Annotated in this window: 52 protein-coding genes (1 of these 52 cut by a window edge); 29 read left to right on the forward strand and 23 right to left on the reverse strand. The window is 67.4% G+C overall.

Features of this window, described 5'->3' with window-relative positions; translation table 11 throughout:
- Window positions 1-1263 (reverse strand): formate-dependent phosphoribosylglycinamide formyltransferase (purT, locus tag GORHZ_RS15140; protein ID WP_006334375.1); only part of this gene is annotated, 1263 nt, incomplete at its 3' end.
- Window positions 1264-1291: 28 nt separating this feature from the next.
- Entirely contained in the window at window positions 1292-1624 is a 333-nt protein-coding gene (locus GORHZ_RS15145) for a UBP-type zinc finger domain-containing protein (RefSeq protein WP_006334376.1), read from the reverse strand.
- A 60-nt stretch (window positions 1625-1684) separates the two neighbouring features.
- On the opposite strand from GORHZ_RS15145, the gene GORHZ_RS15150 reads away from it, so the two are divergent.
- Window positions 1685-3280, forward strand: a complete 1596-nt coding sequence (locus tag GORHZ_RS15150; RefSeq protein WP_006334378.1) for a Na+/H+ antiporter — start codon at window positions 1685-1687, stop codon at window positions 3278-3280.
- Between the two features lie 3 nt (window positions 3281-3283).
- On the opposite strand, the gene GORHZ_RS15155 is transcribed toward GORHZ_RS15150, so the two are convergent.
- Together GORHZ_RS15155 and GORHZ_RS15160 are read right to left on the reverse strand one after the other, a co-directional pair.
- The gene (locus GORHZ_RS15155; RefSeq protein ID WP_006334380.1) at window positions 3284-4828 is read right to left on the reverse strand and encodes an adenylate/guanylate cyclase domain-containing protein; all 1545 of its coding nucleotides are present in this window, start codon (window positions 4826-4828) and stop codon (window positions 3284-3286) included.
- A 36-nt stretch (window positions 4829-4864) separates the two neighbouring features.
- Window positions 4865-6151: an adenylosuccinate synthase gene (locus tag GORHZ_RS15160; protein ID WP_006334382.1), complete on the reverse strand. Its 1287-nt coding sequence runs from the start codon at window positions 6149-6151 to the stop codon at window positions 4865-4867.
- A 78-nt stretch (window positions 6152-6229) separates the two neighbouring features.
- Between GORHZ_RS15160 and GORHZ_RS15165 the strand changes: the two genes are divergently transcribed.
- Both GORHZ_RS15165 and GORHZ_RS15170 read left to right on the forward strand, forming a co-directional pair.
- Complete coding sequence (locus GORHZ_RS15165; RefSeq protein ID WP_006334387.1) at window positions 6230-6862, forward strand: hypothetical protein; 633 nt, start codon at window positions 6230-6232, stop codon at window positions 6860-6862.
- Window positions 6859-7665: a site-2 protease family protein gene (locus GORHZ_RS15170; protein ID WP_169330673.1), complete on the forward strand. Its 807-nt coding sequence runs from the start codon at window positions 6859-6861 to the stop codon at window positions 7663-7665. Before GORHZ_RS15165 ends, GORHZ_RS15170 begins: the two co-directional genes overlap by 4 nt.
- 64 nt (window positions 7666-7729) lie before the next feature.
- Here GORHZ_RS15170 and GORHZ_RS15175 read toward each other — a convergent pair whose 3' ends face one another.
- Window positions 7730-8740, reverse strand: a complete 1011-nt coding sequence (locus GORHZ_RS15175; RefSeq protein ID WP_040532173.1) for a LacI family DNA-binding transcriptional regulator — start codon at window positions 8738-8740, stop codon at window positions 7730-7732.
- Between the two features lie 225 nt (window positions 8741-8965).
- Between GORHZ_RS15175 and GORHZ_RS15180 the strand changes: the two genes are divergently transcribed.
- From GORHZ_RS15180 to GORHZ_RS15200, 5 genes are read left to right on the forward strand one after another with little or no spacing between them, the layout of a single operon-like run.
- A complete protein-coding gene (locus GORHZ_RS15180; RefSeq protein ID WP_006334391.1) occupies window positions 8966-10657 on the forward strand; it encodes a glycoside hydrolase family 13 protein in 1692 nt (563 codons plus the stop codon).
- Between the two features lies 1 nt (window position 10658).
- A complete protein-coding gene (locus GORHZ_RS15185) occupies window positions 10659-11930 on the forward strand; it encodes an ABC transporter substrate-binding protein (protein WP_006334392.1) in 1272 nt (423 codons plus the stop codon).
- Window positions 11931-11940: 10 nt separating this feature from the next.
- Window positions 11941-12981, forward strand: coding sequence for a carbohydrate ABC transporter permease (locus tag GORHZ_RS15190; protein WP_006334393.1), 1041 nt, complete (start codon window positions 11941-11943; stop codon window positions 12979-12981).
- Between the two features lie 3 nt (window positions 12982-12984).
- Complete coding sequence (locus GORHZ_RS15195; RefSeq protein ID WP_006334394.1) at window positions 12985-13869, forward strand: carbohydrate ABC transporter permease; 885 nt, start codon at window positions 12985-12987, stop codon at window positions 13867-13869.
- A 49-nt stretch (window positions 13870-13918) separates the two neighbouring features.
- Window positions 13919-15001, forward strand: a complete 1083-nt coding sequence (locus GORHZ_RS15200; RefSeq protein ID WP_006334409.1) for an ABC transporter ATP-binding protein — start codon at window positions 13919-13921, stop codon at window positions 14999-15001.
- 28 nt (window positions 15002-15029) lie between these two features.
- On the opposite strand, the gene GORHZ_RS15205 is transcribed toward GORHZ_RS15200, so the two are convergent.
- The 4 genes from GORHZ_RS15205 to GORHZ_RS15220 form a co-directional block, all read right to left on the reverse strand.
- The gene (locus GORHZ_RS15205; RefSeq protein WP_040532203.1) at window positions 15030-15677 is read right to left on the reverse strand and encodes a pyridoxamine 5'-phosphate oxidase family protein; all 648 of its coding nucleotides are present in this window, start codon (window positions 15675-15677) and stop codon (window positions 15030-15032) included.
- A gap of 63 nt (window positions 15678-15740) precedes the next feature.
- On the reverse strand, window positions 15741-16661 hold the full coding sequence (locus GORHZ_RS15210; RefSeq protein ID WP_006334413.1) for a cation diffusion facilitator family transporter: 921 nt from the start codon (window positions 16659-16661) through the stop codon (window positions 15741-15743).
- A 91-nt stretch (window positions 16662-16752) separates the two neighbouring features.
- A complete protein-coding gene (locus tag GORHZ_RS15215) occupies window positions 16753-17856 on the reverse strand; it encodes an FUSC family protein (protein WP_006334415.1) in 1104 nt (367 codons plus the stop codon).
- Entirely contained in the window at window positions 17853-18290 is a 438-nt protein-coding gene (locus tag GORHZ_RS15220) for a DUF3151 domain-containing protein (RefSeq protein ID WP_006334416.1), read from the reverse strand. The genes GORHZ_RS15215 and GORHZ_RS15220 overlap by 4 nt, the downstream gene beginning before the upstream one ends.
- A gap of 311 nt (window positions 18291-18601) precedes the next feature.
- Between GORHZ_RS15220 and GORHZ_RS15225 the strand changes: the two genes are divergently transcribed.
- On the forward strand, window positions 18602-20587 hold the full coding sequence (locus GORHZ_RS15225; protein WP_157205199.1) for an Rv0361 family membrane protein: 1986 nt from the start codon (window positions 18602-18604) through the stop codon (window positions 20585-20587).
- Window positions 20584-20823 (forward strand): hypothetical protein, encoded by a 240-nt coding sequence (locus GORHZ_RS15230; RefSeq protein WP_157205200.1) that lies wholly within the window; start codon window positions 20584-20586, stop codon window positions 20821-20823. Before GORHZ_RS15225 ends, GORHZ_RS15230 begins: the two co-directional genes overlap by 4 nt.
- Window positions 20824-20977: 154 nt before the next feature.
- On the opposite strand, the gene fbaA is transcribed toward GORHZ_RS15230, so the two are convergent.
- Window positions 20978-22015: a class II fructose-bisphosphate aldolase gene (gene fbaA, locus GORHZ_RS15235; RefSeq protein ID WP_006334419.1), complete on the reverse strand. Its 1038-nt coding sequence runs from the start codon at window positions 22013-22015 to the stop codon at window positions 20978-20980.
- A gap of 132 nt (window positions 22016-22147) precedes the next feature.
- Here fbaA and GORHZ_RS15240 point away from each other — a divergent pair, with 132 nt between their 5' ends.
- The gene (locus GORHZ_RS15240; RefSeq protein ID WP_040532206.1) at window positions 22148-22867 is read left to right on the forward strand and encodes a DedA family protein; all 720 of its coding nucleotides are present in this window, start codon (window positions 22148-22150) and stop codon (window positions 22865-22867) included.
- A gap of 73 nt (window positions 22868-22940) precedes the next feature.
- On the opposite strand, the gene GORHZ_RS15245 is transcribed toward GORHZ_RS15240, so the two are convergent.
- A complete protein-coding gene (locus tag GORHZ_RS15245; protein WP_006334421.1) occupies window positions 22941-24188 on the reverse strand; it encodes an FAD-dependent monooxygenase in 1248 nt (415 codons plus the stop codon).
- Between the two features lie 137 nt (window positions 24189-24325).
- Here GORHZ_RS15245 and GORHZ_RS15250 point away from each other — a divergent pair, with 137 nt between their 5' ends.
- From GORHZ_RS15250 to GORHZ_RS15265, 4 genes are all read left to right on the forward strand, one after another.
- Complete coding sequence (locus GORHZ_RS15250) at window positions 24326-25123, forward strand: IclR family transcriptional regulator (RefSeq protein WP_006334422.1); 798 nt, start codon at window positions 24326-24328, stop codon at window positions 25121-25123.
- A 174-nt stretch (window positions 25124-25297) separates the two neighbouring features.
- A complete protein-coding gene (locus GORHZ_RS15255; RefSeq protein ID WP_051998946.1) occupies window positions 25298-26323 on the forward strand; it encodes a cupin domain-containing protein in 1026 nt (341 codons plus the stop codon).
- Between the two features lie 52 nt (window positions 26324-26375).
- A complete protein-coding gene (locus GORHZ_RS15260) occupies window positions 26376-27194 on the forward strand; it encodes a fumarylacetoacetate hydrolase family protein (protein WP_006334424.1) in 819 nt (272 codons plus the stop codon).
- 10 nt (window positions 27195-27204) lie between these two features.
- The gene (locus GORHZ_RS15265; protein ID WP_006334425.1) at window positions 27205-27951 is read left to right on the forward strand and encodes a maleylpyruvate isomerase family mycothiol-dependent enzyme; all 747 of its coding nucleotides are present in this window, start codon (window positions 27205-27207) and stop codon (window positions 27949-27951) included.
- Window positions 27952-28041: 90 nt separating this feature from the next.
- Here the strand turns inward: GORHZ_RS15265 and GORHZ_RS15270 are convergent, their stop codons facing one another.
- Window positions 28042-28815: a MerR family transcriptional regulator gene (locus GORHZ_RS15270; protein ID WP_006334426.1), complete on the reverse strand. Its 774-nt coding sequence runs from the start codon at window positions 28813-28815 to the stop codon at window positions 28042-28044.
- A 140-nt stretch (window positions 28816-28955) separates the two neighbouring features.
- Between GORHZ_RS15270 and GORHZ_RS15275 the strand changes: the two genes are divergently transcribed.
- The 6 genes from GORHZ_RS15275 (at window position 28956) to GORHZ_RS15300 (ending at window position 36765) form a co-directional block, all read left to right on the forward strand.
- Entirely contained in the window at window positions 28956-29954 is a 999-nt protein-coding gene (locus tag GORHZ_RS15275) for an NAD-dependent epimerase/dehydratase family protein (protein ID WP_006334433.1), read from the forward strand.
- A gap of 57 nt (window positions 29955-30011) precedes the next feature.
- Window positions 30012-31079, forward strand: a complete 1068-nt coding sequence (locus tag GORHZ_RS15280) for a thiamine pyrophosphate-dependent dehydrogenase E1 component subunit alpha (protein WP_006334434.1) — start codon at window positions 30012-30014, stop codon at window positions 31077-31079.
- Window positions 31076-32089, forward strand: a complete 1014-nt coding sequence (locus GORHZ_RS15285; RefSeq protein WP_006334435.1) for an alpha-ketoacid dehydrogenase subunit beta — start codon at window positions 31076-31078, stop codon at window positions 32087-32089. Before GORHZ_RS15280 ends, GORHZ_RS15285 begins: the two co-directional genes overlap by 4 nt.
- A gap of 9 nt (window positions 32090-32098) precedes the next feature.
- A complete protein-coding gene (locus GORHZ_RS15290) occupies window positions 32099-33505 on the forward strand; it encodes an SRPBCC family protein (RefSeq protein ID WP_006334436.1) in 1407 nt (468 codons plus the stop codon).
- Between the two features lie 28 nt (window positions 33506-33533).
- Window positions 33534-35018, forward strand: coding sequence for a long-chain-fatty-acid--CoA ligase (locus tag GORHZ_RS15295; protein ID WP_006334437.1), 1485 nt, complete (start codon window positions 33534-33536; stop codon window positions 35016-35018).
- A 262-nt stretch (window positions 35019-35280) separates the two neighbouring features.
- Complete coding sequence (locus GORHZ_RS15300; RefSeq protein WP_006334438.1) at window positions 35281-36765, forward strand: long-chain-fatty-acid--CoA ligase; 1485 nt, start codon at window positions 35281-35283, stop codon at window positions 36763-36765.
- Window positions 36766-36894: 129 nt separating this feature from the next.
- Here the strand turns inward: GORHZ_RS15300 and GORHZ_RS15305 are convergent, their stop codons facing one another.
- Genes GORHZ_RS15305 through GORHZ_RS15320 form a run of 4 tightly spaced genes read right to left on the reverse strand, consistent with a single transcriptional unit; the run spans window position 36895 to window position 40371 of the window.
- Window positions 36895-37668 carry a TrmH family RNA methyltransferase gene (locus tag GORHZ_RS15305; RefSeq protein WP_006334439.1) on the reverse strand — a complete coding sequence of 258 codons (774 nt, stop codon included), beginning with the start codon at window positions 37666-37668 and terminating at the stop codon, window positions 36895-36897.
- A 2-nt stretch (window positions 37669-37670) separates the two neighbouring features.
- Window positions 37671-38255, reverse strand: a complete 585-nt coding sequence (locus GORHZ_RS15310; protein WP_006334440.1) for an orotate phosphoribosyltransferase — start codon at window positions 38253-38255, stop codon at window positions 37671-37673.
- Window positions 38256-38312: 57 nt separating this feature from the next.
- Window positions 38313-39341 (reverse strand): TtfA family protein, encoded by a 1029-nt coding sequence (locus GORHZ_RS15315; RefSeq protein ID WP_006334441.1) that lies wholly within the window; start codon window positions 39339-39341, stop codon window positions 38313-38315.
- Window positions 39342-39345: 4 nt separating this feature from the next.
- Window positions 39346-40371: a D-2-hydroxyacid dehydrogenase gene (locus GORHZ_RS15320; RefSeq protein ID WP_040532178.1), complete on the reverse strand. Its 1026-nt coding sequence runs from the start codon at window positions 40369-40371 to the stop codon at window positions 39346-39348.
- Between the two features lie 143 nt (window positions 40372-40514).
- Between GORHZ_RS15320 and GORHZ_RS15325 the strand changes: the two genes are divergently transcribed.
- The 7 genes from GORHZ_RS15325 to GORHZ_RS15355 all read left to right on the forward strand — a co-directional run bounded on the left by GORHZ_RS15325 (window position 40515) and on the right by GORHZ_RS15355 (window position 50882).
- Window positions 40515-41066, forward strand: a complete 552-nt coding sequence (locus tag GORHZ_RS15325; RefSeq protein ID WP_006334443.1) for a hypothetical protein — start codon at window positions 40515-40517, stop codon at window positions 41064-41066.
- Window positions 41067-41183: 117 nt separating this feature from the next.
- The gene (locus GORHZ_RS15330; protein ID WP_006334444.1) at window positions 41184-42509 is read left to right on the forward strand and encodes an aspartate aminotransferase family protein; all 1326 of its coding nucleotides are present in this window, start codon (window positions 41184-41186) and stop codon (window positions 42507-42509) included.
- Window positions 42506-45682, forward strand: a complete 3177-nt coding sequence (locus tag GORHZ_RS15335; protein ID WP_006334445.1) for an FAD-binding and (Fe-S)-binding domain-containing protein — start codon at window positions 42506-42508, stop codon at window positions 45680-45682. The genes GORHZ_RS15330 and GORHZ_RS15335 overlap by 4 nt, the downstream gene beginning before the upstream one ends.
- 3 nt (window positions 45683-45685) lie before the next feature.
- The gene (locus GORHZ_RS15340; RefSeq protein ID WP_006334446.1) at window positions 45686-47200 is read left to right on the forward strand and encodes an NAD-dependent succinate-semialdehyde dehydrogenase; all 1515 of its coding nucleotides are present in this window, start codon (window positions 45686-45688) and stop codon (window positions 47198-47200) included.
- A gap of 28 nt (window positions 47201-47228) precedes the next feature.
- On the forward strand, window positions 47229-48422 hold the full coding sequence (locus tag GORHZ_RS15345; RefSeq protein WP_006334447.1) for a M24 family metallopeptidase: 1194 nt from the start codon (window positions 47229-47231) through the stop codon (window positions 48420-48422).
- A gap of 15 nt (window positions 48423-48437) precedes the next feature.
- Window positions 48438-49649, forward strand: coding sequence for an aminotransferase-like domain-containing protein (locus GORHZ_RS15350; RefSeq protein WP_051998928.1), 1212 nt, complete (start codon window positions 48438-48440; stop codon window positions 49647-49649).
- Window positions 49650-49673: 24 nt separating this feature from the next.
- Window positions 49674-50882 carry a M20 family metallopeptidase gene (locus tag GORHZ_RS15355; protein ID WP_006334449.1) on the forward strand — a complete coding sequence of 403 codons (1209 nt, stop codon included), beginning with the start codon at window positions 49674-49676 and terminating at the stop codon, window positions 50880-50882.
- Window positions 50883-50955: 73 nt separating this feature from the next.
- On the opposite strand, the gene GORHZ_RS15360 is transcribed toward GORHZ_RS15355, so the two are convergent.
- From GORHZ_RS15360 to GORHZ_RS15375, 4 genes are all read right to left on the reverse strand, one after another.
- Complete coding sequence (locus tag GORHZ_RS15360; RefSeq protein ID WP_006334450.1) at window positions 50956-52338, reverse strand: MFS transporter; 1383 nt, start codon at window positions 52336-52338, stop codon at window positions 50956-50958.
- A gap of 91 nt (window positions 52339-52429) precedes the next feature.
- On the reverse strand, window positions 52430-53149 hold the full coding sequence (locus GORHZ_RS15365; RefSeq protein ID WP_006334451.1) for a GntR family transcriptional regulator: 720 nt from the start codon (window positions 53147-53149) through the stop codon (window positions 52430-52432).
- An 11-nt stretch (window positions 53150-53160) separates the two neighbouring features.
- Complete coding sequence (locus GORHZ_RS15370; protein WP_006334452.1) at window positions 53161-53664, reverse strand: DUF3830 family protein; 504 nt, start codon at window positions 53662-53664, stop codon at window positions 53161-53163.
- A complete protein-coding gene (locus GORHZ_RS15375; protein WP_006334453.1) occupies window positions 53661-55070 on the reverse strand; it encodes an amidase in 1410 nt (469 codons plus the stop codon). The genes GORHZ_RS15370 and GORHZ_RS15375 overlap by 4 nt, the downstream gene beginning before the upstream one ends.
- Before the next feature lie 93 nt (window positions 55071-55163).
- On the opposite strand from GORHZ_RS15375, the gene GORHZ_RS15380 reads away from it, so the two are divergent.
- Window positions 55164-55886 carry a maleate cis-trans isomerase family protein gene (locus GORHZ_RS15380; protein ID WP_006334454.1) on the forward strand — a complete coding sequence of 241 codons (723 nt, stop codon included), beginning with the start codon at window positions 55164-55166 and terminating at the stop codon, window positions 55884-55886.
- A gap of 31 nt (window positions 55887-55917) precedes the next feature.
- On the opposite strand, the gene GORHZ_RS15385 is transcribed toward GORHZ_RS15380, so the two are convergent.
- The 3 genes from GORHZ_RS15385 to GORHZ_RS15395 form a co-directional block, all read right to left on the reverse strand.
- Window positions 55918-56322 (reverse strand): PPOX class F420-dependent oxidoreductase, encoded by a 405-nt coding sequence (locus tag GORHZ_RS15385; protein ID WP_006334455.1) that lies wholly within the window; start codon window positions 56320-56322, stop codon window positions 55918-55920.
- A gap of 22 nt (window positions 56323-56344) precedes the next feature.
- Entirely contained in the window at window positions 56345-57097 is a 753-nt protein-coding gene (locus GORHZ_RS15390; protein ID WP_051998932.1) for a maleate cis-trans isomerase family protein, read from the reverse strand.
- Window positions 57098-57455: 358 nt separating this feature from the next.
- Window positions 57456-57529 carry the 3' portion of an HNH endonuclease signature motif containing protein gene (locus GORHZ_RS15395; RefSeq protein WP_051998934.1) on the reverse strand. 1171 nt of this gene lie beyond the right edge of the window, so only the last 74 of its 1245 coding nucleotides appear in the window; its start codon lies beyond the right edge, outside the window — the gene reads right to left on this strand; it ends in the stop codon at window positions 57456-57458.

Here is a 57529-nt window from a genome sequence, read left to right on the forward strand (position 1 = left end):
GAAGCTCTGCGGTTTGCCGAACAGCCGGATGTCGGTTTCCGGGACGGCCAGCGCCCGCGCGACATTCTCGAAGCCGATGGCCGGTTGGTCGAGGCGGCCGTAGATGACCGACGAGGCCCCCGGCGAGGCGAGGGTCACGTCGACGGGCAACCCCAGAATGGCACGGGCGTGCATCTCGAACTCCGACAGCCGCTGGCTGGCGAGGGTGACCAACCCGGTGTCGTGCGGGCGGGGGCTGACCTCGGAGAAGTAGACGTCGTCGCCCTTGATGAACAACTCCACGCCGAAAACCCCTCGACCGGCAAGCTTTCCGTCGCCGAGAGCGGTCGCGATCCGCGCCGCGATAGAGGTCGCCGCACCGAGGGCGTCGGCGGACATCTCCTGCGGCTGCCAACTCTCCACATAGTCGCCGTCGACCTGCCGATGGCCGATCGGCGCGCAGAAATGCGAGGTCAGCCGCCCGGTCGCCGGGTCGATCGCACGGACCGTGAGCAGGGTGATCTCGTAGTCGAACTCGACGAAGCCCTCGACGATGACCCGCTCGCCGGCGACCCGCGCCCCGGTCGTCGCCGTCTGCCACGCGGTGCCGATGTCCGACGGCGCGCGCAGCACCGTCTGGCCCTTGCCCGACGACGACATCACCGGTTTCACCACACACGGGAACCCGATCTCGGCCGCGGCCGCCTCGAGTTCGTCGCGCGACGACGCGAACAGGTACGGCGAGGTCGGCAAGCCCAGCTCCTCGTCGGCAAGCCGGCGGATACCTTCACGATCCATCGTCGCGACGACCGCGCGCGCGGTCGGGATGACCTCGGCGAGGCCGCGCTTCTCGACCGCGACGAGGGCCTCGGTCGCGATCGCCTCGATCTCGGGGACCACGTAGTGCGGCCGATAGCGTTCGATGAGCGAGGTCACCGCGTCGGCGTCGGTCATGTCGATGACCTCGGCATGATGGGCGACCTGGTGGCCGGGGGCGTCGGGATAGCGGTCGACGGCGACGACCTCCACACCGAGGCGCTGGAAGGCGATGACGACCTCTTTGCCGAGTTCGCCGGCGCCCAGCACCATCACGCGGGTCGCCGTCGGGGTCAGCGGTGTGCCGATGACCGCCGGTGGGCCGATGACCGGCCGGGGCGGCGCATCGTCGGGGGCGCGGGTGATCTTCTCGGTTTCCGTCGCCACCTCTTCGTCGGGCGCCGGCGCGGCCTGCACGTCGGCCGGCACCGATTCCGCGGAAGCGTTGTCGCTGCTGTCGGACGTCATGAGCAAATCCTACGTGCGTTTGCGACCCTCACCCCATCACCTGATGCACGTAGCACCAGCGCCACACCTCACCCGGCTCGACCGACCGCATCACAGGATGGCCGGTCTCCTCGAAGTGCGCGGTCGCGTGCCGGCGCGGACTGGAATCGCAGCAGCCGACATGGCCGCAGGACAGGCACATACGCAGATGCGCCCAGTGGTGTTCGCCGAGTTGGGTGCACTCCTCGCAGGCCGTGAGGTCGCCCGACCGCGGTGCCGGGTCGGTGTTGGCGTCGGCGCCGTAGATGGCCAGGTCGGCACACCGACTCACCGTCTCGCCGCTGCGGGGCCGATCTTCGGAGTTCCGCCGGAAGATGCGCATGCCCGCCATTATCCGGGTCGGGAGCCGACGCGCCGACCGCCGGCGGGATAGGTTGCTCAGGTGAGCGCGTCGCTGTTGCTCGTGGCGGTGGTCGCCCTGATCGTCGCCGCCCTGTGCCGCCGGTATGGCCTGTCGGCACCGCTGATCCTCGTCGTCGTCGGGCTGGCCATCGGGTGGATCCCCGGCACACCCGAGGTTGAGCTCGAACCCGAGTTGGTGCTGTTCCTCATCCTTCCGCCCCTGCTCTATTCGGCGGCCCAGGAGAGTTCCTATCAGGCCATCCGCGCGAACCGCCGCGCCATCGGCCTGCTGGCCATCGGGCTGCCGCTGTTCTCCACCGTCGTCGTCGGCCTGGTCGCGTACTGGGTCGTCCCGGGTTTGCCGCTGGCCGCGGCGCTGGTGCTCGGTGCCGTGGTGGCCCCGCCCGACGCGGTGTCGGCGCAGGCCATCGGCCGTCGCGTGGGACTGCCCCGCCGCATCATGACGCTGCTGGGCGGCGAGAGCCTCCTCAACGACGCGACCGCCCTCACCGCGTTTCGGGTGGCGTTGGCCGCGGCCGTCGGGGCCACCGCATCGGTGTGGGAGGGGCTGTCCACCTTCGCCGTCGCCGCCGTCGGCGGTCTGCTGATCGGGCTGGCGGTGGGTTACGCCGTCTCGTGGCTGCGGGTCTGGCTGACCGATCCCCCGGTGGAGACCGCGATCGGCATGATCGTGCCGTTCGGCACGTACTACGTGGCCGAGGAGGTGCACGCCTCCGGCGTCATCGCGGTGGTCGTCGCCGGGCTGCTCCTCGGCCAGCGGTCGGATCGACTGCGCTGGGCCACCCGGCTGCAGGACGAGGCGGTGCGCCGGTCGCTCGACGCACTCCTGGAGGGTTTCGTCTTCCTGCTCATCGGCCTGCAGTTGCCGTTCCTGCTGGACGGGCTCTCCGGGCAGTCCGCGATCCAGGTGACGGTGGACGCTCTCGTGATCCTCGTGGCCACCATCCTCGCCCGCTTCGTCTGGGTGTATCCGGCGACGTATCTGCCGCGGGTGTTCTCGACGACGATCCGCGACCGTGAGCAGTATCCGTCCTGGCGGGCGGTGTTCGTCGTCGGCTGGGCCGGGATGCGCGGCGTCGTGTCGCTGGCCGCCGCCTTCGCGATCCCGCTGACCACCGACGACGGCGGGCCGTTCCCGGCCCGGGCGGAGATCCTGTTCCTCACCTTTGTGGTGGTTGTCGGCACGTTGCTCATCCAGGGCACCACCCTGCCCTGGGTGATCCGGAAGCTCGACATCACCGCCGACGATGCCGCCCGCGACCGGCTCGCCTTCGCGGCGGCGCAGGACCGCGCCTCCCGCGAATCCGAACGTCGCCTCGACGAGATGAATGGCGGACTCGCCGACGACGACCCGCTGCGCCATCAGGTGATGATGCTGCGTAAATGGGTGAAGACCCAGCGCAACGTCGCCTGGGAGGAACTCGGTCGTGGCCCAGAGGTGATCGGCGAGAGCCCCACCGCGGCCGGCAACCGGATGCGGATGGAACTGCTGCAACTGCAACGCTCGGTCTTCATCGCCGAACGCGACGCCGGCCGCATCGGCGACGAGGTGCTGCGAACCGCGTTGCGCCAGTTGGACTTCGCCGAGGGGCAGATGAACCGCGAGACGGAATGATCCTCAGTCGGCCATCCGCGCCGCGTAGACGACGGTCTCCTCGGCGCGTCCCCGCAGCGTCGTGGTCTCCTGCCGTTCCCACACCCCGGCGTCCCCGACGGCGGCGTCGATCGCCCGCCCCGACGCCAGCGGCCGGCACGGGTCGCGTTTGGCCAGCTCGGACAACCGGGCGCTCTCGTTGACCGGATCACCGATCACCGTGTACTCGAATCGTTCGATGGCGCCGACGTTTCCGGCGACGACCCGCCCGTAGCCCACCCCGATCCCGGCCGACAGATCGGGCACCTCGACGACGAGATCCGACGCGATCTCCCGCGCCGCGGACAGCGCCGCGCCGGCCGGGTCACCCAACTCGATCGGCGCGCCGAAGATCGCGAGCACCGCGTCTCCCTCGAACTTGTTGACAAGTCCGCCACGGGATTCCACCGACCGCACGATCACGGCGAAGAAGCGGTTGAGGACGTCGACGACCTCGGTCGGAGACCGGCCCGCGGCCGACGTCGTCGACCCGATCACGTCCACGAACACCACCGCCACGGTGCGTTCGGTGCCGCCGAGTTCCGGATCGGACCGCAGTGCGGCGTCGGCGACGTGGCGCCCGACGTGCCGGCCGAACAGGTCGTGCATCCGTTCGCGTTCACGCAACCCGGTGACCATGGCATTGAACCCCACCTGCAGGTCGCCGAGTTCGGTGCCGTCGTAGACGACGAGGTCGACGTCGGTGTCACCGCCCTGCACCCGCCCCATCGCGGTCCGGACGCTGCGGAGGGGTCCGGTGACGCGCGCGCTGGTCAGGAGGGTGAGCAGCAACCCGGTCGCCAGCGCGATGATCGCCAGCACGGTCACCCCGACGAACAGATCGAGTTTCGAGGTCTTGCCGCGGAACACGCCGAACAGCACCACCAGCAGGATGCCGACGATGGGGACCGCCGACCCGACCAGCCAGGCGACGATGGCCCGCGAGCGGATTCCGCTGCGTTTGCGGCGGCGGTACCCGGCGCTGATCACCTCGGCCATCACCGGGCGCAGCGCGAATTCGATGAACAAATACGACAGGGACACGACCACGACGCCGCTGAGGGTCACCACGAAGAAGGTCTTGGGGATCAATGCCGGATCGATGACGCCGTACATGGTGGTGAAGATGACGGTGGCCGCGGCCCACAGGCCGGCCTGGATGACGACGAGTCGCCACGGTGCGCGTTGGGTGCGTCGCGCATCCTTGGCGGTCGGTGCGCGTCCCTGGATGGACCACGTCAGATCCCGGATCACGACGAGGGTGCCGAGCACGATCCCGATCACGAACGCGGCCGCGATGTAGACCGGCACCGCGATGTAGTTCACCCACCACAGTCGCGACTGAAACACCGACGGCTCCGGAATCCCCACTCCGGCAAGCAGAATCGCCACACCCGCGCCGACCAGGTTCGCCAGCACGATGCTCGCGGTCAGCAGGGCCTGGATGCGGATCCGGCGGTGCACCGGGCTCTCGGCCGCCGATCCGAGCAGGATCGACCCGTAGTCGCGGCTCGCCCCGTGCGCACCCATGTCGTCAGCTTCTCACGACCGTGGGAGGCGAAGGCGCTAGACGATCTCGCGGCGCACGATGGTCTGCTCGCGTCCCGGACCCACACCGATGCACGAGATGTGCGCCCCGGAGAGTTCCTCGAGACGCAGGATGTAGTCCTGTGCGTTCTTGGGCAGATCGTCGAAGGTCTTACAGCCGGAGATGTCCTCCCACCAGCCGGGCATCTCCTCGTAGATCGGCTTCGCGTGATGGAAACCGGTCTGGGTCATCGGCATGTCGTCGACCCGCTCGCCGTCGACCTCGTACGCGACACAGATCGGCACGCGCTCGAGGCTCGACAGCACGTCGAGTTTGGTGAGGAAGTAGTCGGTGATGCCGTTGACGCGGGTGGCATACCGCGCGATGACCGCGTCGAACCAGCCGCAGCGACGCGCGCGGCCCGTCGTCACGCCGACCTCGCCGCCGGTCTTGGCGAGGTAGGTGCCCCACTCGTCGAACAGTTCGGTGGGGAACGGTCCCGAGCCGACACGGGTCGTGTAGGCCTTCAGGATGCCGAGCACGGTGGTGATCCGGTTGGGTCCGATCCCCGCGCCGACAGCGGCACCGCCGGCGGTGGGGTTCGACGACGTGACATACGGGTAGGTGCCGTGGTCGACGTCGAGCAGAGTGCCCTGCGAACCCTCGAGCAGCACGGTCTCGCCGCGTTCGAGCGCCTGGTTGAGCAGCAGCCGGGTGTCGGCGATGCGGTGGCGGAAGCCGTCGGCCTGGGTGAGCACCTCGTCGACGACCTGGGCGGGGTCCAGCGCACGGCGGTTGTAGATCTTCACCAGGACCTGGTTCTTGAGTTCGAGGGCCGCCTCGACCTTCTGCGCCAGGATCTTCTCGTCGAGCACGTCGGCCACCCGCACGCCCACGCGGGCGATCTTGTCCTGGTAGCAGGGGCCGATGCCGCGGCCGGTGGTGCCGATCTTCTTGTTGCCGAGGAATCGCTCGGTGACCTTGTCGATGGCCACGTGATACGGCATCAACAGGTGGGCGTCGGCAGAGATCATCAGCCCCGTGGTGTCGACGTCACGGTCCTCGAGACCGCCGAGTTCGGTCAACAGCACCCCCGGGTCGACGACGACGCCGTTGCCGATGACGTTGTTCACGCCGGGCGTGAGGATGCCCGACGGGATGAGGTGCAGCGCGAACGTCTCGCCGTTGGGCAGGACGACGGTGTGGCCTGCGTTGTTGCCGCCCTGGTAGCGGACCACCCACTGCAGTTTGCCCCCGAGTAGGTCGGTGGCCTTGCCTTTGCCCTCGTCACCCCATTGGGCACCGATCAGCACGATCGCGGCCATGGTCGGTTACTCCTTCGAGTCGGCTCGCCGAACAACAGGGCAACCTTACGCGCTCGGGCGTGTCGATACGCTATCCGCGTGTCGTTCGCGCCGATCGTCGAGTCCGAGTCCACCGCCGACAAGCGGGCCGTGCGGGCCGCGGTCGCCGCTCCGCTGACCGATCCCGAGGTGTCGCGGCTGATCGTGTTCCCCTCCGCCGTCGAGGGCGCCGACGCGTTTTTCGCGCAGGTCATGGCCGTTTTGATGGCGATGGACCGTCTCGACGTGGAGGTCGCCTACTGCGCGCCGGCGCCGACTCGGGCCACTCGGATCTACCGATTGCCGCACGGTGCGGCGGCCCGCCGACTCGCCGAGGAGGGCCACGCCCGTGACCTGCCGCTGATCCGCGACGACGCCGGCACGGTGCTCGTCGGGCGGGCACGGCATCGGGGCGCCGACGACGCGAAACTGCACGGGGAGACCTACGTGGACAACGACCGCCTGTTCAACGGTGAGGTCCGCGGGGTCGAGATCGAGCCGCTGCCCGAACCTCCGGGCCTGCGGGCCCGTCTGGAGCGGCCGCTGATCGCGCCGCGCTGGCATCTCGGCCGGGCCGCGCAGACCGGCGGCACCAACATCGTGGTGGAGCGCGAGGGCGTGCTGACACCGCGGGTCGTGAAGCGATCCACGTTCTATAGGCATCATGTGGATATGAAGCTGGTGTGCCCGTGACGGCACCGACCACCCGGGAGATCGTGCGCGCGATCCGACCGGGGCCACTGTTCGGAGGGCTCGTCGCCGCCGCCATCGCAGGCGGGTGGTTGTGCGCGGGATCCGATCCGGGTCGCAACCCCGCCTCGGTCGGCGGCACGCTGCTGCTCGTGCTGGCGGGTTGGGTGATCTCGCTGTGTCTGCACGAGTTCGCGCATGCGGTGACCGCATTCCGGTTCGGTGACCGCAACGCCGAACTGCGCGGCTACCTCACGCTGAACCCGTTGCGCTATACCCATCCAGGGCTGTCGCTGGCGTTACCGCTGCTGATCATCCTGATGGGCGGCATCGGCTTCCCAGGCGGCGCGGTCTACGTCAACCAGTCCGGATTCACCCGCGCGCAACGGACCATCGTGTCGTTGGCGGGGCCGGTCACCAACATTGTCATCGGCGGGGTGATCCTCGCGGTCGTGCGGTTCGCGCAGCCGGCCTCGTCGGGGACGTTCGTCGTGTCCGCCGATCTGCTCAACCTCTGGGCCGCCCTGTCGATGCTGGCCTTCCTGCAGATCACCGCGGCGGTGCTGAATCTCATCCCGATGCCAGGCTTCGACGGCTACGGCGCGATCGAACCGTATCTGTCGGACAAGACCCGCTTCTCGATGAATAAGATCGCGCCGTATGGCTTCCTGATCGTGTTCGCTTTGCTGTTCATCCCGTTCCTCAACCGTGCGTTCTTCGACTTCGTCTACTGGCTGTTCGGGTTGTCCGGGGTGCCGAGCGCGTTGGCGTCCTACGGCTGGGATCTGTTCATCTTCTGGCGATAGCGGTTCGCGACCGACGCCGGCACGCACCCAGGGCGTCGGCGGCCGAGACGTGCGGGACGAGAGCTCAGTCGAGTCGTCGCGTGCTGTGCCGGATCACCAGCCGGGTGGGAAGCACTACCGATTCCGGTTCCTCACCGCGCAACATCGACAGGACGAGCTCCGCCGCGGTGGTGCCCATCTCGTGGACCGGTTGACGGACCGTGGTGAGGTCCATCAACTCGGCCATCGGATGGTCGTCGACGGCGACGACCGACATCTCCGCCGGCACGGACAGTCCGGCGCGCCGCAACGTGCGCAGCGCACCGATGGCCACCTCGTCGGAGAAACAGAACACCGCGGTCGGCGGATCGGGCCGGCTCAGCAGCACCTCCATCGCCGACGCACCGCCCTCGATACCCCACGGCACCTTGATAACCTGATCGTCGTCGGGAATGACACCGTGTGCGGAGAGCGCCGCGCGATAGCCGTCGAGGCGGGCGATGTCGGCGGCCCAGACCCGGCCCTCGGGGTCCGAGGTCCGAATCATCGCGATGCGCCGATGGCCGGCGCGCAGCAGGTGTTCGACGGCCATCGTCGCGGCCACCCGATCGTCGATGCGCACGCCCGGGAAACCCTCGACCTCCTCCTCCACGACGACCACGGGCAGCCCCATCGACTCCAGGCGCGTACGGGCTCGCTCGTCGAGCGGAAAGCTCGCGACGACCAGCGCATCAACCTTGCGGCGCAACGGCAGTCGCTCGAAGAAGTCGAAGCGCTCACGCGTGGTCGGTAGGCAGCACAGCTGTACGTCGAGGCCTTCGGCACGCAGTCGGCTCTCGATACCGGCGACGACCGACGAGTAGAACCAGACATCGATTTGCGGCACGAGCACGCCCACGCGTCCGGTCGCGCCACCGCTGAGCGACGACGCAGCCGGCGAGACGACATAGGACATCGCCTCGGCCTGGGCGAGCACCCGTTGACGCATCTTCTCGGACACCCCCGGCTGGCCACGCAGCGCGCGCGAGACCGTCGAGATCGACACGCCGAGCCGCTGCGCCACGTCGTGCATGTTCACCTGTTGCCTGGGAATCACGTCATTCACCTTAAGTCACCCGTTGCGCAAATATTTGCGCACTCTCACCTCAAACCTCCTTCGGTCGCGAGCTGGACGGCGAGGATCGGTAAGTAATTCCAGTTAAAGCAGTACATTTCACTTTTCGACTTGACACCGCGTGTGACTGCCGACACAGTATCTGCACGAAAACGTTTGCGACTTTCGCATCAACCCGCCATCCACGCCCATCACTCAGGAGCAGCTATGACGAGTCGTCCCGTACCCACCGCAACCGAGCACGGCATCGACATCACCGACCACGACTGGTGGCGGTCCGCGGTCGTCTACCAGGTCTACATCCGCAGCTTCTCCGACGGGAACGGCGACGGCGTCGGCGATCTCACCGGACTCCGCAACCGCCTGGGCCACCTGCACGAGCTCGGTGTGGACGCCATCTGGATCAACCCCTGGTACCGCTCACCGATGATCGATGCCGGCTACGACGTCGCCGACTTCCGGCAGATCGACCCGTCCTTCGGCGACCTCGCCGAGGCCGAGCAGCTCATCAACGAGGCGCACCGCGTCGGCATCCGCGTGATCGCCGACATCGTGCCCAATCACGTATCCGCAGATCACGACTGGTTCCATGCCGCACTGCGCGACGAGCCCGGCGCGCGAGAGAAGTTCATCTTCCGGCCGGGCCGCGGCGTCGACGGCGCGCAGCCTCCGAATGACTGGCTCAGCGCCTTCGGCGGCCCGGCGTGGTCGCGGGTCGACGACGGCAGCTGGTATCTGCACCTGTTCGCCCCGGCACAGCCCGATCTGAACTGGGAACACCCAGCGGTCCGAGCCGAATTCGACGACATCTTGCGCTTCTGGTTCTCCCGCGGCCTTGACGGGTTCCGCATCGACGTCGCGCACGGATTGGTCAAGGACCCGGCGCTGCCCGACGCGGGTGCGATCACACCGGGCACCCAGCACACCAAACCGCATCCGGCGTGGGATCAGGAAGGGGTGCACGACGTCTACCGTCGCTGGCGGTCGGTGGCCGACGAATTCGATCCGCCGCGGGTGTTCGTCGCCGAGGCCTGGGTCCCCGACAACGAGCGCCTCGCCCGTTACCTGCGCCCCGACGAGCTGCACACCGCATTCCAGTTCGACTTCCTGCGCGCCCCGTGGCGTGCCGCCCAGCTGCGGGCGGTCATCGACGATTCACTCGACCAGGCCCGGGCCGTCGGGGCACCGTCGACGTGGGTGTTGTCCAATCATGACGTGGTGCGTGCGGTGACCCGCTACGCACGCTCGCAGCCGAATCACCTGATCGAATCGGAATGGGACCGAGCCCGGTGGGCCGCCGAGCAACCCGATCTCGCCCTGGGGCGTCGGCGCGCCCGGGGCGCGGCGCTGCTGCAGCTCGCACTGCCCGGCACCGCCTATCTCTACCAGGGGGACGAACTGCTGCTGGCCGAGCACGAAGAGATCCCGCACGACCGCCGTCAGGACCCGACGTGGGCCCAGTCCGGCTACACCGACGTGGGCCGGGACGGATGCCGCGTGCCCATCCCGTTCTCCGGCGACGCACCGCCCTACGGTTTCTCGTCGCACGAGGCCGTCGACCCGTGGTTGCCGCAACCGCAGGACTGGTCGGAGTTGACCGTCGCCGCGGCGGAAGCCAACCCGAACTCCGCGCTGTGGATGTACCGCGAAGCCCTGGCGCTGCGGCGCACCGTATTCGGTGGTGTCGAGGAAGGCTCTGCCGACGAGATCGAGTGGATCGACGACTCCGACGGGGTGCTCGCGTTCCGGCGCGGCCGTATGCAGGTCTGGGTCAACACGGGAACTCACGAGATCGTGCTACCTGCGGGCACTCGGATGCTGATCGCATCCGACCCGACGGTCACCGGCCAGATCCTCCCGCCCGATACCACCGTGTGGCTGGTCGAGGAGGACATCTGACATGCGCATCCCACGCATCGCGGCCGCGCTCCTGACGACAGTTGGCCTCGCCGCCGCCGTGGTCGGCTGCGCGGACAACAGTCTGCAGGTCGCCGTCGATTCCCAGCACGAGTATCTCGACGGCCGCGGACCGATCACCTTTGTGCAGGGCAAGGACAACTCCGGGGTGCTCCCACCTCTGGTGGCCCGGTGGAATACGACGCATCCCGGCGAACAGGTGACCATCAAGGAGCAGACCGACCAGGCCGATCAGCAGCATCAGGATCTGGTCCAGCACTTCCAGGCCCGCGACACGGGCTACGACGTGGTCACCGTGGACGTGGTCTGGACGGCCGAGTTCGCGGCGCGCGGATGGCTGCAGCAGCTGGCCGGTTCGATGGGGGTGGACACCTCGGGACTCATCCCGGCGACCGTGCACGGCGCGTCCTACGGCGGACAGCTGTGGGCGATGCCGACCACCAGCGACGGCGGCATGCTGTTCTATCGCAAGGATCTCGTGTCCGCCCCGCCGACCACCTGGTCGGAGATGATGAGCGACTGCAGCATCGCCCATGAGCACCACATCGGCTGCTACGCAGGCCAGTTCGCGCAGTACGAAGGCCTGACGGTGAACGCGGCGGAGGCGATCAACAGTGCCGGCGGGTCCATCGTCGCCGACGACGGCGTCACCCCGACCGTCGACTCACCGAAGGCCAAGGCCGGACTGGCAGCTCTGGCCGCAGCCTTCGCCGACGGGAACATCCCGCGCGCGGCGCTGACCTTCCAGGAGGAGCAGTCCCGCCAGGCCTTCCAGACCGGACAGGCGCTGTTCATGCGGAACTGGCCGTATGTGTACAGCCTGATGAGCGCGGAGGGCTCCGAGGTGGCCGGCAAGTTCGGTATCGCCCCCTTGCCCGGCCACGACGGTATCGGCAACTCGTCGCTCGGCGGCCACAACGCGGCCATCAACGTGTTCTCCCAACACAAGGCGACAGCACGAGACTTCCTGGAGTTCCTGGCATCCGACGAGCAGCAGCGCTCGTTCCTGGAAGTGGGTTCCTTGGCCCCGGTCCGCGCATCCCTCTACCACGACCCCGCGCTGCAGAGCGAATTCCCTTATCTCGAAACACTTCTCACCTCGATCCAGAATGCCGTTCCGCGCCCGGTGAGCCCCTACTACCCCGCCATCACCCGCGCGGTGCAGAGCAACGTCTACTCGCTGCTGCAGGGCACCAAGGACGTCGACACCGCCGCCCACGACATCAGTGCCTCGATCGGCGCAGCCCAGTCCTAGGAGACATCCGATGACCACTCGAATCGAATCACCTCCCCATCTGTCCGACGAGACGCCCACACCGAACGTCGCCGGCGGCGACACCGCTCCCGCGATACCGACGCGGCGCCGACGCAAGCGCAGCCTTGCGGTTCCCGCGCTCATCGCGCCGACCGCGATCCTGCTCGCCATCGTCATCGGTTACCCCGTCATCAGCGCGATCGTCATGTCGTTCCGCGGCGATCCCACGATCGACACCGCGATCGGTCGGTTCGTCGGCCAGGGATGGGTCGGGCTGGCCAACTACAAGCACTGGATCCTGCAGCAGTGCACCGACGCGTCGGGCCAGACGGTCTCCTGCCCGGAAGGCACACTCGGATCACTCTTCTGGGTGTCGGTGTTCGTCACGCTCTTCTTCGCCGTGGTGACCGTGACGCTGGAGGTGGGACTGGGTCTCTGGTTCGCCAACATCATGCACCGCACCATGCGGGGCCGAGCGCTCATCCGCACCAGCGTGCTGGTCGCGTGGGCGATCCCGACCGCGGTCAGTGCGAAGTTGTGGGCCTATATCTTCGCCTACGACGGGATCGCCAACCGACTGCTGGGCACCCACATCCTGTGGACCAGTGAGGTGTGGCCGTCGCGATTCGCCGTGGTCATCGCCGATGTCTGGAAGACCACGCCCTTCGTCGCGTTGCTGATCCTCGCCGGTCTGCAGATGATCCCGCGCGAGACCTACGAGGCCGCCCGCGTCGACGGCGCGTCGCGCTGGCAGCAGTTCCGCTACATCACCTTGCCCTTGATCAAGCCCGCGATCGTGGTGGCGGTGTTGTTCCGTGCGCTCGACGCGCTGCGGATGTACGACCTGCCGGCCATCATGACCGGTGGCGGCGACGGCTCCACCACCACCCTGTCCATTCTGGTCGTCGACCAGATGCGCCAGGGCTTCAACAGCGCATCCGCGTTGTCCACCATCACCTTCGGACTCGTCTTCCTCATCGCCTGGCTGCTGGTGAAGACGCTCAGCATCAACGTCGTCGCAACCCAGAACGCGCAACGAAAGGGGGCCTGAGCAATGGCCACACTCACCGTCAGCCCGGTCGCCGCCGGCCGCGCAGCCCGCAAACGTCGCACCGCTCGATTCACCTCGCTCCGCAGCAACCTGGGACTCGTCCTCGTGGTCGTCTGGGGTCTGGCCCCCGTCTACTGGATGGTGGTCAGCGCGTTCCGCGATCCCGCCTACATCTTCGACACCACCCCGTGGCCCACTCATGTGACCTTCTCGAACTTCACCGGGGTGTTCTCCACCGCGAGCGGGAATCACTTCGCGCGCGCCATGATCAACAGCGTCATCATCGGCGCGGCCACCACCGTGATCGCGTTGATCGCCGGGGTGTTCACGGCCTATGCGTTGGCCCGCATGGACTTCCGCGGCAAGAACGTGGTGATGGGCGCCATCCTGGCGGCGTCGATGTTCCCCGGTGTCGCACTGCTCACGCCGCTGTTCCAGCTGTTCACCAACGTCGGCTGGTATGGCACCTACCCCGCACTGATCATCCCCGATATCTCCTTCGTGCTGCCGTTGACGATCTACACCCTCACGACGTTCTTCCGCGAACTGCCCTGGGAACTCGAGGAAGCGGCCCGGCTCGACGGCGCCTCCCGGCTGCGCGCGTTCCGAACCGTGTTGCTGCCGTTGGCCGCACCGGGCATGGTGACCACCGCAATCCTCGCCTTCATCGCGGCCTGGAATGAATTCCTGATCGCCAGCCAGCTCGCCGACGAGAAGACCCAACCGGCCACCGTCGCGATCGCCTCGTTTGCCGGCTCGCAACCACACGAGGACCCGTTCGGTTCGATCATGGCGGCCGGCACCATCGTCACCGTCCCATTGATCCTCATGGTCCTGCTACTCCAACGCCGCATCGTCGCCGGGCTCACCGCCGGCGGAGTCAAGTAATCACTCCCACAACATATTCCGACCACCAGTCGCTCAGAAAGGACACCCCATGGCCTCCATCACCTTCGACAAGGTCACCAAACTGTTCCCCGGCACCGACAAGCCCGCCGTGCAGACGCTCGACCTGCACATCGAGGACGGGGAGTTCCTCGTCCTGGTCGGGCCGTCCGGATGCGGCAAGTCCACATCCCTGCGCATGCTCGCCGGCCTCGAGGACGTCGACGACGGCCGCATCCTGATCGGCGACGACGACGTCACCGATGTCGATCCGAAGGACCGCGACATCGCGATGGTGTTCCAGAACTACGCGCTCTACCCGCACATGAGCGTCGCCGAGAACATGGGTTTCGCCCTGAAACTCGCCGGGGTGCCGAAGACCGACATCGCCGACCGGGTGGCCGAGGCGGCACGCATCCTCGACCTCGGCGACTATCTGGACCGGAAACCGAAGGCGCTCTCGGGCGGTCAGCGTCAGCGCGTCGCCATGGGCCGCGCCATCGTCCGCTCGCCCCGGGTGTTCCTGATGGATGAACCTCTGTCGAACCTGGATGCCAAGTTGCGGGTCGCCACCCGCACCCAGATCGCCTCTCTGCAGGCACGTCTGGGCACCACCACGGTGTACGTGACCCACGACCAGGTGGAGGCGATGACCATGGGTGATCGGGTCGCGGTCCTCAGAGGCGGTGTGCTGCAGCAGTGCGCGGCGCCGCGCGAACTGTACGACGCGCCGGCCAACCGGTTCGTCGCCGGCTTCATGGGGTCGCCGGCGATGAATCTGGTGAGCGTGCCGGTGGTCGACGGCGGTGTCAGCCTCGCCGGGCTGGTGGTGCCCGCCACCCGCGATGCGGTCGGTGCGCGCGACACCGTGGTGGTCGGGGTCCGCCCCGAGCACATCGAGGTCCGCCCTCTGGACTCCGCCGATGGAATCGAGGCCACCGTCGACGTCATCGAGGAACTCGGCTCCGAAGCACACGTGTTCGCCCACGTCATCGCCCCCGACGGCGCTCGCATCGACGTCGTCGCCCGTGCGGACGCCTCCGCCCCGCCTCGCAAGGGCGACCGCGTCCGACTGCTGCCGGATACGTCGCGGGCGCATCTGTTCGAGGACTCGGAATCGGGTGTGCGTCTGTAGGTCGGTTCGACGGGAACCCGGCCCGGCTCTACTGCTCGGATCTGTTCATCTTCTGGCGGTAGAGCCGGGTCACCGATCCCGGCAGGTCACCCGGGGTCGCGACGACCGGTTCGCCGTAGGTGATGCCCATCGGGAGGTGGCCGGTCCAGCCGTCGGCGTCGGGGTGCGAACCCGGTCCCCCGGCACGGGACTTGGCCAGCCACCGACCGTCGACGATGGGCAGAGCGAGCACCGTGGTGGCGGCAAGCTCCTTGCGGGTGTGGTCGGGAACCTCGGCGCTGCGACCGGGCAGGATGGCATCGGAGAACACGTCCAGGGCGTGGGCCGCCTCGTCGTCGGGGACGGGGGTCAGCCTGCCGCGCACCACCGCCGAACGGTAGTTCAGCGAGTGATTGAACAGCGTGGTGGCCACCACGATGCCGTCGACGAGGAACGCGGTGAAGGTCGCTGGAGCGCCTGCGGCTACGTTGCGCAGCGCCCCGGCCCCCGACGATCCGTGCACGAGCAGCCGATCCCCGTCGCGGACACACAGCATCGGCACCGACCACGGGAACCCGTCGTCGGTGACCGTGGACAGCACACCCATCTGCGCCTCGTCGAGGACTTCGTCGAGTAGTGCGCGGTCGCCGCCACGTTCGGGTTTGCGGGTCAGGCCGGCGAGCTGGTCAGCGGTCATGCCACCAGCATGACCGTTGGCGAAGGGGTCCTCCACCGATTTATCGGCGCGGGGTCGGTGGCCTCACCAGTGCAGCTCGTCGTGGCATTTCTGCTGCACCTCACGTGGATCGACCTGGATCGTCGAGTGCTCGAGTCCGTAGCGCGCGAGCACCACCTGCGCCGCGGTCAGGATCTCGCCGTTGGGACCGTTGCTGCCCAGGTGCACGGTCGCCACGTCCATCCCGGTGGTCAGCGACCACACGTGCAAGTCGTGGACGTCGTCGACGGCGGGGATCGCCGCGAGTTCGCGTCGCAATGCCTCTACGTCCACGTGCTCCGGTGCCTGCTGGTTCAGGATGCGCATCGCGTCGAGGGCCAACCGCACCGCTCGCGGCACCACCCACAGCGCGATGAGCACGGCCACCACCACGTCGGCGTAGCCCCATCCGGTGGTCAGCGCGACGACGCCGGCGACCAGCACGCCGACGCTGCCGACCGCGTCGGCGAGGACCTCCAGATAGGCACCGCGGACCGCGATGGAGTTCTGTGCATCGGCGCGCAGCAGGAACATCACGGCGACGTTCACGGCGAGGCCGATCAGCGCGACGACGATGAGGGTCGCGCCGGGCACCTGCGGGTCGGTGCCGACCCGCCGGATCGCCTCGTAGAAGACGAAGGCCGCGACGCCGATCAGCAAGACCGCGTTGGCGACGGCGGTGAACACTTCGGCCCGGTGCCACCCGAAGCTGCGGTCGTCGGTGGTCGAGCCGTGCTTGGCCAGGAGCAGAGCGGCCAGGCCCATACCCAGCGCGACCACATCGGTCAGCATGTGTCCGGCGTCGGCGATCAGGGCCAGCGAATTGACGACGAGGCCGGTGACGAGTTCGACGACGAAGTAGCCGCCGATGACCGCGACGGCCAATGCCATCGGCCAGATCCGACGATGCGCCACCGGTCCGGCGGTCTCGGTGTGGCTGTGTCCGTGTGCGTGTGAGTGACCCATTTGTCGTCAATATATAAGTGGCTTCGCATATGTGACAAGCGTGGTTCGATCCAAAGGGACCTTGTGCCCGCCCCCGGCACCGCGCACAGAGTCAGCGCAAGGTGGCCACCGCCGACGAGCGGCGCAGGCCGGCGATCATCAGCATGTCGATGAGCAGCGACCGCACCTCGGCCATCACCGCGGTCTCCGAGAGTGAGCTGTCGGCGACGAGGTCGGCACGCGCACGGCGGGTGATGCTACGCAACACCCGCGCGGCGTCGGCCTGGTCGGGTTCGCCACCCGGGTCGGCGATCATCATCCCGCGCAGCACCTCGAAGGCCTCGCCGATGTCGGCGATGATGTCGATGATCTCGGGATGCAGTGGCTCGCCGCGCTGGGTCATCCCCCGCGCCCGCCGGGCGACGACGCGGAAGTTGCGCACGGCGTTGTCGATCGGATCGGCGGTGGCCGAGATCCGCGCCACTCGGTCACGGGAACTCCAGTACAGCGGTGAGATCGTGCTCACTTCGCGACCGCCCCGCATGTCGGCGCGCATGGTGTTGATGGCCTCCTGCGTGCCGCGGGCGGATTCGAGGGCGGCCGACACCGTCGCCTCATCCATCGCCCGCAATCCGCCCGCCAGCTTGCGTGCGGCGTCGCGCATGGTCGCGAGGACCCCGGCCGCGTCGCGACGCGCACGGTGGGCCGGATTGACCGGGAACAGCGCCCCCACGGCGATACCCACGACGCCGCCGATCAGCGCGTCGATGGCGCGGTGGAATCCGGCCACGCCGCCGGGCGGCAGCAACGTCGCCACCAGCACCGCCGACGACGCGGCCTGCATCGGGATCAGCGGACCGTCGTCAAGGAACACCGCGAGCACCATGGCCAGCGCGACCACGACGATGATCTGCCAGGTGCCCGTCCCGATCTGCGACACCAGCAGATCACCGACGAGGATGCCGATGGCCACCCCGCTGACGAGTTCGACCGACCGCCGCCACCGTTTGCCCAGGGACAGACCCATCGACACGACGGCCGCGATCGGCGCGAAGAAGGGCTGTGGGTGGTCGAACACGTTGACGGCGATCCACCACGACAGACCGGCGGCCACGGCGCACTGCCCGATCGGTACCAACGACAGCCACAGCCGCCGGATGCGCTGGCGCACCGGTTGCGGCAACCCGTCGAGCCGGCGGCGCAGGCGGTCGATCAAGCCAATCCGAGGTGCTGCGCTGCGGTGGGGTCGCTGTCGTTGAGAAGGTCGAGGCAGCGGAGGTGTTCTTCCTCCTCGCCGATCGCCTCGGCCGCACGGGCGAGGGCACCCACGCACCGGAGGAAGCCCTGGTTGGGTTCGTGGCTCCAGGGCACCGGGCCGAAGCCCTTCCATCCGTGCCGACGCAACTGGTCCAGACCGCGGTGGTAGCCGGTGCGGGCGTAGGCGTAGGCCTCGATGACCTTCGCGATCGACGACCCCGAATCGGAGGCCTCGAGCGCCGCCTCGGCCAGGTACGCCCACGCGATCGACGCGGTGGGATGGGCGGCGGCCGTCGCGGCCGGGTCGGCACCGTTGAGCAGGTCCGATTCGGCCTCGTCGTCGCCGGTGAGCAGAACCGGTTGCGGGCCCAGGAGATCTCCGAAGGAAGTCACCGTTCCATTCAAGCACCACCGCATCGCCCCGGACCCTGGCCACGCCCCGATACCGCGGTCACCCGCTGGGCAAGACCGGGACTGCCCCGTCGCAAGGCGAGGCTGCCTGATGGGGAGCACACGCACGCCTGCTCACCAAAAGACAACGGTGTCACAAGACACTGAATGCTCGATCCGAGCAGGATTTCGCTAGTGTGAATGACGCGATCGGCCGCAATGCAGGGGACCCGGGGTTCCATGCCGGTGCCGCCGGTGTCGAAGGACACCGACCGCGACCACATTCACTCCGGACAAGGCAGGTGTAGACGACGATGCCGCCAACACAAGGTGACCAGAAGTCTTCCCTGGTGGGCCGCGCATTCTCCGCGTGGCGTGAGCGCCGGGCAAACCACGTCCGCCGGGGTCCGCAGGAACCGGTGGTCGACATCACTGACATCACGAAGGGCAGCGATTCACCGGTGACGGACGCGACGAACACCAATGACGGGATGGCCCGGGCCGGCGAGGATCGCGACAACGTCGTCGAGGCCCCGGTGGACACCCAGGCAGAGACCAATGTCACCAACGACGCGGCGCCAACGGCTCCGGATGCGACCGCCACCGACTCCGACTCCGCTCCCGCCGAGGACACCCCCACCGACGAAGCGACCGACGTAGACGAGGCGAGCCAGGTCGAGGACACGGACGTCGACACCGCGGCCGAGGACGATGCGCCCGAGGAAGCCGGTCCGACCGACGAGGGCACCGTGCCTGATGAGGGCACCGTGTCTGACGAGCGCACCGTGTCTGACGAGGGCACCGTGTCCGAGGCGGATGCCGGGTCCGACGCGAACACCGGGTCCGAGGAGATTCCGTCCGACGGCGATGCGGCGTCCGAGACCGCCGTGTCCGAAACCGCGGACGACCTGAGCGACGGTGACCAACGCGCCGACCAACCCGACGCCGTCCAGTCCGACGCCGTTCAGTCCGACGACGCAGCCGAGCAGGTCGACGACTCCTCGGACAACGACCAGACCGGCGATGGGCCGACCGACGACCCGTCGGCGAACACCGACACCGACATCACCGACGACACCACCGTCGAACAGGTCGATGCCACCGTCGAACCAGTCGCCGACAGCGACAGCGACGACAGCGACGACGCCAAGGACACCGACGACTCCACACCGGCCCCGGCACCCGCGACGAGCCGGCCGGTCCCCAAGGGCGGACGGGGCATCGATTCGGCAACCACGGTGATCCGGCGTGAGGATCTGCCCGACACCGCCGACCTCGAGGATCTCGAGAACATCGACGCCCTCGGCGGCGCAGCGGGAGGCGCTGCGGCCGGGGCCGCGGCGGTGACGGCGGCACGGATCGGTCCCAGCGATTCGGCCACGACCACCATCCGCCGCGACGACCTGCCCGACCCCGCCGAACTCGACGACCTGTCGGAGATCGACGCGACCGACGAGTGGACCGACGTCGACGAGACCTCAGTCCTTAAGACCGAGTCGGCCACCGACGACGCCGAGGCCATCGACACCGCCGAAGACGCGGGCGACTCGGACTCTGCCACCAAAGAATTCAGCGCCGAAGAGTCGAGCGCCGACGGTTCCGGCGACACGGAGACGACAGTGATGTCGGCCGCCGAACCCGTCGAGACCGACGCCGACGACACGCAGGTCGACTCCGACTCCGAGGAGTCACGCGACGACGCCGAGACGTCGATGATGACCAAGCCGTTGGCGGCGGCGACAGCCACCACCACGACCGCGGCCGCCACATCGAAGAACTCCTCCGCCGCCGACGGCTGGTCGACGACCGCACACAAGCCCACCGTCATCCCGGGCACGACCGAACAGGCCGAGCCAGGTACACACCGGCGGCGCTGGCCGTTCGTGGTCGCGGGTGTCGCTCTCGTCGCCGTCATCGCCGCGGTGATCGGCGGCGTGTACGCGTATCTGAACCTGCGTCCGCCCGCTCCCGAGGACGAGGCCGCCGACGCCGCACAGACGTTCGCGACCGCGCTCTACGAGGGCGACCTCACCACGCTGCGGTCGATCACCTGCGGCGAACGCCACCAGTTCTACACGTCGATCAGCGACGCGGACTTCCAGAAGATCTATGACGGACAGAAGGCCCGCGACGAACTCGTACAGGTCAACGACATCACCGCGGTCAAGCTGACCGGCAACGGCGAGCAAGCGGTCGTCGAGGTCTCCGCGGTCCATGCCAACAGCCCCGACGAACCGCAGACGGTGACGATCAACCTGGAGAAATCCGGAGACGAGTGGAAGGTGTGCACGCCACAGTGACCGGTGCCCGACCGACCTGGACGCCCATGCAGAACGCGGGACACGGACAGACCGATCCCCCGCCGCACGGCTACTACTTCGAGCCGCCTACCCGGCCGCTGCATGCGCGCCGAGAAGAAATGCCCACGTCGCCGGCGCGCCCCTCGCGACGACGCGTCGAGCCCTCGGTGGTGCTCGCCGCACTCGTCATGTGTGCACTCGCCATCGGAGTGATCGTCGGCCTCGCCACCATGTGACGTGGCGTCACTGACCCGCTCCCGCACAAGCGCCCCATCCAGCGGCACCATCGACGGATCGTCGACGTCTCCGTTTCCGAGCGCATCTCGGGGCGCCCCCGGAATGCAACAGCGCCCGGCCATCGCCGGGCGCTGTTGATTCTGAGGTGGTGGATCAGGCGCTGATCGACTTGCCGACCGACTTGAGGTCGGTGCACGCCTCGACGACGCGCTCACTCATGGAGGTCTCGGCCTTCTTCGACCAGACACGCGGGTCGTAGGTCTTCTTGTTGCCGACGTCGCCGTCGACCTTGAGCACACCGTCGTAGTTGGTGAACATGTGCCCGGCGATCGGACGGGTGTAGGCGTACTGGGTGTCGGTGTCGACATTCATCTTCACCACGCCGTAGCTGAGTGCCTCCTCGATCTCGCTCTTGAGCGAGCCCGAACCACCGTGGAACACGAAGTCGAATGGCTTGGAACCCTCGGCGAGGCCGAGCTTCTTCACCGCGACCTCCTGGCCGGTGTTGAGCACATCGGGGCGCAGCTTGACGTTGCCCGGCTTGTATACGCCGTGGACGTTGCCGAAGGTGGCCGCCAGCAGGTAGCGGTTCCCCGAGTCACTGGCGCCGAGTGCGTCGAGTGTCCGCTCGAAGTCCTCGGGGGTGGTGAACAGTTTGTCGTCGATGGCAGCCTCGACGCCATCCTCTTCACCGCCGACGACGCCGATCTCGACCTCGAGGATGATCTTGGCCGACCCCGCCTTGGCGAGGAGTTCCTTGGCGATCTCCAGGTTCTCGGTCAGTGGCACCGCGCTGCCGTCCCACATGTGCGACTGGAACAGCGGGTTCTTGCCGGCGTCGACGCGCTCCTGCGAGATCGCGAGCAGCGGACGCACGTAGGTGTCGAGCTTGTCCTTCGGGCAGTGGTCGGTGTGCAGCGCGATCGTCACGTCGTACTTCGCAGCGATCACGTGCGCGAACTCCGCGAGCGCGACCGCACCGGTCACCATGTCCTTGACACCGAGACCGGAGCCGAACTCGGCGCCGCCGGTGGAGAACTGGATGATGCCGTCGCTGCCGGCGTCCGCGAAGCCCTTGATGGCCGCGTTGATTGTCGACGACGACGTGCAGTTGATCGCAGGGAAGGCATAGCCCCCTGCCTTGGCCTTGTCGAACATTTCCGCGTACTGCTCTGGGGTTGCTATGGGCATCTGACGTCCTCCAACCGGATAAGGCTTAAACGCTTGCGACTGCTGACTCCCGTCCAGTATGTCAAGCCCCGATGCGGCGCGTGCAGTCGCGTTGAAATGGACACACAGGATGAGCAGGTACCCTTGAGACCCGTGATCGACTCAGTTCTCGCCCAGACCACGACCAACGTCGCCCTCATGCCGGGCTTCCTCGACCCGGTGACGCTCCTCGGCTACTTCGGTGCTTGGGCATTCTGGGGGCTGCTGCTGGTCATCTTCATCGAATCCGGTGTGCTGTTCCCGGTCCTACCGGGTGACTCTCTGCTGTTCGTCGCCGGCATGGTGGTGGCCGCGGGCGGCAAGGAGGGTATCGAGCAGTTCGCCGAACTCTGGCAGCTCCTGGTCTTCGTTCCGATCGCGGCCATCCTCGGTGGCCAGGTCGGCTACTGGATCGGCCGCTTCATCGGCACCGAGATGTTCAAGCCCGACGCGCGGTTCCTCAAGGAGCGCTACCTCACCGAGGCCCACGAGTTCTTCGAGAAGCACGGTCCGATCACGATCTTCCTGGCCCGCTTCGTTCCGATCGTGCGCACTCTGGCCCCGATCGTCGCCGGCGCCGCGCGCATGAAGTACTCGGTGTTCTTCCTCTACAACGTCGTCGGCGCCATCGTCTGGGGTGCGGGCATCGTGCTACTGGGCTACTGGCTGGGCCGCTTCGAGATCGTGCAGAAGCTCATCGAGCCCATCTTCATCCTGATCGTGGTGCTCTCCGTGGCACCGATGTTCATCGAGTGGTACCGGCGTCGGCGGGCGGCCAAGAAGGTCGCCGCCACCGCCACTACAAGCCCGGCCGAGGCCTCCGACACCGTCTGATCGCGGACCGTCCCACGATCGTATGAAGCCGGCTCCGCCACGCGGAGCCGGCTTCATACATTCTGTTGTCGGCTCAGACCGCCACGGCGGGTGCGCGATCGCTCGAATAGGCCCACAGCCAGTCGGTGTAGCGGTAGCTCGACGTGTCCCGGCTGCGGAAGAGCTCGTTGCGGGCGATCCGCGCGGTGCCGTCGAGGTGCCACAGCTCACCCCACATCCGCCCCGTCGTCAGGATGCGGTTGCAGCGCGGCGCGCGCTCGGCATTGACCGCGGCCAGCGTCCGGTCCCAAGCATCCGGGACGCCCAGGGCCAGCTCCTCCTCGGCATAGTCGGCGATGCACTTGGCGTCCTCGATGGCCATGACCGCACCCGACGCCAGGTACTGCAGCGGGGGATGCGCGGCGTCGCCGAGCAGGATCATGCGTCCGTCGACCCAGTTGTCGATCGGCCCACGGTCATACATCGGCCACCACCGGTCGCGCCACAGGTGGTCGGTCGCCGACTGCACCGTCGGGTGGCAGTGGTCGTAGGCGTGTTCCAGTTCGTCCGGGCCGCCCCATTCCGCCTTGCCGGCCTTGAAGCCCGGCGATTCGAAGACCGCGACTTGGTTGAGCATCGTCCCACCGCGCAGCGGGTACTGGATGAAGTGGCAACCCGGCCCGATGTAGCCGACGACGTCAGTGAGCGGCCCGCTCGCTTCGCTCCCGGCGCCGGGGGTGATGCCCAGCCCGGCCGGCACCTCGTCCATCGGGAATGTCCCGCGGTAGGCGACGTAGCCGGACGACACCGGCTCGTCGTCGGAGATCTTGGCCCGGAGCCGCGACTTCAGTCCGTCCATGGCGAGAACGACGTCGGCCTCGTGGGTCCTGCCGTCGGCGGTGGTCAGCACCGCGCGGTTGCTTTCGGTGACGACATCGTCGACGGTCTGACCGGTGAGCAGTTCGGCCCCGGCATCCCGTGCCGCCTCGATGAGTATCGAGTGCAAGTCGCTGCGGTGGATGACGAAGTACGGGCCGCCGTAGCGCGCCCGGAAGTCCACGCCGAGGTCCACGCGGGTCAGCTCCTCGGTGGTCACCGCGTCGCGGAAGACCAGGTTGCCGGGAAGCACGCCACGCGCGAGGGCGGTGTCGAGCAGACCCCAGGACTCGAGCATGCGTGACCCGTGCGGGCCGATCTGGAGACCGGCGCCGACCTCGCCGAACTCGGCTGACCGCTCGAACAGGGTGACCGAGGCACCCTTTCGGGCCAGCGCGAGGGCGGCCGCGGCACCGCCGATACCGCCACCGGCGATCAGGACTCGGGATTGTGACAGAGAGGACATGATGGTGACTCCTGTTGTAGGTGATGTGAGCGGAATCGAAAGCGTGCGGTCAGAGGACTACGGGGCACGCTGTCGTGGCCGGGGTCATACCGACCACCGTGATGGACACCGCGAGCACCCGGCAATACAGTTCTGCTATGCAGAAACGTGTCATCGAGCGGCCGTCGTACACGATCACGTCCGTCGACAACGCCCTGCGCCTGCTCGAGATGCTGCGCGACGTCGGCGCACTACGCCTTTCGGACGCAGCGGCCGAGCTCGGCGTCGCGAACTCCACCGCCCACAGGTTGCTCGCGATGCTCGTCTACCGGGGATTCGCCGTGCAGGACGAACATCGCCTCTACCACCCGGGACCGGCGATGGGGGCCGGACCTGCACGTCAGGGCTGGACACGCGACCTCACCGATCGCGCCCGCCCCTACATGGAGGCTCTCACCGCACAGACCGGTGAGACCACCAACCTGGTCATCCGGGTCGGCACCCAGGCCCGCTTTCTCTACTCGGCCGAAGCGGCCACGATTCTGCGGATCGGCGACCGGCAGGGACAGGTGCTCGACGCCCACCGCACCGCCGGCGGCCGGGCCCTTCTCGCCGAACTCGATGACGACGTGCTCGAACAGCTCTATCTGCGTCCTGCGGAGATGGTTGACGGCGACGCCACCGACCCCAGACTGCCGCGTGCGGAATTCGACGAGTTCCGCCGCCAGCTGCGCGGTGTCCGCGACAGCGGCGTGGGCATCAACCTGCAACTCTCCGAAGACGGGGTGGCCGCGTTCGGCATGGCGATCCACAACGGGCGGGGCAGCGCGATCGGCGCCATCACGGTCGCGGTCCCGGCCAACCGTTACGAGCAGCACACCCGCGGCCCGCTGATCGGTCAGCTCCGGCGTTGCATCCGCGAGATCGAGATCGAGGTGGCCGACATCGAGCCCTGAGATTTCTGCTGATCAGAAAAGCATCGAGATTCCTCGGTGCTCGCCTCTACCGTCGGGTGATCCGAGTGATCCGCAACATGACCGATGGAGATCGAGATGACCACAACCGTCAACAGCCCGGCCGACGCCGCGGCGGACGGGGCCGACGCCGTGAACCAGACCGCGCTCGACGAGATGTACGCCTCGTTCGCCGCCGCACACCTCAATCCGCTGTGGACCCAGATCGGCGACCTCATGCCGATGACACCGACCCCACAAGCCGTGCCCTACGTGTGGCGGTGGGACGAACTGCTCCCCCTGGCCGAGGAGGCCGGACGATTGGTGCCAGTCGGCCGCGGCGGCGAGCGCCGCGCGATCGCGCTCGCCAACCCGGGGCTGGGCGGTCGCCCCTACGTCAGCCCGACAATGTGGGCGGCGATCCAGTACCTCGGCCCGCGCGAGACCGCACCCGAACACCGGCACAGCCAGAACGCCTTCCGCTTCGTGGTCGAGGGCGAGGGCGTGTGGACCGTCGTCAACGGCGACCCGGTCGCCATGCGCCGCGGCGACTTCCTGCTCACCCCGGGCTGGAACTTCCACGGCCACCACAACGAGACCGATCACCCGATGGTGTGGATCGACGGCCTCGACATCCCGTTCAGCTATTACGCGGACACCGGATTCTTCGAATACGGGTCCGACGGCGTCACCGACGAGTCGATGCCGCACATCTCCCGGTCCGAGCGCCTGTGGAGTCACCCTGGTCTGCGCCCCCTCGTGGGCCTCGACGCCAAGACCAGCTCGCCGATCGCCGCCTACCGCTGGGAACACACCGATGCCGCCCTGCGTGAACAGCTCTCACTCGAGGCCGAAGGCTACGCCGCGACCACCGAACCCGGCCACGCCGCGGTGCGCTACACCAACCCGACGACCGGTGGGGACGTGATGCCGACGATCCGGGCCGAGTTCCACCGCCTGGCCGCCGGCACCCAGACCGCGACGCGCCGCGACGTCGGGTCGACCGTCTTCCAGGTCTTCGACGGCAAGGCTGAGATCGCCCTCGCCGAGGACACCCGAACCCTGTCGACCGGCGACCTGGTCGTCGTGCCCTCCTGGGTGCCCTGGTCGCTGGCCAGCGACGACGGCATCGACCTGTTCGCCTTCTCCGACGCCCCGATCATGGAGCGTCTGCACTTCGACCGCACCCAGATCAGCCGCTGACCATTCCATCCCGCCGATGGTCTCGATCACCCCACCCCACCCGAGGAACCCAATGAAACTCGCCACCCTACGCATCGGCGGCAGCACCGTCGCCGCCCGCATCGACGACACCACCGCCACAGTCATCGACGGCTTCTCCGACCTCGGAACGCTGCTCGGGGCCGACGACTGGAAGTCCATCGCCGAAGGCGCGCACGGCACGACCATCGCCCTCACCGACGCCGACTACGCGCCTGTCGTTCCCCGACCCGGCAAGATGTTCTGCGTCGGCCTGAACTACGCGTCGCACATCAAGGAGATGGGCCGCGACCTGCCCACCTACCCCACCCTGTTCGTCAAGGTCGCCGATGCCCTGACCGGCGCCTACGACGAGGTCGTCGTCCCCGCCTACGCGGCTGGCGAGCTGGACTGGGAGGCCGAGCTGGCATTCGTCATCGGCAAGCAGGCCTACCAGGTCTCCGAGGCCGACGCCGCCGACCACATCGCCGGCTACTCGGTGATCAACGACTACACGATGCGCGACTACCAATACCGCACGCTGCAGTGGGATCAGGGCAAGAACTTCGAGAAGACCAGCGGATTCGGGCCGTGGATGGACACCGACTACCGGCTCGGCACACGAATCGAGACGCGACTGGAGGGCGAGGTCATGCAGGCCTCCACCACCGATGATCTCGTGTTCAAGCCCGCCGCTCTCGTCGAGTACATCTCGCACATCGTCACGCTGAACCCCGGTGACGTGGTCATCACCGGTACCACCGGCGGGGTGGGACACGCCCGCAAGCCCGCCCGCTACGTCGGAGACGGCCAGACCGTCGAGGTCACCGTCGAAGGACTCGGCACGGTTCGGAACAAGACCATTGTCAAGTAACGTGACATCCGTGGCGGACAACACCTCTCGCGACACCCGCGGTTTCCACGAACTGTCCCTCGACGAGCGCCTGACGACGGCCCGAGACGGCACCGCCTGGTTTGCGCGACACCTCGCGCAGATCAGCGACGCCGACCTCGACGTCCCGTCGGCGCTCGCCGGGTGGACGCGCAAACACGTCGTCGCCCATGTCGGCTACAACGCGGCGGCGCTGTGCAACCTCGTCGCTTGGGCGGACACCGGTGTGGAGACACCGATGTATCCCTCGTTCGAAGAGCGCAACACCGAGATCGAGGAGGGTGCGACGCTGCCCGCAGCGGCACTGCGGAATCTGTTCGACCACACCGCAGCCCGTCTCGACGAAGGCTGGCGCCACCTGCCGGCGGATCGCTGGTCGCACGAAGTGCGCACCATGCAGGGACGCACCGTGCCGGCGTCGGAAACCGCCTGGCTGCGCACCCGCGAGGTGTGGATTCACACCGTCGACCTCGGTTCGGGAGCATCGTTTGCCGAGTTCCCCGAGCCCGTGCTGGTCGATTTGTTCGACGACGTGCTGAGCGGATGGCGCCGAAATGGCGACGGCGCGGAGCTGCGCCTGATGCCCGCCGGCGAACCGGTCACCGACGTCGACCCCGCGTTCGTGGGCGCCCGCACCGAGGTCAGCGGTTCACTCGCCGCGGTTGTCGGCTGGATGTGCGGCCGGTCGACCGACGGCATCACCACCGCCGAGGGCGTCACGCCACCGCGCTGGATCTGACACACCCACGAACACACAGAACTCCCAGTTACACACGAAATCCCGTGTGTAACTGGGAGTTCTGCGTGTTCCGCGCTCGCCTACGCCCCGCTATCCGCCATCGGCGGTGAACTCTCCCGCCTCCATCCGTTCCCGGATCTCGTCGGCATGCGCAATCGCTCTGCCGATCTCCTCGGCCATGACGTGGGCCGCCGACTGCCAGGCGACCGCTCGTATCCGTTCCAGATTCGTCTCGAGATCTTCGATCGTGCCTGCGTACAAGTGGCCACGCTCGGAAATCCACCTCACGACGTAGCGCTCGCACAGTTCCCGCATGCTTTCGCGCATTGCGTCTGCGGACCATGCACTTAACTCGAAATCGCTTCCGATGGAATACATTTCGAGGGCACCGCGCAATTGGGGGACACTCTCACAGAACCAGACCTTACGCCCGTCAGCCGTCGTCCGCCGCTCGAGATAACCGGTGGAGACGAGCGCCGGCACCTGATCCGGATAGGCCTCGCCGAGCAGATCCGCGAGTTCTCCCTCGTCAAGTTCCCGGCTCGAGGTGGCCAGCCACGCAGCCCCGGCGATAGCGGGCCCGAGCAGATCGACGACACTGCTCTGCGATTCGCCGGAGTCGCCCAGCACCGTGCGGATCGTCTGCAGCCGCAGGCCACGGGCCTGCAACGCCGCGATCGACCTTAGGCGTTCCAGGTGCGCCGACCCATAGACCGCCTGGCCACCCTTGCGTACCGGACGCGGAAGCAACCCTTCGGACTGGTAATAGCGGATCGTCCGCGCGGGCACCTCCGCGACCTTCTCGAGTTCGGCGAGCGTGAACCCAACCTCTCCAGCGGCGTCGTTCACTGTCATGCCTCTCATGAAATCACCTCCTGGTGCGACAACACACACTAGCCACCAAACACACTTGACAGCGACGTGTGACTCATCTTACTGTCGTATTACAGTTAATACTGACACACAGCAGCGCTTACCGTAGGCGCTCACCACAGGAGGTACCCATGTCGGACGCACGCCCCAACCCGACGGTCCCGTCGAAGGTCTTCATCACCGGCGCCGGCGGCTTCATCGGCCGTACTCTCGCCGCCCGCTTGCGTGAGCTCGGCGCCACCGTCACCGGTGTCGACCTCGTCGCGAATCCAGCCGAGGGGATAGTCGCCGGCAGCACCACTGACCCGTCGACCTGGGCACATGCACTCGAGGGCGTCGACGCGGTGGTCCACACCGCGGCGATCGTCAGCACCGTTGCACCCGTCGGGCAGGCGTGGGAGGTGAACGTGCTGGGCACCAAGAAGGTGCTCGACGCCGCGGTCGACGCGGGCGTCGGCCGGTTCGTGCACCTCAGTTCGATCGCGGCCTACGGGTGGGAGTACCCCGATCACGTGACCGAGGACTACCCGACCCGGGTCACCGGTGGCGTGAGCACCTACACCGACACCAAGACGAACTCCGAATTGACGGTCCTCGCCAACGGCAAGCGCGGCATGGAAACCGTCATCGTGCGCCCGGCCGACGTCTACGGTCCCGGCTCGGTCTGGATTCGTGAGCCGCTGGCGATGATCAAGAAGAACCAGATGATCCTGCCCGAACACGGCTCCGGCGTGTTCGACGTGATCTACATCGACAACTTCGTTGACGCGATGGTCCTCCTGCTCGCCGCCGACGGCAAAGCTGTCGACGGCCAGATCTTCAATTTCGGCGAGGAATCGATCCGCACCTGCGCCGAGTACTTCGGCGAACTGGCCTCCTGGGTCCCGGGCGGCAAGATCACGTCGGTGCCGATCAAGGTCGCCATCCCGGCCCTCGGCGCCGTCGGCAAGCTGCAGCGCCGCCTCGGCATGAAGAGCGAGCTCGGTCCGGCCCTCATGCACATGTTCAACCGCCACGTCGTCGTGTCCAACGAGAAGGCGCGCACGGTCCTCGGCTTCAAGCCCGTCGTCTCCTACGAAGAGGGCATGGCGCGCCAGAAGGCATGGGCCCGCGCCGAAGGCCTCATCTAGAACTCACCAACCAAGTTGAAACCCAATGAACCACAAAACGATTGACGGAGGTCACCGATGAGCAACAACCGGATGAACGCCGCCCAGATCTACCGGACGATGGTCCGGATGCGACTGGTCGACGAAGCATTTGTCGAAGCATGGAAGGACGGACTCGTCCCCGGCGAATACCACTCGGCCCACGGCGAGGAGGGCATCAACGCCGGCGTTCTCGCACATCTGAACGACGCCGACACCTTGGCGCTCGATCATCGCAACACCGGCCCGTTCGTCGGCCGCGGCATCGATCTCGAGGCACTGATGCTCGAGGTGCTCGGCTCCGATGAGGGCATCGCCCGCGGGATGGCCGGCCACATGCACATCTTCGACCCGGACTGCAATGCCGGTGCGGACGGCATCGTCGGCGCAGGCGGTCCGCTGGCCGTCGGCCAGGCCATCGCCCACACCCGGGCCAACCCGGGCAGTGTCGCCGTCACCTTCCACGGTGAGGCCGCGATGAACCAGGGCATGATGATGGAGGCCTACAACATGGCCGTCGCATGGAACCTGCCCGTGGTGTTCGTCTGCAAGGACAACAAGTGGGGCATCACCACGTACTCCAGCGACCAGACCGCCGGTACCCCGGTGCAGCGCGCCAAGGGATTCGGCCTCCACGTCGAGACGGCTGCCGGGCACAAGGTGGCCGACGTCCACCGCGCGGCCGGCAAGCTCATCGACCGCGCCCGTGCCGGCAAGGGCCCGGGGTTCCTGTATGTGACGTGCCATCGCCCCAACGGACACCTCGAGGGCGACCCGCTCGTCGGCTTGCTGCGTCAGCCCAAACAGCAGCTGTCGGTGTGGGTCCCCGAGCTGATGGGTGGATTCACCAACTCCGCGAGCGGCACCACCGGCGAGAAGGTGCGCGCCATGGTCGGTGTCGGGAAGCGCGCCGGCCGGTTCACCCGGGACATGGCCCTCAACACCCGCAAGGACCCGGTCCGCCGCGGCCGTTCCCTGGTCGGGGCAGAAGCCGCGGCCACCATCGAAGCCCAGGAGCGAGCCGAAGTTCTCGCCGCCATCACCGCAGTCCGCGCCCGAGTCGGCAATCGCCTCGGCTTCGGCGTCACCACAGGAGGAACCCGATGACCATCATGCGCTACGACGAAGCCGTCGACCACGCCCTCGGCCAGGCGATGGCCGCCGACCCGTCGGTCGTCACCTGGGGCGAGGACGTCGAGATTCTGCGCCGCGTGCTGCAGAGCCGCTTCGGACCCGAGCGGGTCCGTGACACTCCGATCTCCGAGCAGGGGTTCATGTACGCCGGTATCGGCGCCGCCATGGCCGGACTGCGACCGGTGGTCGAGCTGTACATGATCGACTTCGGCATGGTCGGCTGGTCGGCGATCGCCAACGCCGGCTCCAAGTTCAAGGATTTCTCCGGCGGCCGCTGGAACATCCCGATGGTGCTGCGTGCCGGTGTCGGCGGCTGGTACGCCGACGGCGGCCAGCACGAGCAGACCTTCTGGGGCAGTCTCTCCTCGTATCCGTCGACCGAGGTCGTCGTGCCGTCCACCCCGGCCGACGCCGCCGGTCTGATGCTGTCAGCAGTGCAGAGCGACGAGTTCACCGTCTTCCTCACCCCCAAACTGCTCGACCAGCAGATCCTGGACTACCTCGGGGGCGACCAGCGCAGCACCCTGGATCTCACCCCGGTGCAGCCCAAGGCCGGCGCCATCGGCGAGGTTCCCGACGTGGTCACGCCGATCCCGTTCGGCAAGGCGGCCACCCGCCGCACCGGGTCCGACATCACGCTGGTGTCGGTCGGCATCGGTGTGCACCGCTGCCTCGAGGCGGCCGACGCGCTCGCCGCCGACGGAATCGAGGCCACCGTGCTCGATCTACGTACCCTCGCCCCGCTCGACACCGAGGCCATCGTCGAACATGTGGGTCGCACCGGCCGCGTCGTCGTCGCCGACGAGGACTACAGCCGCGGCGGACTGACCGGCGAGATCGCCGCTCTGCTACTCGAATCCGGCACCACCGCCCGCTACGCGCGGGTCGCCGTCGAGCAGACCATCCCCTTCGCGCCGCATCTCGAATACGCGGCACTCCCCAACGCGGAACGCATCGCAGCGGCCGCCAAATCTCTTGCCTGAGGAACCGACATGACCACAACACTGCCCCTCGTTCAGATCGCACTCAGCGTGCGCGACGTCCAGCACTCCCAGCGCTGGTACCGCGACATCTTCGGGTTCACCGAGGCCGGCGGCACGCACGCGTTCATTCCGCTGCTCGGCTCCGAGGACGTCCAGAACGTGCCGGGCGCCACCAGCGTCTGCTGGTGGATGCTCGACGGCACGCCCGGATTCCAGATGGAGCTCTTCGAGTTCTCCAAGCCACACCCGAAGCCGGTGCCCGCCGACTGGCGTCCGTCCGACATCGGTTACACCACAGTCGGTTTCCACGTCAAAGACTTCGACGCGACACTCGAGGCGCTCGCCCGCCGCAACGTCGGCCTGCTGACCGAACCGATGGGACTGCTCGGGTCGCGACGCGTGTGCGTCACCGATCCCGACGGGATCCTGCTGGAGATCATGGAATCAGACCCGCGGACCGACGGGATGGGCCCACGCCCGGACACCCCGGCGATCGCCCGGTTCGTGACATTGTCGGTGCCCGACCTCGCCGAGGCCCGCCGCACCTGGGTCGACGTGATGGGGCTGTCCGAGGTGGACCTCTCCCTGCACGACGCCGAGCACGAAAAGCTCTGGGGTCTGGCGGGTTCCACCCGTGAGTCGTTCGTCGTCCATGCCGGCGACGCGTTCCTCGAGGTCGTGCAGTACCTCGACCCGATCGGCAAGCCGTGGCCGACCGGCTACCACATCAGTGACCTCGGCATCCTCAATATCGCTCTCGGCCTCGAGGATCGGGCATCACTCGACGCCCTCGTCCAGAAGGGACAGACGCGCGGCATCGAGCCGAACACCACCAAGGGCACGGTCGTCGACAAGCTCTGGTACGCCTCGTATGTCAACGACCCGATGGGCTTCTCGATCGAGTTGCTCTGGCACGGCAGCAAGGGCAAGCGTCGCCGGGTCGACCCGCTCGGTCTGCTCGAGCTTGGTTTCACCGAGAAGCAACCGCCGCTCAAGCGCGTCAGCGCCACCGCTCGGACATCCGCCACGCCCGAACAGGTGTGGGCGGTGCTCGACGACCACGCGACAATGGCCGACTGGACGCCGTTCAAGCGTTCCGAGATCCTCAGCGGCGGCGACGACAACGGCGTCGGACTCATCCGCAAGCTCAGCGGCGGACCGGCCGGCATGGCGGTCACCGAGCAGATCATCGCGGCCGAGGCACCCCACCGCATGGAGTACACGGCCAAGGGTGCGCCCGGTATGAAGCGCTACTACAGCTTCATCAGCGTCGAGGCGAATGCGTCCGGCGGCAGCACGATCACCTGGGAGGCGCAGTACCGCACGCTATTACCGGGATCTGCTGCCATCACGGGGCGCATGGTGCGTACCCTTGCAGACGGACTCGCACGCGCAGCCGAGCGCACCAAGATCTGACGCCAGCGATCCTCCGAAAGGACTTCTGATGAACCTCACCGACAATCTGCGGCGTACCGCAGAGCAGTATCCGGACACTGTCGCCGTCAAGATGGACGACGCGGAGATCACCTTCGCCCAGCTGAACGGGCTGGCCGCGAAGACCGCCGGATGGCTCCGCGAACTCGGCGTGCAGCCGGGCGACCGGGTGGCGGTATCGCTGCCGAACATTCCGCACATGCCGATCCTCTACTACGGCATCCTGTGGGCCGGCGGCGTCGTCGTCCCGATGAATCCGCTCTACAAGGACCGGGAGTTCGCCCACGTCCTGCGCGACAGCGGCGCCAAGGTGTTCTTCGCCTGGAACGGTGTCGCCGATCAGGCCGCCAAGGGTGCAGCCGAGGCCGGCGCGACCTTCCTCGAGGTCGACCCCGCCACGTTCAGCGGACAGGTGCTGGCCCACGAGCCGATCGCGGTCACCGACCGGGCCGCCGAGGACACCGCGGTCATCCTCTACACCTCGGGCACCACCGGCGCGCCCAAGGGAGCCGAACTCACACACGCGAACATGGTCCGCAACGCCGAGGTGTGCGCAAGCGACCGTCTGATCGGCCTGTCCGCCGGCGACGTCGTGTTCGGCGGGCTCCCGCTCTTCCACGTCTTCGGACAGACCTGCATGATGAACACGGCGGTGCTGACCGGCGCGACCCTGACCCTGCTGCCCCGCTTCGACCCGCAGCGCGCCCTGGAGATCATCGAACGCGACAAGGTCACCATCATGGGCGGCGTGCCGACCATGTACGTCGCGCTGACCCAGTTCCCGGACCGCGACCGCTTCGACACGTCAAGCCTGCGGCGTTGCGTGTCCGGCGGTTCCGCGCTGCCGGTCGAGATCCTCCGCGGCTTCGAGGAGGCCTACGGCGCCATGCTTCTCGAGGGCTACGGACTGTCGGAGACCTCGCCGGTCGCCTCGTTCAACCACGCCGACCGCGAACGCAAAGCGGGCTCGGTCGGGCAGCCGGTCGAGGGTGTGGAGTTCAAGCTCGTCGACCCGGAGTGGAACGAAGTGCCCGAGGGCTCGGATGGCGAAATCGCCATCAAGGGTCACAACATCATGAAGGGCTACTTCGGCAACCCCGAGGCGACCGAGAAGGTACTCAAGGACGGCTGGTTCCGCACCGGCGACATCGGCCGACGCGACGACGACGGCTACTACTACATCGTCGACCGCGCCAAGGACATGATCATTCGCGGCGGCTACAACGTCTACCCCCGCGAAGTCGAGGAGGTCCTCTACGGGCATCCGGCCGTCGCGAGCGCCGCCGTCGTCGGCATCCCCAGCCAGATGCACGGTGAAGAGGTCGCCGCCGTCATCACCGTCAAACCCGGCATGACGGTCACCGAAGACGAAATCCAGCAGTACACCAAAGACCGCGTGGCCGCCTACAAGTACCCCCGCGTCGTCCGCATCGTCGACGAGCTACCACTCGGCCCGACCGGCAAAATCCTCAAACGCGAGATCAAGATCTCCTGACCGCTCGGTAACTGCACACCCGTGTCGTCGGTGCTCCCACTGGGAGCGCCGACGACACGGTCGTTTCGGGGCCATGTGATCCTCCGCCGATCACCAACTACATTTGACAGTGAGTATTGTCATTGTTACTGTTGTGTAACAGTATTTACTGAAATATATCGGTGCAATCTGTCTGCACGCCGGTGAAGTACTCGTCACGGACGCACGGGCTCAGGCCGCAGAACACCCGAACGCCTGACACCCGACCACAAAGGATCTCGCCATGACCCTCACCGACAACCTGCGTCAGACCGCCGAACGTCGCCCCGACGTCATCGCGATCAAGATGGACGACACCGAGATCTCGTACGCCGAACTCAGCGGCCTTGCCGCACGGACCGCGCGGTGGCTGCGCGATCTCGGCATCGAGCCGGGTGACCGGGTGGCGGTGTCGCTGCCGAACATCGCCCAGATGCCGATCCTGTACTACGGCATCCTCTGGGCCGGCGGTGTCGTCGTCCCGATGAACCCGCTCTACAAGGACCGGGAGTTCGCCCACGTCCTGCGCGACAGCGGCGCCACGGTGTTCTTCGCATGGAACGGCGTGGCCGAGCAGGCCGCCAAGGGCGCCGCCGACGCCGGCGCGACCTTCGTCGAGGTCGATCCCGCGACATTCACGGGCCACGTGACGTCTCACGCAGCGACCAGAGCCGCTGCGCGCGACGGCGAGGACACCGCGGTCATCCTCTACACCTCGGGCACCACCGGCGCACCGAAGGGAGCCGAACTCACCCACGCGAACATGGTCCGCAACGCCGAGGTGTGCGCAAGCGACCGTCTGATCGGCCTGTCCGCCGGTGATGTGGTGTTCGGCGGACTGCCCCTGTTCCACGTCTTCGGACAGACCTGCATGATGAACGCATCGGTGCTGACCGGCGCAACCCTCACACTGCTGCCCCGCTTCGACCCGCAGCGCGCCCTGGAGATCATCGAACGCGACAAGGTCACCCACATGGGTGGCGTGCCGACCATGTACGTCGCACTGTCACAGTTCACCGATCGCGGGACGTACGACACCTCGAGCCTCACCCGCTGCGTCTCGGGCGGCTCGGCGCTGCCCGTCGAGATCCTCACCGCATTCGAGGAGGCCTACGACGCCATGCTCCTCGAAGGCTACGGACTGTCGGAGACCTCGCCCGTCGCCTCCTTCAACCACGCCGACCGCGAACGCAAAGCAGGCTCGGTCGGTCAACCGGTCGAGGGCGTCGAACTCAAGCTCATCGACGCGGACTTCAACGAGGTGCCCGAGGGTTCCGATGGAGAGATCGCCATCAAGGGCCACAACGTCATGAAGGGCTACTTCGGCAACCCCGAGGCCACCGACGCCGTCCTCAAAGACGGCTGGTTCCGCACCGGCGACATCGGCCGACGCGACGACGACGGCTACTACTACATCGTCGACCGCGCCAAGGACATGATCATCCGCGGCGGCTACAACGTCTACCCGCGCGAAGTCGAGGTAGTGTTGTACGGACACCCCGCCGTGGCCAGCGCCGCCGTCGTCGCCATCCCCAGCCAGATGCACGGCGAAGAGGTCGCCGCCGTCATCACCGTCAAACCCGGCATGACGGTCACCGAAGACGAAATCCAGCAGTACACCAAAGACCGCGTGGCCGCCTACAAGTACCCCCGCGTCGTCCGCATCGTCGACGAGCTACCACTCGGCCCGACCGGCAAAATCCTCAAACGCGAGATCAAGGTCGGCTGATCCGAGAGGTTCTCTCGCCCGCTCGCACCCGCCCCGAAGACCTCGCACCCGCAGAGACGCTATCGACACTCTGTGTACGCAGCATCCCGCTCACGTGAGGTTTTCAGGGACCGGCCCGTGCGCCCACGGTCACCAGGCACGATCGAGATCGGCATGTTGCCGAATCCAGGCGTGCATCGCGACCCCGGCGGCCACCCCGGCGTTGATGCTTCGGGTCGACCCGAACTGGGCGATCGACACCGTGAGGTCGGCGTGACGCTGAGCGTCGTCGCTGACACCCGGCCCCTCCTGCCCGAACAGCAGCACGCAGTCGCGCGGTAGGTCGGCGGTCTCGAGGCGTTGCGCGCCCGGCGTGTTGTCGACGGCGACCACGGCCAGGTTCTCGGTGCGTGCCCACTCCATCAGCTCGGTGACCGAATCATGGTGGCGCAGATGCTGATATCGGTCGGTCACCATCGCACCGCGACGATTCCAGCGGCGCCGCCCGACGATGTGCACGGCAGCGGCCGCGAACGCATTCGCGGTGCGCACGACCGTCCCGATATTGGCGTCGTGGGCGAAGTTCTCGATCGCCACGTGAAACGGGTGGCGGCGGCTGTCGATGTCGGCGACGATCGCCTCGCGGGTCCAGTAGCGGTAGGCGTCGACGACGTTGCGGGTGTCGCCTTCGGCGAGCAGGTCCGGGTCGAAACGCGCATCGGTGGGCGCAGGGCCGTCGTGTTCGTCAGCCCACGGCCCCACCCCGACGGTTGTTCCGGCCTGCCACTCGGTGGGGCCGGCTGCGTGAGCGCCCGTCGCGTCGGGGTTCGTTCCGGCCTGCCACTCGGTGGGGCCGGCTGCGTGCACGCCCGTCGCGTCGGGGTTCGATCTGGCCTGCCGCTCGGTGGGGGCGGCCTGTTCCATGGTCAGGCCAGTCCGAGGTCGTCCAGCCCGAGCAGCGACCGGTAGGGCACGCCGAGCGCGGTGATCACCTCGTCGGCACCGGTCGCGCGGTCGACGACGGTGGCCACACCGATCACGGTCGCCCCGACCTCGCGGGCGGCCTCCACCGCCGCCGAGGGGGACGCACCCGTCGTCGACGTGTCCTCGACGACGAGGACGTTGCGGCCGGCGATGTCGGGACCCTCGATGCGTCGCTGCATGCCGTGGGTCTTCGCCGCCTTGCGCACCACGAACGCGTCGATCTCGCGCCCGGGCGCATGCATGATCGAGGTCGCCACCGGATCCGCGCCCAGCGTCAGGCCGCCCACGGACCGGTAGTCCCAGTCCGCCGTCAATTCTCGCATCAGGCTGCCGATCAGGCGTGACGCCTCGTGATGCAGGGTCGCACGACGCAGATCGACGTAGTAGTCGGCCTCGCGGCCCGACGACAGCGTCACCCGACCGTGCACCACCGCCAGTTCGGTGACCAGTTCGGCGAGGCGGGCACGCCCGTCGGCGTTGACCGCGGGCGGATTCACGGACGGGGGTACGGGCGCTGACGACGGCATGTCACGGCTCATTTCTCGCTGGGGTGGACCGGTGGGCGATGACGGACCCGACCGAGTTCAGTTCCGGCGATGTCGATTCGGACGGTCCGTCGGCGACGACGACCTCGGGGGCATATCGTACGGCCGCGCCGCACGCTCCGGGTTCGCCGGTGGGTTCGGGGCCTCGGCGTCCGGGTCGGTGGTGCGCCACGAACCGGTCGGCGGCCGCGCCGGGCCACGCACCGGCATCGGCTTCATGCGTCGGCTCGCCGTCGACGACGCGGGCGATGTCGAGTCGTTCGCGGCGCTCCACGCGCGCGTCGGCGCCGGTGCTTCGGCGCCCGATTCGGGCGCCGTGCCCGTGTCGGGTCCGGTCGACTCGGCCGCCGCCATGCGGGCACGGCGCTGCTTGTCGCGCATCGACTCGGTCTTCTCGTCGGCGTACTCGGCCCGGATGGGACCGTGCGGGTCGCGGGGATCGGGGGCTTCCTGCGGGTCGACGACCGGTGGCAGCACCCGGAGCAGATCGGCGAAGCGGCGCACGACCTGCAGCCCGGTGTCGAGGCGCTCGTTGTCGGTGGTCAGCGGCATGGACCCGAGCACCCACTCGCCCTCGTTCCACAGCACCTCGATAAACGGTGGCGCGGTGTTGGCCAGGGCGACCATGCGGCGGTCGCAGACGCGCCGGGCGACGTCGAGGTTGTTGGAGAACATCACCCGCGGCCCCATCGCACCGAGCAGTTCGACATCCTCCTCGGCAGGGGCCAGCACGTCCTCGTGACGCAGGTCGACGATCACCGACGACGGGTTCGCGCGGCGCACCGCGATCACGGTCGCGGTCTCGGCGAGGTCGAACACCGCCGCCTCGGCGCCGCCGTAGTGGCCGAACGCGACGTCGCGAACCTGGATGTGGTCCGGGACGTTCATGGTGGCCCGGCGGAACACCTTGCGGAGCTTGGTGTCCGATTCGCGGAACTTGAATTCGTGCTGATCGCCCCAGATGGCGCGCTGATGCCGCGCGACGTTCGAACGCTGGCGGTCCAGCCACAACAGGGCGACGGCACCGGCCAGCGCCAGCGCAGCGATCACAAAATACACGATGGTCATCGCACTACACCCTACTATCGCCGGTGTTCCGACCTGCGGTCACGACATAGCCTCGATCCTTGTCGACCACATTGCGCAGGACCTCCGCCGGCGACCGGTCCTCTCGATCGAGGTAACGGCGCAGGTTGGCGAGGAACTGGTCGGCGAGTTCTGAGCGCCACCCCACGACGTCGCCGCTCATGTGTGGGGAGATCGCGACGGTGTCCATCGCCCACAGCGGACTCGCCGGGTCGAGGGGTTCCTCGGTGAACACGTCGAGGGAGGCGGCGCCGATCTCACCCGTCTGCAGCGCGGTGATGAGCGCGGGCTCGTCGACGAGCTGTCCGCGACCCACGTTGACGAGGTGGGCGTCAGGCCGCATGGCCCGCAGGACCTCGGCGTTGATCATCCGTTCGGTTTGTGGGGTCAGCGGTGCGATGGCGACGACGGTGTCGAAGTCACCGACGACCCCACAAAGCCGTGCCGTCTCGTGCACCACACCGAAATCGGGATCGTGCTCGCGGGCGGTGCGACCGGCGCCCGCGACGTCGATGCCGACGGCGCGCAGCAGCCGCGCGACCGCACGTCCGATACCGCCGGTGCCGATGACCAGCGCCGAGGTCCCCGCGGTCCTGGTGGTCTCACGGTGGCGCCAGGTTTGCTGCGACTGCAGACGCCGGGACAGATGGATCTGCTTGTCGCGGGCGAGGATTGACGCGAGGACGAACTCGGCGATCGGTCCGTCGAAGACGCCGGCGGCGTTGGTCACCACGACGGGTGAGACGCGCAGCTCGTCGAAGAGCAGCGAGTCGACCCCTGCCGCGCAGACGTGCACCCAGCGCAGCGCGCTCGTGGCCTCACCCCAGTTGTCCTTCAGCGCGCGGGAGAAGAAGTCCCACACCAGCAGGATCTCGGCGCCCGACAGGACCTTCGGCAGCGTGTCCGCGGTGCAGTGCCGGATCTCGGCGAGCTCCCCGATCTCGTCGAGGTTCGGCGGATCGGGAACACCAGGGGCACCGAGGATAGCGATGATCGGAGATTCCGCAGCCACCGCCCCACCGTAACCGGATTTCGTCCAATCGAGTGATCGACGCCGTACCCGCACCGCCACTATTCTCTGAATCCGCGGCGCTCTGTCCGCAAATGCTTTCCATCTCAATCGAATTCACTCTTTGTTCACCTTCAGGAGGAAGTATGCGCACGTCCAGGATCACATCCGCTCTCGCCGCGACGGGTGTGGCACTGACGCTGGCCGCCGGCCCCGCTGCCGCGGCACCCACGAGTTTCTTGGACACCCTGTTCGGGAGCCTGTCAGGTCCCGAAGTGGGCCCCAGCCAGCCGGGTCCCAGCAACCCGGGACCAAGCAACCCCGGACCGAGCAACCCGGAGACACCCAGCAAGCCGAGCACCCCGACAATGCCCGGGGCCAGCAACGGGGTGGCCACGCTGTCGCTCACTGTAAGCGTATGGACCGGACGTAAACTCGGCCCCGATCTCTACGCCACCGGCTTCGAGCCGCGCGTCAAGTGGTCGGCACGTGACCGCGCGAATGCCGAGGTCAAGGGCGACGACTGCCAGATCGAGGTGCAGTTCCCGGGCACCTCGGCACCTACCTACAAGTCGGCAGAATGCCAGGGCTGGCGGAACTTCTCCAGCCCACGCTACAAAGAGGCCGGCCGCTATTCGATCGTCGTGATCGACCGCGTCTCCGGAGCGAAGTCGACGTCGTCGTTCACCATCGAGTGATCCTCGGGCCCATCCCCTAGCACTGATCCCAGCCGACCACCCGGCCGCACGCGGACCGGGTGGTCGTCGTTTCGTCCAATTGTTGACAATCCGACGATCGACCGTCACGGTGGACCCATGACCGTCACTGCCGAGACCACCTGGACCGACCAGACCGCGACCTTGAGCCCGGTCCTCAAACAGGCCACGCCGGTCGTCGTCGACCATGCGCTCGGCTCCTGGATTCACGGCACCGACGGCCACGACTACCTCGACTTCACCACCGGCATCGGCGTGACCAGCACCGGTCACTGTCATCCGCGGGTCGTCGCAGCGGCGCAGGAGCAGTGCGCCAAGATCATCCACGCCCAGTACACGACGGTGATGCATCCGCCGCTGCTCGAACTCACCGAGAAGCTCGGCGGTGTGCTCCCGCTGGGCCTCGACTCGGTCTTCTACGCCAACTCCGGCTCCGAGGCCGTCGAGGCCGCCATCCGGCTGGCCCGCATGGCCACCGAACGCCCGAACATCGTTGTCTTCCAGGGTGGATTCCACGGCCGCACCGTCGCGGCCGCCAGCCTGACCACGGCGGGCACCCGTTTCTCGGCTGGTTTCTCACCGCTGATGGGCGGTGTGCACATGGCCCCGTTCCCCTACGCGTATCGCTACGGCTGGGACACCGACACCGCCGTGGACTTCGCACTCCGCGAACTCGACTACCTGCTCACCTCCCGCGTCGCGCCCAACGACACCGCGGCCTTCCTGATCGAGCCCGTCCTCGGCGACGGCGGCTACCTCCCCACCCCACCGCGGTTCCTGCAGGGGCTGCGTGAACGCGCCGACCGCCACGGCATCCTGCTGATCCTCGACGAGGTGCAGGCCGGTTTCGGTCGCACCGGCAGGTTCTGGGGTCATCAGCACGCCGCCGACGTCACCCCGGACATCCTCATCACCGCCAAGGGCCTCGCGTCGGGGTTCCCGATCTCGGCGATCGCCGCACCCACCGACCTGATGGCCAAGGCGTGGCCGGGGTCGCAGGGCGGCACCTACGGCGGCAACGCGGTGGCCGCCGCCGCAGCGGTCGCGACCATCGACGTGATCCGCGACGAGAACCTCGTCGAGAACGCCCGGGTCCGCGGCGAGCAGATGCTCGACGGACTCGCGGCGATCGCCGCGCGCTACGACGCGATCGGGAATGTGCGCGGGCTCGGCCTGATGGCCGGAATCGAGTTCGTGACCGGCGAGAGCGGTGACGCCCCGGTGCCCGACGCCGCCACCGCGCTTGCCGTCCAGCAGGCGACGACCCGCCACGGGCTGCTCACCCTCACCTGCGGTCCGGCCGGCAACGTCGTACGCCTCATCCCCGCCCTGGTGGTCACCTCCGACGAGATCGACATGGGCCTTGAGCGATTCGAGACGGCAGTGACGGAGGTCGTCTCCGGCGATACGCTCGGTCAGAGATGACACATGTCGCCAACACCGGCCCGACGTTCTCCGACGACCTCGACGTCGCCGGGGATCTCGGCGCCCTCGGCATCGAGGCCGACGCCTCGTCGCGGCGCCTGGCCGAATACTCCTACGACGCCTCCAACTATCGGATCGTGCCGCTCGCGGTGGTGTTCCCCCGCGACGCCGACGACGTCGCGCACACTGCGGCCTACTGTCACACCAACCGCATCCCGCTGATCGCCCGAGGTGGCGGTACGTCGATGGCGGGTAACGCGATCGGTCGCGGTGTCGTCGTCGACCTGTCCCGTCACATGCGGCGGGTCGTGACGGTCGACGAGGACTCCGCGCACGCCGTCGCGGAGAGCGGGATCGTGCTCACCACGCTGGCGGCCCGGGCGCGGACGGCCACCCATGGGCGTCTCACCTTCGCCCCGGACCCGTCGTCGGCGTCACGGGCGACGCTGGGAGGCGCGATCGGCAACGATGCCTGCGGAAATCACTCGGTGCGTCACGGCCGCACCACCGACCACATCGACGAGCTCTACCTCGTCACCGCCGACGGACTGCAGCTCACGGCCACCCGCGACGGCATATCCGCCACCCACGCCGAGGACGCCGCCGCCACCGCCCGTGCCGCCGAACTCACCGCGAATCTGCGCGACCTCGCCGCGCGGAACCTGGCCATCTTCCGCACCGATCTGGAGACCATCCCGCGACAGGTGTCGGGATACCATCTGTCGAAACTGCTGCCGGAGAACGGTTTCGACGTCGCCCGTGCACTAGTCGGCAGCGAGGGCACGTGCGCGATCGTGGTCGGTGCCCGGGTGCGTCTCGTGCCGGTGGCCACGTCACCACTGCTGGTGTGCGTGGGATATCCGACGGTGGGCGACGCCGCCCGTGACATCCCGGCCATCCTGCCGTATGCGCCGTCGGCAGTCGAGGGTATCGACCGCAAGATCGTCGCCACCATGGCCGCCCGACGGGGCCGCGACACCGTCGCCTCACTGCCCGCCATCGACGACCCCGCCTGTACCGCCTGGCTGTTCATCGACCTCGATGAGCACAGCGCCGCAACCCAATCCGAATCCGATGTCGGTGCCACGGCGAAGCGACTCCTCGACGAGTTACGTGCCGGTGGCGCGATAATCGCCGGTACGGCGGTCCCGGATCCGCTGGCGCGCAAGACACTCTGGCGGGTTCGGGAGGACGGCGCCGGGCTGTCGTCTCGGCTCGCCGACCCCGACGACGACCGCATCGGTGCCGACTACGAATCGTGGCCGGGCTGGGAGGATGCGGCCGTCGCGCCCGAGCACCTCGCCGACTATCTCGACGACTTCACCGCTCTACTCGACCGATACGGGCTGACCGGCGTCATGTACGGGCACTTCGGCGCCGGATGTATGCACGTCCGGATCACCTTCGATCTGCGCAGTCCCGAAGGCCGCACGACGATGGACCGGTTCTGCACCGACGCAGCACATTTGGTCGTTGCGCACGGTGGTTCACTGTCGGGCGAACACGGCGACGGCCGGGCCCGTTCGGCACTGCTGCCGATTATGTACTCCCCGGCAATGCTCGCCGCCTTCGCCGAGTTCAAACGGATCTGGGATCCCGAGGGCACACTCAACCCCTTCTCCATCGTCGATCCGCCCGCGATCACCGAGGATCTCGCCCTCGACAGTGTGCCTGCCCGCCCCTGGCCCACGGCGTTCCGCTTCGGCCACACCACCACCCCGGCCCCCTCCACCCCCGCCGACAGCACCCGGAATCGCGCCGACAGCACCCTTCCCATCCTTGATCCGTTCGTCCATGCCACCCAGGGCTGCATCGGCGTCGGCCGGTGCCGCGCCGACAGTGGTGGTGTCATGTGCCCCAGCTATCGCGCGACCCGGGACGAGAAGGACTCCACGCGGGGTCGCGCGCGTGTGCTGCAGGAGATGATCCGCACCGCACCAGACGTCGAGACCGCTTGGCGGTCAGCCGATGTCAAAGAGGCGCTTGACCTCTGCCTGTCGTGCAAAGCGTGTTCGACCGACTGCCCCACCGGTGTCGACATGGCCACCTACAAAGCCGAGTTTCTCCACCACCACTATCAGGGGAGACGGCGACCCCTCTCCCACTACTCCCTCGGCTGGATGCCCGCGTGGCTCGGCTCGGCCGGAGTCCTCGCGCCCGCGATCAACGCCGCCCTCGACGGCCCGCTCCGGACCCTCGCCGCCCGCGCCGGCGGGCTGGACCCGCGACGCTCCATGCCCCGCTTCAGCACCCGACGTGAACGTCGGCACCTGCGCGCGCTGCCGGGTATCACCCAAACCACCGACACCGTGCTGTTCATCGACTCGTTCACCAAGGCGTTCCGACCACACATCGCCGCCGCGACCGCCGAGATCCTCAGCGCCACCGGCGACAACGTGGGATGCGACGCCGAGCACTGCTGCGGACTGACCTGGATCTCCACCGGGCAGCTCACCCGGGCACGAAAGGTGTTGTCGCGCACTTCCCGGGCTCTGGACGACGGCACCGATCGGCCCATCGTCGTCCCCGAACCCAGCTGTGCGGCGGCGCTGCGCAAGGACCTCCCCGAACTCGTCGACGACGACGCCGCGCACCGCGTATCCCGGCGCGTGCACAGCTTCGCGGACTTCCTGCCGCACCTCGTCGATGCCGGCTGGCGGCCCGCGACTCTGCCCGCCGCCGTCACCCTGCAGACGCATTGTCACGAGTACGCCGTCTTCGGCGCCCGCACCGGCGCCGCGGTACTCGAATCGCTGGGGGTCGAGGTGCACACCGCGGACGGATGCTGCGGGGTCGCCGGGAATTTCGGCTTCGAACGCGGCCACTACGAGGTGAGCGTCGACGTTGCCGAGCAGGCGCTCGCCCCGGCGCTGCGGGCGGCCCCTGATCGCCCGGTGATCACCGACGGATTCAGCTGTGCCATGTCGGTGGACCATCTGTCGGCCACCGACAAGGAACTCGGTTCGACCGTCCACCGTCCGTCGGGCCTGCACCTCGCCGAGCTGCTGACCCAAACCCCGCCGACAGCAACCGCGAACTCGCCCACAGCACCCAACATCTCGCCGACAGCACCCGGAAATCTGTCGACAGCACCCAGAAATCCGCCGACAGCAACCGCGAACTCGCCGACAGCAACTGAATTCCCACCGACAGCACCCCCGGAAGGAGCGTGAGCCATGACCGCCACCATCTCACCCACCTCTGCCAACCAGGCCATCTCACGTCTCCACACCGACCTCTTCATCGGCGGCCGCTGGACACCGGCCGCCTCGGGGGCCAGGTTCACCGTCGAGAACCCCGCCACGGGTGCACCGCTGGCCGAGGTGGCCGACGCCGACGCCGACGATGCCCGCCGCGCGCTGCAGACCGCCGCCGACCACCAGACCGACTGGGCGGCCACCTCCCCCCGGTTCCGCAGCGAGATCCTCTACCGCGCTTACCAACTCATCATGGACCGCGCCGACGAGATCGCGGCGGTGATGACCGCGGAGATGGGCAAACCACTCGCCGACGCACGGGGCGAGGTCGCCTACGGCGCGGAGTTCTTCCGCTGGTTCGCCGAGGAGGCGGTGCGCATCGGCGGTGACCACACCGTCACCGGCGACGGCAACAACCGCATCGTGGTCAGCAAACAACCCGTCGGGCCGTGCATCCTGATCACCCCGTGGAACTTCCCGCTCGCGATGGGCACCCGCAAGATCGGACCGGCGATCGCCGCGGGCTGCACGATGGTCTTCAAGCCCGCCGAACTCACCCCGCTGACCGCATTGCTGCTCACCGAGATCCTCACCGAGGCCGGGCTTCCCGACGGCGTCCTCAACGTGGTCACCACCACCGACCCAGCCGCCGTTGTCGGCGAGTGGATGGGTTCCGGACAGGCCCGCAAGGTCAGCTTCACCGGGTCGACCGAGGTCGGCAAGATCCTGCTCGGGCAGGCCGCCGAGACGGTCATGCGTACGTCGATGGAACTCGGCGGCAACGCGCCGTTCATCGTGTGCGCCGACGCCGACGTCGACCGCGCCGTCGACGGGGTGATGGTCGCGAAAATGCGCAACATGGGACAGGCCTGCACCGCCGCGAACCGGATCTTTGTGCACCGCGCGGTGATCGATGAGTTCACCGAGAAGCTGACAGGACGGATGCGCGCGCTGGTCGTCGGCGACGGCGCCGACGACGCCACCCAGGTCGGGCCACTCGTCGAGGCCAAGGCTGTCGACAAGGTCGCCACGCTCGTCGTCGATGCCCTCGATCGCGGTGCCGGCGCCACCTGTGGCGGCACCCGGCCCGATGGTCCCGGCCACTTCTACCCGCCGACGGTGCTCACCGACGTCGACCCCGACGCCGACCTCATGCACACCGAGATCTTCGGCCCGGTGGCCGCGATCATCCCGTTCGGCAGCACCGACGACGGCAGCGAAGATGACGGGAGCATCGACGAGGTCATCGCACTCGCCAACAACACCCCGTGGGGTCTCGTCGGCTACGCCTACACCCGCGACATCGACACCGCCGACCTGCTCTCCACGCGTCTCGAGGTCGGCATGGTCGGCATCAACACCGGTCTCGTGTCGAATCCCGCCGCGCCGTTCGGCGGCGTGAAGCAGTCCGGCCTCGGTCGCGAGGGCGGGCGCCTGGGCATCGAGGAGTTCCTCGACGTCAAGTACGTCTCACGTCCCATCCCCAAGCGGTGACACCGCCCGCAGCGACAGGAGACCACGGATGTACCTCGGCACTCAGCTGTTCACCGACAGTGAGTACGAACAGCGGCTGATCCGTGTCCGCGAATTGATGGACCGGCAGGGGCTCTCGGCGATCATCGTCACCGATCCGGCGAACATCTTCTATCTGATCGGCTACAACGCGTGGTCGTTCTACACCCCGCAGATGCTGTTCGTGCCGATCGAGGGCGACATGGTGTTCTTCGCCCGCGAGATGGATGCCCATGGCGCGCACCGCACCACCTGGCTGTCCGACGACCAGATCGTCGGCTACCCGGAAAGCTATGTGCACCGCCCGCATGTGCACGCCTTCGACTGGGTGGCCTGGGCCTTACGGCAGCGACACCTGATCGCACCGGCATCACGGGCCGGTTCCGTTGGACTGGAGATGGATTCACACTTCTTCTCCCCCAAGGCCTATCGCGCGCTCTACAACGCGATCCCGGAGTGGAAGCTGGTCGACAACTTCGAACTCGTGAACTGGGTGCGGTCGGTCAAGTCCGACGCCGAGGTGCAGTTGATGAGGCAGGCGGGCATGGTGTGTTCGCAGGCGATGCGCGCGGCGATCGAGACGATCGACGTGGGTGTGCGGCAGTGTGATGCGGCGGCGGCGATCTCGCAGGCGCAGATCACCGGCACCCCGGACTTCGGCGGCGACTATCCGGCGATCGTGCCGATGATGCCGACCGGCGCGGCCGCCGACACCCCGCACCTCACCTGGCATCAGGGCACCTTCGTCGACGGCGAGGCCGTCGTCATCGAACTCACCGGTGCCCACAACCGCTATCACTGCCCGCTGGCGCGGACCGTGTCGTTGGGGTCGCCGTCCAAGGACCTCGACTACGTCGCCAAGGCCACCGCCGAAGGACTCAACAACGTCCTCGAGGCGATCCGTCCGGGTGTCGCCACTCGTGAACTCGCCTCCACCTGGAACTGGACGCTCGCCAAGTACGGACTCGAAAAGCCCTCGCGGCTCGGCTATTCCATCGGGATCGGCTACCCACCCGACTGGGGCGAGCGGACGATCAGTATCCGCAGCGAGGACGAGACGATCCTGGAGACCAACATGACCTTCCACATCGTGTGCGGGATGTGGATGGACGACTACGGTTTCGAGCTGTCCGAATCGGTGCGGGTGAGCCCGACCGGTGTCGAGACATTCACGAGCTTCCCGCGTGAGCTCATCCGGAAATGAATTGAGGTGACAGACATGACCGCTCCCACCCTGCCACTGGCCGTCCGCGCCAAGGACCTGGTCGGATCGATGATCGATTCGTCGACGTCGCTGCTCGCGTCGCAAACCCATGACATCGTGCGCTTCGCGATGGGCTCCCCGGCCGACGAGGCGGTCCCCGCCGACGAGTTCCGCCAGATCGCCGGCGAGATCCTCGACCACACGTCGTTCACCTACGGAGCCACCGAGGGCGAACCGCGGCTGCTGCAGCTGCTCGTCGACTACTTGGCCACCACGCCCGATCCGTCCCACCACGAGCGGCTGGTCATCACCACCGGCGGCATGCAGGGCCTCGACCTCGCCAACAAACTGTTCGTCGATCCCGGTGATCTCGTCGTCGTCGAATCCCCGACCTACACCAACGGCAGCGCCACCGCCCTGTCGTACGGGGCGCAACTGCTCGAGGTCCCCGTCGACGACGACGGCATGCAGGTCGACACCCTCGTCGACCTCGTCGCGCGCACCCACCAGACCCCCAAGGCCATCTACACGATCCCGACCTTCCAGAACCCATCCGGCGTCACCCTCTCCGAGGAACGACGACGCGAACTGCTGCGTCTGGCGCATCAGTGGGGTGCGGTGATCATCGACGACGACCCGTACGGGCTGCTGCGTTTCGCCGGTACCGACATCCCGACCTTCCAGACCCTGAGCCCGCAGGATCCGCTGGTGTTCTCGGTGCGGACGTTCTCCAAGATCCTCGCACCCGGCTGGCGGGTGGGCTGGGTCGACGCCGACCCGTCGTTGCGCAGACTACTGATCAACGGCAAACAGGCCATGGACACCTGCACCAACGTGCCCAACCAGCACATCGTCGCCGAGTACATCGCACGCGGTGGGCTGACCGATCACCTGGCGGGGATACGCAAACTGTATCGGGAACGCAAGGACGCGATGCTCGACTCGATAGCCCGTCACCTCGGCGAACGCGTGTCCACCACGAACCCCGAGGGCGGATTCTTCCTGTGGCTCACCCTGCACGGCGAGTTCGCCGAGATCGACACCCGAGAACTGTTCGACGTGGCGCTCGCCGACGGAGTCGCGTTCATCCCGGGTCCGGCGCTGTCGCCGGGCGGACGCTTCCGCAATGCGCTGCGCCTGTGCTTCGCGTCGAGTACACCGGAGAGGATCGACGAGGGTATTCGACGCCTGACCGGAAGTCTTGAGAAGATGGCACAGACGCCCTGACGGGCGAGCGGAGGAATTCCCCGGATGAAAGGTGATGCGGTGTCGCTGACCGAGGCCGAGGCCGGGGTCCTGTCTCACATCAAGGCCGACACGGTGGCCATGCTGACCGCATCGATGGTGGAGGCGCCGAGCGAGAATCCCGGCGGTACCGAGGCGGCCACCGTCGAGGTCCTGGCGAGGGCCTGCCGAGCGTCCGGCTTCGCGGTCGACATCCGTGAGGTGGCCCCGGATCGCCCCAACCTCGTCGCCACGATGGCGTCCGGCGACGGCCCGGGGCTGATGCTGCTCGGGCATTCCGACGTCGTCCCGGCCGGTCCGGGCTGGACCACCGACCCCTATCGCCCGCACTTCGCCGACGGCCGCATCTACGGGCGCGGCACCACCGACATGAAGGGCGGACTCGCCGCGGCGGTCATCGCCATGCAGGCGCTCTCGCACGCATCGGCCTACGGCATCGAGTTGTCCGGGCCGGTTCAGTTGGTCTGCACCGTCGACGAGGAGGAGCACGGTCTCGGCGTGCGCGACTTCGTGACCCGCAAGCCCGAACACTCCTTCGCCGGTTGCATCGTCGCCGAGCCGACCGATCTCACCGTCGTCCGAGGTTGCCGTGGGGCCTCCTACCTGGAGGTCGACATCACCGGTCGCGCAGCACATTCCGGGCGGCCCGCAGACGGTCGCAGCGCCATCGAGGCCGCCGCTTCCATCATCGATCTCATCCGGTTCGACCATCAACAGCTCGGCATGGTCGCCGACGACCTGCTCGGGTCTGGCACCTGGAATGTCGGCACCATCCAAGGCGGACAGGGTATCTCGGTGGTCGCGCCGACCTGCGAGCTCGGTATCGACCGGCGCCTGATGCCCGGTGAGGACGCCCACCGCATCGCCGACCGGTTGCGCGAGGCGATCCACGAATCCGCCATCGACACCGATGGGGTCGGTGTCGAGGTGCGGGTGACCATGGAGATGCCCGGTTTCGCCACCCCCGCCGACCACGCGCTGGTGAGCACCGCGGTCTCCGCTCTCGTCGACGCCGGGCGTGAAACGTCGGTCGGCGGCTGGAGCGCGGCCTGCGACGGCGGGTTCGTCAGCCGCGACCTGGGTATCCCGACGATCGTGATGGGCCCCGGCAACATCAACGCCGAGGCCCACAAACCGAACGAATCGGTCGCCGTCGCCGACCTCGAGGCCGCGGCTCGCGCCTACGCCCTGGCGGCCATTCGCCTCCTCGGCTGAACGGCTCGGAACACCACTTCGTGCTCGCTCCCCCAATCGGGGAAGCGAGCACGAAGTACGCGAAAGCGGCGAGCTACACCTCCGTGACGGCCAAATCCCTTTCCTTGCCGGGGATCTCGGTGCCACGGATGGAGCAACCCGCAGTCTCCTTCAGGTAGACCATTGCGACCATGCCGATCGCGCAGGCTCCCATCATGTACATCGCCGGGAACAGATCCCAGCCGGTGTTGTCGACCACCGATTCGTTCACCAGCGGTGCGGTACCACCAAACGCGGCCGTGGCGACGTTGTAGGAGATCGCGAACCCCGCGTAGCGGACCTGGGTCGGGAACATCGCCGGGAAGGTCGCCGAGATGGTCGCCAACTGCGGGATGTAGAGCAGGCCCAGGATGACGAATCCGATGATGGCCCAACCGAATCCCTGCCCCATCAGCCAATACAGGGGTATCGCCAGCACGAACAGGCCGATCAGGGAGGTCCACCACATCGGTTTTCGACCGGTCCGGTCCGACAACGCGCCGAAGTACGGGATGACCGCCATCATGACCAGCTCACCGATCAGGATCACCGTGGTACCGGTATCCGAACTCATCCCGATGGTGTTCTCCAGGTACGTCGGCATGTAGGCCAGCAGGGTGTAGTTCACGACGTTGAGCGCGATCACCATGCCGCCCATGGTCAGCACCGGACGCCAGTACTGCTTGAGCAGATCGACGAGCTCAGCGCCCGGGGACTTCTCCAGCTTGTGCTCTTCGGATAGCTCGCTGAACACCGGCGATTCGTCGACGTGTGACCGGAGGTAGAGGCCGACGAGACCCAGCGGCAGCGCCAGGAAGAACGGGATACGCCATCCCCAGGTTTCCATCGCCGAGTCGGTCAGGACCAGATCCAGGGACAACACGACCGCCGACCCGAGAACGAAGCCACCGAGCGTGCCGAATTCCAGGAAGCTGCCGTAGCGTCCACGCTTGCTGTCCGGTGCGTACTCGGCCATGAACGTCGCCGCACCGCCGTACTCACCGCCGGTGGAAAACCCCTGGATGACGCGCAGCAGGATCAGCAGGACGGGCGCCCACACTCCGGCCACCGCATGCGTGGGCAGCACGCCGATCAGAGCGGTCGCACCCGAGATGAGCACGATGGTCAGGGCCAGCACGGCCCGTCGCCCGATGCGGTCGCCGATCGGTCCCCAGATGAATCCACCCAGTGGACGCAGGACGAACGATATCGCGAATCCGAGCATGGTGCCCAGGGTGCCGAGGTCACCCGGGAAAAATGCGTCGGTCAGATAGGTTGCGGTGGCGGCATAGACACCGTAGTCGTACCACTCGGTGGCGTTTCCGAGTGCCGAGGCCGCGATGGCCTTGCGCAGTATCGCCCTACCGGCGGGCGATTCGGGGTCGGGTCTGTGAAAGTGCTCCGACCCCTGGGTGGATTGTGAGGATGCTTCAGACATCTGCGCCTCCTGAGGGAAGTCTTTCGGCCAGTTGCTTTTAGCTCAACTCACATCGGTGGAATGAGATCGCGTGATCGCCTGAGACAAGGCGTCACGCCGTCGATGCTGCCTCCGTTGACTCGTCGTCCTCGACGAGTCGGTGCAGACCATCTTTCATGTGTTCGATCATCAACCTGTCCGCTGTCGCGGCATCTTCGTCCGCGATGGCGTCCACCAATGCCTGATGTTCTTCGATTCGCTCCTTCCCCGAGGAATAGGTTCCTCGCATGGCACGTAAGCACATTCTAGTCTCCACCAGTATCGTTTCGTGAAGACGCGAGAGCCGTTGGCTGTGAGCATGTTCCACCAGGGTCTGGTGAAATCGCATGTCCGCCTCCGCCATCTCGGCCCCGTTGGGGTCGTCGACGAATGCACGCATCCGTTCGACCGCGGCACCGAGTTCCTCGACGGCGGCCGGCGATCGCCGAGCAATCACCTGTTCGATCGCCGCCCGCTCCACCGCTGTTCGCGCGACGTACATGTCGCGGATGTCGTCGTCGTCCATCGATACGACGAACAGCCCGCGGTTACGGTGGCTGACCAGCAGTCCCTCGGCGGTGAGTCGCTGCATGGCCTCGCGCAGCGGTCCCCTGCTGACTCCGAGATCGGCGGCGAGCCCGGATTCGGTCAACTGGGAACCGGGCGGAAAGTTACCGCTCGCGATCGCGTCGTGCAACTTGCGGGCGATGATCGCCGGGGTGGATTCTTGGACAAGCGGAGTCAGGACGCGCTTGCGTCCTGGGCCGTTCCCCTGCGCTCTATCCTTCGACATTACCTTTGTTCCTACCGTGATTCACGTTCATAGAACAGATCTTCCCCTCGCGCGCCGCCCATCCAGATGTCGTTGCAGGCCACCGCGAACTCGTCGAGCCCGTCCACAATCGTTGCGAAGACGTTACCGGGAACCCAGCCGACGTCCCCGTTGACCAACAAATTGTTGCGTCCGTAGAAGACCGCCAGATCGATCAGCAGCTGATGCTCCGCGGGCGCCGATCCCGCCTCGTATCCGTATGCCGGGTTGGTCAGTACACCGTCGAAGGTGAAATAACACAGGTCTCCCGGGATGGGGGTGACCGTGGTGTTCTCGGGTCCGGGTTCGACCGGCGCGAACGCGGGTAGCAGGGTGTAGATCTCGTTGCGCGCGAACTTGCCGTGATACACCTGCCCGCCCTGCGGCAGCGCATCCCAGACGGCGGCCGCGGTGCGGGGCGCCTCGGCGTCGAGCAGGCGCGCCCGCGCGGTCACGCCCCGTTGCTTGAGCGACACGGTGATGTATCGATCTGTCATCGTCGGTCCCCCAGGGTCGCAAAGGGTACGGCGCGTTCGTAGGCGGCCGCCACACGCAGCACCGTGGCGTCGGCGTGACGCGCACCGACGAACTGCACGCCCGTCGGCAAGTCGCGGTCGAATCCGCTGGGTAGGGTGATCGCGGGCTGACCGGTGAGGTTGAACGGATAGGTATACGGGGTCCACGAGGTCCAGTCCGGGCTCTCCGATCCGGCCGGGACATCCACTCCCGCTTCGAAAGCCACGGTAGGCATCGACGGTGTGACGAGCACGTCGAAACTCTCGTGCAGTGCGCCCATCTCCACCCCCATCGACATGCGGACGGCGGTGGCGTCGAGATAGTCGATGGCGGAGAAGTCACGATGACGTTGCAGTGCGGCCGCAAGTTTGGGATCGATCTTGTCCGCCGCACCCGGCCCGAACGACCGTACGACGACCTCCGCCCCGGCGAACCACAGAATATGGTAGGCCCACACCGGATCCTCCCAGCCGATGTCGACGACCGTCACGTCGGCACCGAGGCCGGTGAGTACGTCGACGGCGGCGTCGGTGTTGGCTTGCACGACAGGATCATTGACCCCGAAACCGAGCGTCGGACTGTAGGCCACACGCACCCCGGTCAGATCCGAGGACATCGTCGCGAGTTGATCGGCCACGCTGAATGTCGGTGTGGGCATCGCCGACCAGTCGCGGGAGTCGAAACCGCTGAGCACGTCGAGCATGGCGGCACAGTCGCCCACGGTCCGCGCCATCGGCCCGGCGTGCGACAACGTGCCGAACGGGCTCGCCGGATACAGCGGGACACGTCCGTATGTCGGTTTGAAACCAACTATGCCGCAAAAGGATGCAGGAATCCTGATGGAGCCGCCGCCGTCGGTGCCGACCGAGAGGGTGCTGAGGCCGGCCGCCACGGCCGCGGCGCTGCCGCCACTCGAACCGCCCGAGGTCCGCTCGGGGTTCCACGGATTACGGGTGACACCGCAGCGCAGGCTGTCGGTGACCCCCTTCCAGCCGAACTCGGGTGTGGTGACCTTGCCCAGCAGCACCGCCCCGGCTTCACGCAACCGGGCCACGGCCGGCGCGTCGACGGTCCACTCCTGGCTGTCGGGGTCGATCAGTTCCGACCCACGCAGTGTCGGCCACCCCGCGGTGAGCAGGAGATCCTTGATGCTGACGGGGACGCCGTCGAGGGGGCCGATGGGCCGGCCGGCCGCGTAGCGGTCGGCTGACGCCTGCGCGTCCCGTATCGCCGAGTCTGCGTCGACCAGGCAGTACGCGTTGATCCGCGGGTTCTCGGCAGAGATCGTATCGAGGATTTCGGTGGCAACGGTGACCGGCGACAATGCGCCGCTCGCGTATCCGTCCACCAGACCGGCGGCACTTCGCCAACGTGTGGTCTCGTCCATCGTGTCCTTCGGCGAATCGGCGGCGATCTTGTACGATTGTTGACAATCTACTCGGGAGGGATTCGGGTGACAACCAGAACAACCACGGTCGCAATGCTGTATCCGGGACATGCCGCGGAGGACGACTACGCCCTCGCCCAAGGAGCGCTCGGCGGTAGCGCCGCCCTGCCGGTGATCATCACCGATATCGAGTCCGACGACCACACGGTGGATGCGATGCGCGCCGTCGGGACCGATCAGCGACTGCTCGACGGCGCCCGCCGAGGTATGGAATACCAGCCGGCGGCCGTGATGTGGGCGTGCACCTCGGGCAGTTTCCTCTACGGCTGGGCGGGCGCGCAGCAGCAGGTGGCGCGGCTGTCGGCGGCGATCGGTCTACCCGCGTCGTCGACCTCCCTCGCCTTTGCGGCCGCCTGCCATGAACTCGGTATCGATTCGATCGCGGTGGCCGCCACCTACCCTGCCGCGGTGGCCGACGGATTCGCCACGTTCCTCGCCGACGCCGGCGTCGCGGTCGTGTCGTCGGCCGCCCACGACATCGAGACCGCCGCCGAGGCAGGCACGGTCGACGGAGACCATCTGTTCTCGATGGTCCAAGCCGTCGACACGCCGGCAGCGCAGGCGATCTTGCTGCCCGACACCGCGCTGCACACCATCGGGTGGATCGGTGATCTCGAACGCGAGTTGGGTAAACCGGTGTTGACAGCCAATCAGGTCACCGTGTGGCAAGGTCTACGGCTCGCCGGGATGACCGTGACCGCCGAGGCCCTCGGCCTCCTCTTCCGGGACACCGAACTCACCGGGACAAATCCGTAATCCGGTTCCGCATCGAGAGCCGGCCCGCTAGTCAGGATTCGGCGGTGAGAGGCCGTATCTCGATGCCCACGGTTCCGTCCTCGCCATTCCTCCACGTTCTGAACCAGGTGATCACCTTGGCGAGGATTCCGTACTTCTTGTTGACCATGCGTCGCACGCGCTGCGTCCCGGGGCCGTCGAGCAACCCGGCCGTCGCGTCGACCGGCTCCCCGGACAGCTTGCGCCCGCGGAAATCACAGGCCTGGACGATGACGTGCGGATCGTGTCGGATCCGCTTGGCCTTCCAGGTGCCGGATTCCGTCCACACGTGCAGGCGACCCTCGTCGAACACGGCCCACACCGGGGAGGACACGGGCGTTCCATCGCGGCGGAACGTGGTGAGCCGAACATAGTCGGCGTCGGTCGCCTCTCCGAAGGGTTTCGACGCGTCGGTCATGACGCCCAGGCTACGCGAGTGGTCAGGCCGCCCGGGCGAACAGCGACTGACCATCGTGTAACGGCGATTCCGCGACGACGCCGGCGTCGGTCAGCGTCGCCCACGCGGTGACCTGATTGGCAGAGAGGATCGGTTTGCCGAGTTCAGCCTCGAGCAATCCCAGGATGTCGTAGGTCCACAAATTGGTGCAAGAGACGAAGATGGCTTCGGCATCGGGGTGGTCGGCCGCGCGGATCAGCTCGCACGTGACCGGATAGGGGATCGTCCAGATCTCGTGATCGCGCCCGAGACCCGCTTGGGCGACCACCGTACGCCCGGACTCGGCGAGGAAATCACAGAGCAGACCGGTGAGTGCGGAGGTGTACGGGGTGGCGACCGCGATCCGGCTGACACCCATCGCGTCGAGGGCGCGGATCAGTGCCTCGGAGGTCGTCACCGCCGCCGCCGCACCCGCGGCCCGCATACAGTTCGAGAGTTCCCGCGCGCCGGCCATCCCATAGACGAAACTTCCTGAGGCGCATGCATATCCGAAGACCCGGGGGCCGATCGCGGAGACGCTCCGCACGGCGGCCGCGATATCGGAGTGATTGTTGAGGTCGCGGCACAGGTCGACGTCGATGGGGGCGTCGATGAATCCGGTACGCGTGAAATGCAGGGACACCGAGTCGGGCATCCAGCGCCACAGCTCCCGGTCGAGCGCCATGTCGAACGGGCACACCATCCCGATCCCCACCTGATGCTGAGGAGGATTTCCGGTGATCTCAACCAGCTTCATGCAGGAATGATGCCACATTGTCGGATTGTCAACAATTCGTGGATGTGACTTTTGGATTACACATTTCGACCGTCGCAGAGAAGTCCTAGCGTCTGCATACGGACCGACTCTTCACTCGACAGACCTTCCCACTGGTCGAGTCGACTCGAGTCACGACGCTTCCCTGTCGACTCTGGGGGGAGACGTGGCCCGGAGTGCCCTCGGACCCCCGTCCGACAGCTACGCCGGGCCACATCTGTTTCACACTGTGGAGTTGTCAAAGTTCATGCGCGGCCCGGGGTTCGGGTCGCCGGTCAGGTCGGGCCGACTGGCTGCTGGTCAGTTCTTCTCGGTCAGGCCCTGGGATCAGGCCCGCGGGTCAGGCGGCGACGTCGTCCAGGTGCATGGTGCGCCGGTTGTAGGCCGGGATCGGGGTGCGGGTCGGGTCCTGCT

It is taken from the genome of Gordonia rhizosphera NBRC 16068 (genome assembly GCF_000298195.1).
Taxonomy (GTDB): domain Bacteria; phylum Actinomycetota; class Actinomycetes; order Mycobacteriales; family Mycobacteriaceae; genus Gordonia; species Gordonia rhizosphera.

What these genes read in the sequence shown, in the direction of transcription:
- GORHZ_RS15325 (WP_006334443.1), top strand. Translation starts at nt 40,515, where the DNA reads ATGCGCACGTCCAGGATCACATCCGCTCTCGCCGCGACGGGTGTGGCA.
- GORHZ_RS15195 (WP_006334394.1), top strand. Translation starts at nt 12,985, where the DNA reads ATGGCCACACTCACCGTCAGCCCGGTCGCCGCCGGCCGCGCAGCCCGC.
- GORHZ_RS15260 (WP_006334424.1), top strand. Translation starts at nt 26,376, where the DNA reads ATGAAACTCGCCACCCTACGCATCGGCGGCAGCACCGTCGCCGCCCGC.
- GORHZ_RS15190 (WP_006334393.1), top strand. Translation starts at nt 11,941, where the DNA reads ATGACCACTCGAATCGAATCACCTCCCCATCTGTCCGACGAGACGCCC.
- GORHZ_RS15225 (WP_157205199.1), top strand. Translation starts at nt 18,602, where the DNA reads ATGCCGCCAACACAAGGTGACCAGAAGTCTTCCCTGGTGGGCCGCGCA.
- GORHZ_RS15330 (WP_006334444.1), top strand. Translation starts at nt 41,184, where the DNA reads ATGACCGTCACTGCCGAGACCACCTGGACCGACCAGACCGCGACCTTG.
- GORHZ_RS15390 (WP_051998932.1), bottom strand. Translation starts at nt 57,097, where the DNA reads ATGAAGCTGGTTGAGATCACCGGAAATCCTCCTCAGCATCAGGTGGGG.
- GORHZ_RS15145 (WP_006334376.1), bottom strand. Translation starts at nt 1,624, where the DNA reads ATGCGCATCTTCCGGCGGAACTCCGAAGATCGGCCCCGCAGCGGCGAG.
- GORHZ_RS15355 (WP_006334449.1), top strand. Translation starts at nt 49,674, where the DNA reads ATGAAAGGTGATGCGGTGTCGCTGACCGAGGCCGAGGCCGGGGTCCTG.
- GORHZ_RS15385 (WP_006334455.1), bottom strand. Translation starts at nt 56,322, where the DNA reads ATGACCGACGCGTCGAAACCCTTCGGAGAGGCGACCGACGCCGACTAT.
- GORHZ_RS15160 (WP_006334382.1), bottom strand. Translation starts at nt 6,151, where the DNA reads ATGGCCGCGATCGTGCTGATCGGTGCCCAATGGGGTGACGAGGGCAAA.
- GORHZ_RS15360 (WP_006334450.1), bottom strand. Translation starts at nt 52,338, where the DNA reads ATGTCTGAAGCATCCTCACAATCCACCCAGGGGTCGGAGCACTTTCAC.
- GORHZ_RS15315 (WP_006334441.1), bottom strand. Translation starts at nt 39,341, where the DNA reads ATGACCATCGTGTATTTTGTGATCGCTGCGCTGGCGCTGGCCGGTGCC.
- GORHZ_RS15270 (WP_006334426.1), bottom strand. Translation starts at nt 28,815, where the DNA reads ATGAGAGGCATGACAGTGAACGACGCCGCTGGAGAGGTTGGGTTCACG.
- GORHZ_RS15180 (WP_006334391.1), top strand. Translation starts at nt 8,966, where the DNA reads ATGACGAGTCGTCCCGTACCCACCGCAACCGAGCACGGCATCGACATC.
- GORHZ_RS15255 (WP_051998946.1), top strand. Translation starts at nt 25,298, where the DNA reads ATGTACGCCTCGTTCGCCGCCGCACACCTCAATCCGCTGTGGACCCAG.
- GORHZ_RS15155 (WP_006334380.1), bottom strand. Translation starts at nt 4,828, where the DNA reads ATGGGTGCGCACGGGGCGAGCCGCGACTACGGGTCGATCCTGCTCGGA.
- fbaA (WP_006334419.1), bottom strand. Translation starts at nt 22,015, where the DNA reads ATGCCCATAGCAACCCCAGAGCAGTACGCGGAAATGTTCGACAAGGCC.
- GORHZ_RS15290 (WP_006334436.1), top strand. Translation starts at nt 32,099, where the DNA reads ATGACCACAACACTGCCCCTCGTTCAGATCGCACTCAGCGTGCGCGAC.
- GORHZ_RS15300 (WP_006334438.1), top strand. Translation starts at nt 35,281, where the DNA reads ATGACCCTCACCGACAACCTGCGTCAGACCGCCGAACGTCGCCCCGAC.
- GORHZ_RS15335 (WP_006334445.1), top strand. Translation starts at nt 42,506, where the DNA reads ATGACACATGTCGCCAACACCGGCCCGACGTTCTCCGACGACCTCGAC.
- GORHZ_RS15200 (WP_006334409.1), top strand. Translation starts at nt 13,919, where the DNA reads ATGGCCTCCATCACCTTCGACAAGGTCACCAAACTGTTCCCCGGCACC.
- GORHZ_RS15250 (WP_006334422.1), top strand. Translation starts at nt 24,326, where the DNA reads ATGCAGAAACGTGTCATCGAGCGGCCGTCGTACACGATCACGTCCGTC.
- GORHZ_RS15305 (WP_006334439.1), bottom strand. Translation starts at nt 37,668, where the DNA reads ATGGAACAGGCCGCCCCCACCGAGCGGCAGGCCAGATCGAACCCCGAC.
- GORHZ_RS15340 (WP_006334446.1), top strand. Translation starts at nt 45,686, where the DNA reads ATGACCGCCACCATCTCACCCACCTCTGCCAACCAGGCCATCTCACGT.
- GORHZ_RS15275 (WP_006334433.1), top strand. Translation starts at nt 28,956, where the DNA reads ATGTCGGACGCACGCCCCAACCCGACGGTCCCGTCGAAGGTCTTCATC.
- GORHZ_RS15210 (WP_006334413.1), bottom strand. Translation starts at nt 16,661, where the DNA reads ATGGGTCACTCACACGCACACGGACACAGCCACACCGAGACCGCCGGA.
- GORHZ_RS15280 (WP_006334434.1), top strand. Translation starts at nt 30,012, where the DNA reads ATGAGCAACAACCGGATGAACGCCGCCCAGATCTACCGGACGATGGTC.
- GORHZ_RS15365 (WP_006334451.1), bottom strand. Translation starts at nt 53,149, where the DNA reads ATGTCGAAGGATAGAGCGCAGGGGAACGGCCCAGGACGCAAGCGCGTC.
- GORHZ_RS15205 (WP_040532203.1), bottom strand. Translation starts at nt 15,677, where the DNA reads ATGACCGCTGACCAGCTCGCCGGCCTGACCCGCAAACCCGAACGTGGC.
- GORHZ_RS15295 (WP_006334437.1), top strand. Translation starts at nt 33,534, where the DNA reads ATGAACCTCACCGACAATCTGCGGCGTACCGCAGAGCAGTATCCGGAC.
- GORHZ_RS15185 (WP_006334392.1), top strand. Translation starts at nt 10,659, where the DNA reads ATGCGCATCCCACGCATCGCGGCCGCGCTCCTGACGACAGTTGGCCTC.
- GORHZ_RS15310 (WP_006334440.1), bottom strand. Translation starts at nt 38,255, where the DNA reads ATGCCGTCGTCAGCGCCCGTACCCCCGTCCGTGAATCCGCCCGCGGTC.
- GORHZ_RS15245 (WP_006334421.1), bottom strand. Translation starts at nt 24,188, where the DNA reads ATGTCCTCTCTGTCACAATCCCGAGTCCTGATCGCCGGTGGCGGTATC.
- GORHZ_RS15380 (WP_006334454.1), top strand. Translation starts at nt 55,164, where the DNA reads ATGCTGTATCCGGGACATGCCGCGGAGGACGACTACGCCCTCGCCCAA.
- GORHZ_RS15370 (WP_006334452.1), bottom strand. Translation starts at nt 53,664, where the DNA reads ATGACAGATCGATACATCACCGTGTCGCTCAAGCAACGGGGCGTGACC.
- GORHZ_RS15350 (WP_051998928.1), top strand. Translation starts at nt 48,438, where the DNA reads ATGACCGCTCCCACCCTGCCACTGGCCGTCCGCGCCAAGGACCTGGTC.
- GORHZ_RS15345 (WP_006334447.1), top strand. Translation starts at nt 47,229, where the DNA reads ATGTACCTCGGCACTCAGCTGTTCACCGACAGTGAGTACGAACAGCGG.
- GORHZ_RS15375 (WP_006334453.1), bottom strand. Translation starts at nt 55,070, where the DNA reads ATGGACGAGACCACACGTTGGCGAAGTGCCGCCGGTCTGGTGGACGGA.
- GORHZ_RS15285 (WP_006334435.1), top strand. Translation starts at nt 31,076, where the DNA reads ATGACCATCATGCGCTACGACGAAGCCGTCGACCACGCCCTCGGCCAG.